This is a genomic window from Streptomyces sp. HM190 (genome assembly GCF_009857135.1).
Taxonomy (GTDB): Bacteria; Actinomycetota; Actinomycetes; order Streptomycetales; family Streptomycetaceae; genus Streptomyces; species Streptomyces heilongjiangensis.
In genome coordinates this window covers 173,015-230,685 of record NZ_CP047318.1, presented here as the reverse complement: position 1 = coordinate 230,685, position 57,671 = coordinate 173,015, and the positions used below count along the sequence as shown (strand labels likewise).

Annotated in this window: 48 protein-coding genes and 2 pseudogenes (2 of these 50 running past the window's edge); 20 read left to right on the top strand and 30 right to left on the bottom strand. The window is 71.8% G+C overall.

The genetic code is table 11. The features are described from left to right. Window positions 1–376: the 5' portion of a hypothetical protein gene (locus GSY65_RS00820; protein WP_159765312.1), read on the bottom strand. It extends 353 nt beyond the left edge of the window; only the first 376 of its 729 coding nucleotides appear in the window; the start codon lies at window positions 374–376; its stop codon lies off the left edge, out of view. An 86-nt stretch (window positions 377–462) separates the two neighbouring features. Here GSY65_RS00820 and GSY65_RS00815 point away from each other — a divergent pair, with 86 nt between their 5' ends. After that, entirely contained in the window at window positions 463–834 is a 372-nt protein-coding gene (locus GSY65_RS00815; protein WP_443043186.1) for a LysR substrate-binding domain-containing protein, read from the top strand. Here the strand turns inward: GSY65_RS00815 and GSY65_RS00810 are convergent. From GSY65_RS00810 to GSY65_RS00800, 3 genes are all read right to left on the bottom strand, one after another. Further along, window positions 816–1,379: a dihydrofolate reductase family protein gene (locus tag GSY65_RS00810; protein WP_159765308.1), complete on the bottom strand. Its 564-nt coding sequence runs from the start codon at window positions 1,377–1,379 to the stop codon at window positions 816–818. The two genes, GSY65_RS00815 and GSY65_RS00810, sit on opposite strands and share 19 nt — an antisense overlap. 108 nt (window positions 1,380–1,487) lie before the next feature. Then, window positions 1,488–2,477 (bottom strand): BtrH N-terminal domain-containing protein, encoded by a 990-nt coding sequence (locus GSY65_RS00805; protein WP_159765306.1) that lies wholly within the window; start codon window positions 2,475–2,477, stop codon window positions 1,488–1,490. Window positions 2,478–2,777: 300 nt separating this feature from the next. After that, entirely contained in the window at window positions 2,778–3,029 is a 252-nt protein-coding gene (locus GSY65_RS00800) for a hypothetical protein (RefSeq protein WP_159765304.1), read from the bottom strand. Window positions 3,030–3,488: 459 nt separating this feature from the next. Between GSY65_RS00800 and GSY65_RS00795 the strand changes: the two genes are divergently transcribed. Continuing rightward, on the top strand, window positions 3,489–4,448 hold the full coding sequence (locus GSY65_RS00795) for a hypothetical protein (protein ID WP_159765302.1): 960 nt from the start codon (window positions 3,489–3,491) through the stop codon (window positions 4,446–4,448). A 104-nt stretch (window positions 4,449–4,552) separates the two neighbouring features. On the opposite strand, the gene GSY65_RS00790 is transcribed toward GSY65_RS00795, so the two are convergent. The 5 genes from GSY65_RS00790 to GSY65_RS00770 all read right to left on the bottom strand — a co-directional run bounded on the left by GSY65_RS00790 (window position 4,553) and on the right by GSY65_RS00770 (window position 8,642). Beyond that, entirely contained in the window at window positions 4,553–4,909 is a 357-nt protein-coding gene (locus GSY65_RS00790) for a zinc-binding dehydrogenase (RefSeq protein WP_159765300.1), read from the bottom strand. After that, on the bottom strand, window positions 4,906–6,015 hold the full coding sequence (locus GSY65_RS00785; RefSeq protein ID WP_159765298.1) for an NAD(P)/FAD-dependent oxidoreductase: 1,110 nt from the start codon (window positions 6,013–6,015) through the stop codon (window positions 4,906–4,908). The genes GSY65_RS00790 and GSY65_RS00785 overlap by 4 nt, the downstream gene beginning before the upstream one ends. A gap of 11 nt (window positions 6,016–6,026) precedes the next feature. Then, window positions 6,027–6,545 (bottom strand): isoprenylcysteine carboxyl methyltransferase family protein, encoded by a 519-nt coding sequence (locus tag GSY65_RS00780; protein ID WP_159765296.1) that lies wholly within the window; start codon window positions 6,543–6,545, stop codon window positions 6,027–6,029. Then, entirely contained in the window at window positions 6,542–7,633 is a 1,092-nt protein-coding gene (locus GSY65_RS00775; RefSeq protein ID WP_159765294.1) for a type III polyketide synthase, read from the bottom strand. The genes GSY65_RS00780 and GSY65_RS00775 overlap by 4 nt, the downstream gene beginning before the upstream one ends. A 166-nt stretch (window positions 7,634–7,799) precedes the next feature. Further along, window positions 7,800–8,642 carry a UbiA family prenyltransferase gene (locus GSY65_RS00770; protein WP_159765292.1) on the bottom strand — a complete coding sequence of 281 codons (843 nt, stop codon included), beginning with the start codon at window positions 8,640–8,642 and terminating at the stop codon, window positions 7,800–7,802. Window positions 8,643–8,801: 159 nt separating this feature from the next. Between GSY65_RS00770 and GSY65_RS00765 the strand changes: the two genes are divergently transcribed. Further along, complete coding sequence (locus GSY65_RS00765) at window positions 8,802–9,665, top strand: oxygenase MpaB family protein (RefSeq protein WP_159765290.1); 864 nt, start codon at window positions 8,802–8,804, stop codon at window positions 9,663–9,665. Between the two features lie 45 nt (window positions 9,666–9,710). Continuing rightward, window positions 9,711–10,585 (top strand): IS5 family transposase gene (locus tag GSY65_RS00760; protein ID WP_443043178.1). Its coding sequence is split into 2 segments (ribosomal slippage): window positions 9,711–10,100 and window positions 10,103–10,585, totalling 873 coding nucleotides; the frame shifts between segments, so codons are not numbered across the junction. 77 nt (window positions 10,586–10,662) lie between these two features. Here the strand turns inward: GSY65_RS00760 and GSY65_RS00755 are convergent. Then, the gene (locus tag GSY65_RS00755) at window positions 10,663–11,574 is read right to left on the bottom strand and encodes an NAD-dependent protein deacetylase (RefSeq protein WP_159765288.1); all 912 of its coding nucleotides are present in this window, start codon (window positions 11,572–11,574) and stop codon (window positions 10,663–10,665) included. A gap of 208 nt (window positions 11,575–11,782) precedes the next feature. Here GSY65_RS00755 and GSY65_RS00750 point away from each other — a divergent pair, with 208 nt between their 5' ends. After that, the gene (locus GSY65_RS00750; RefSeq protein ID WP_236579644.1) at window positions 11,783–12,862 is read left to right on the top strand and encodes a S8 family peptidase; all 1,080 of its coding nucleotides are present in this window, start codon (window positions 11,783–11,785) and stop codon (window positions 12,860–12,862) included. A gap of 608 nt (window positions 12,863–13,470) precedes the next feature. Here GSY65_RS00750 and GSY65_RS00745 read toward each other — a convergent pair. From GSY65_RS00745 to GSY65_RS00740, 3 genes are all read right to left on the bottom strand, one after another. Continuing rightward, window positions 13,471–15,372, bottom strand: coding sequence for an alpha-L-fucosidase (locus GSY65_RS00745; RefSeq protein WP_159775483.1), 1,902 nt, complete (start codon window positions 15,370–15,372; stop codon window positions 13,471–13,473). 770 nt (window positions 15,373–16,142) lie between these two features. After that, window positions 16,143–16,316: a hypothetical protein gene (locus tag GSY65_RS33175; RefSeq protein WP_201452423.1), complete on the bottom strand. Its 174-nt coding sequence runs from the start codon at window positions 16,314–16,316 to the stop codon at window positions 16,143–16,145. A 263-nt stretch (window positions 16,317–16,579) separates the two neighbouring features. Beyond that, window positions 16,580–17,563, bottom strand: a complete 984-nt coding sequence (locus GSY65_RS00740) for a phosphotransferase family protein (protein WP_159765284.1) — start codon at window positions 17,561–17,563, stop codon at window positions 16,580–16,582. Window positions 17,564–17,914: 351 nt separating this feature from the next. On the opposite strand from GSY65_RS00740, the gene GSY65_RS00735 reads away from it, so the two are divergent. Both GSY65_RS00735 and GSY65_RS00730 read left to right on the top strand, forming a co-directional pair. Then, on the top strand, window positions 17,915–18,118 hold the full coding sequence (locus tag GSY65_RS00735; protein WP_159765282.1) for a DUF6086 family protein: 204 nt from the start codon (window positions 17,915–17,917) through the stop codon (window positions 18,116–18,118). A 929-nt stretch (window positions 18,119–19,047) separates the two neighbouring features. Then, window positions 19,048–20,601, top strand: a complete 1,554-nt coding sequence (locus GSY65_RS00730; protein ID WP_159765280.1) for an RICIN domain-containing protein — start codon at window positions 19,048–19,050, stop codon at window positions 20,599–20,601. Between the two features lie 138 nt (window positions 20,602–20,739). On the opposite strand, the gene GSY65_RS00725 is transcribed toward GSY65_RS00730, so the two are convergent. Genes GSY65_RS00725 through GSY65_RS00710 form a run of 4 tightly spaced genes read right to left on the bottom strand, consistent with a single transcriptional unit; the run spans window position 20,740 to window position 24,513 of the window. Further along, entirely contained in the window at window positions 20,740–21,408 is a 669-nt protein-coding gene (locus tag GSY65_RS00725; protein ID WP_159765278.1) for a response regulator, read from the bottom strand. Then, window positions 21,405–22,724: a sensor histidine kinase gene (locus tag GSY65_RS00720; RefSeq protein ID WP_159765276.1), complete on the bottom strand. Its 1,320-nt coding sequence runs from the start codon at window positions 22,722–22,724 to the stop codon at window positions 21,405–21,407. The genes GSY65_RS00725 and GSY65_RS00720 overlap by 4 nt, the downstream gene beginning before the upstream one ends. 26 nt (window positions 22,725–22,750) lie before the next feature. Further along, complete coding sequence (locus tag GSY65_RS00715) at window positions 22,751–23,584, bottom strand: ABC transporter permease (RefSeq protein WP_159765274.1); 834 nt, start codon at window positions 23,582–23,584, stop codon at window positions 22,751–22,753. Beyond that, window positions 23,584–24,513, bottom strand: coding sequence for an ABC transporter ATP-binding protein (locus tag GSY65_RS00710; RefSeq protein WP_159765272.1), 930 nt, complete (start codon window positions 24,511–24,513; stop codon window positions 23,584–23,586). Before GSY65_RS00710 ends, GSY65_RS00715 begins: the two co-directional genes overlap by 1 nt. A 1,019-nt stretch (window positions 24,514–25,532) precedes the next feature. On the opposite strand from GSY65_RS00710, the gene GSY65_RS00705 reads away from it, so the two are divergent. The 3 genes from GSY65_RS00705 to GSY65_RS34430 all read left to right on the top strand — a co-directional run bounded on the left by GSY65_RS00705 (window position 25,533) and on the right by GSY65_RS34430 (window position 27,771). Further along, window positions 25,533–26,402 (top strand): ferritin family protein, encoded by an 870-nt coding sequence (locus GSY65_RS00705; protein ID WP_236579643.1) that lies wholly within the window; start codon window positions 25,533–25,535, stop codon window positions 26,400–26,402. Window positions 26,403–26,497: 95 nt separating this feature from the next. Then, window positions 26,498–26,806: a hypothetical protein gene (locus tag GSY65_RS00700; protein ID WP_159765270.1), complete on the top strand. Its 309-nt coding sequence runs from the start codon at window positions 26,498–26,500 to the stop codon at window positions 26,804–26,806. A gap of 167 nt (window positions 26,807–26,973) precedes the next feature. Beyond that, window positions 26,974–27,771: a DUF427 domain-containing protein gene (locus tag GSY65_RS34430; protein WP_328707474.1), complete on the top strand. Its 798-nt coding sequence runs from the start codon at window positions 26,974–26,976 to the stop codon at window positions 27,769–27,771. Between the two features lie 941 nt (window positions 27,772–28,712). Here the strand turns inward: GSY65_RS34430 and GSY65_RS00690 are convergent. After that, a complete protein-coding gene (locus GSY65_RS00690) occupies window positions 28,713–30,989 on the bottom strand; it encodes a catalase (protein ID WP_159765266.1) in 2,277 nt (758 codons plus the stop codon). 374 nt (window positions 30,990–31,363) lie between these two features. Here GSY65_RS00690 and GSY65_RS00685 point away from each other — a divergent pair, with 374 nt between their 5' ends. The 3 genes and pseudogenes from GSY65_RS00685 (at window position 31,364) to GSY65_RS00675 (ending at window position 34,133) form a co-directional block, all read left to right on the top strand. Beyond that, a complete protein-coding gene (locus tag GSY65_RS00685) occupies window positions 31,364–33,124 on the top strand; it encodes a S8 family peptidase (RefSeq protein ID WP_159765264.1) in 1,761 nt (586 codons plus the stop codon). Between the two features lie 188 nt (window positions 33,125–33,312). Beyond that, window positions 33,313–33,552, top strand: a pseudogene (locus tag GSY65_RS00680) (MFS transporter); the annotation flags it as partial. Between the two features lie 2 nt (window positions 33,553–33,554). After that, on the top strand, window positions 33,555–34,133 hold the full coding sequence (locus GSY65_RS00675; protein WP_159775479.1) for a flavodoxin domain-containing protein: 579 nt from the start codon (window positions 33,555–33,557) through the stop codon (window positions 34,131–34,133). Window positions 34,134–34,468: 335 nt separating this feature from the next. On the opposite strand, the gene GSY65_RS00670 is transcribed toward GSY65_RS00675, so the two are convergent. The 7 genes and pseudogenes from GSY65_RS00670 to GSY65_RS34615 form a co-directional block, all read right to left on the bottom strand. Further along, complete coding sequence (locus tag GSY65_RS00670) at window positions 34,469–35,338, bottom strand: VOC family protein (protein ID WP_159765262.1); 870 nt, start codon at window positions 35,336–35,338, stop codon at window positions 34,469–34,471. Window positions 35,339–35,517: 179 nt separating this feature from the next. Then, entirely contained in the window at window positions 35,518–36,099 is a 582-nt protein-coding gene (locus GSY65_RS00665; RefSeq protein WP_159765260.1) for an NADPH-dependent FMN reductase, read from the bottom strand. Window positions 36,100–36,243: 144 nt separating this feature from the next. After that, the gene (locus GSY65_RS00660; RefSeq protein ID WP_159765258.1) at window positions 36,244–36,996 is read right to left on the bottom strand and encodes an alpha/beta fold hydrolase; all 753 of its coding nucleotides are present in this window, start codon (window positions 36,994–36,996) and stop codon (window positions 36,244–36,246) included. 65 nt (window positions 36,997–37,061) lie between these two features. Beyond that, on the bottom strand, window positions 37,062–38,204 hold the full coding sequence (locus GSY65_RS00655; RefSeq protein ID WP_201452422.1) for an FAD-dependent oxidoreductase: 1,143 nt from the start codon (window positions 38,202–38,204) through the stop codon (window positions 37,062–37,064). Between the two features lie 244 nt (window positions 38,205–38,448). After that, complete coding sequence (locus GSY65_RS00650) at window positions 38,449–39,144, bottom strand: TetR/AcrR family transcriptional regulator (RefSeq protein WP_159765254.1); 696 nt, start codon at window positions 39,142–39,144, stop codon at window positions 38,449–38,451. Between the two features lie 368 nt (window positions 39,145–39,512). Continuing rightward, the gene (locus tag GSY65_RS33165) at window positions 39,513–39,830 is read right to left on the bottom strand and encodes a low temperature requirement protein A (protein ID WP_268978248.1); all 318 of its coding nucleotides are present in this window, start codon (window positions 39,828–39,830) and stop codon (window positions 39,513–39,515) included. A gap of 40 nt (window positions 39,831–39,870) precedes the next feature. Further along, window positions 39,871–40,227, bottom strand: a pseudogene (locus GSY65_RS34615) (low temperature requirement protein A); the annotation flags it as partial. Window positions 40,228–40,536: 309 nt separating this feature from the next. Between GSY65_RS34615 and GSY65_RS00640 the strand changes: the two are divergent. Beyond that, complete coding sequence (locus GSY65_RS00640) at window positions 40,537–40,947, top strand: ACT domain-containing protein (protein WP_159765252.1); 411 nt, start codon at window positions 40,537–40,539, stop codon at window positions 40,945–40,947. A 120-nt stretch (window positions 40,948–41,067) separates the two neighbouring features. Beyond that, window positions 41,068–43,560 (top strand): excinuclease ABC subunit UvrA, encoded by a 2,493-nt coding sequence (locus GSY65_RS00635; RefSeq protein WP_159765250.1) that lies wholly within the window; start codon window positions 41,068–41,070, stop codon window positions 43,558–43,560. Window positions 43,561–43,600: 40 nt separating this feature from the next. On the opposite strand, the gene GSY65_RS00630 is transcribed toward GSY65_RS00635, so the two are convergent. Next, window positions 43,601–44,866 (bottom strand): metallophosphoesterase, encoded by a 1,266-nt coding sequence (locus GSY65_RS00630; RefSeq protein ID WP_159765248.1) that lies wholly within the window; start codon window positions 44,864–44,866, stop codon window positions 43,601–43,603. A gap of 12 nt (window positions 44,867–44,878) precedes the next feature. After that, window positions 44,879–46,357, bottom strand: coding sequence for an FAD-dependent monooxygenase (locus tag GSY65_RS00625; protein ID WP_159765246.1), 1,479 nt, complete (start codon window positions 46,355–46,357; stop codon window positions 44,879–44,881). Window positions 46,358–46,650: 293 nt separating this feature from the next. On the opposite strand from GSY65_RS00625, the gene GSY65_RS00620 reads away from it, so the two are divergent. The 5 genes from GSY65_RS00620 (at window position 46,651) to GSY65_RS00600 (ending at window position 51,748) form a co-directional block, all read left to right on the top strand. Further along, complete coding sequence (locus GSY65_RS00620; protein WP_159765244.1) at window positions 46,651–47,667, top strand: thiamine pyrophosphate-dependent dehydrogenase E1 component subunit alpha; 1,017 nt, start codon at window positions 46,651–46,653, stop codon at window positions 47,665–47,667. Beyond that, window positions 47,655–47,912 (top strand): acyl carrier protein, encoded by a 258-nt coding sequence (locus GSY65_RS00615; RefSeq protein WP_159765242.1) that lies wholly within the window; start codon window positions 47,655–47,657, stop codon window positions 47,910–47,912. Before GSY65_RS00620 ends, GSY65_RS00615 begins: the two co-directional genes overlap by 13 nt. Further along, on the top strand, window positions 47,909–50,071 hold the full coding sequence (locus tag GSY65_RS00610) for a 2-oxo acid dehydrogenase subunit E2 (protein ID WP_159765240.1): 2,163 nt from the start codon (window positions 47,909–47,911) through the stop codon (window positions 50,069–50,071). Before GSY65_RS00615 ends, GSY65_RS00610 begins: the two co-directional genes overlap by 4 nt. Window positions 50,072–50,166: 95 nt before the next feature. Beyond that, window positions 50,167–51,171 (top strand): 3-oxoacyl-ACP synthase III family protein, encoded by a 1,005-nt coding sequence (locus tag GSY65_RS00605; protein ID WP_159765238.1) that lies wholly within the window; start codon window positions 50,167–50,169, stop codon window positions 51,169–51,171. A gap of 64 nt (window positions 51,172–51,235) precedes the next feature. Then, window positions 51,236–51,748 carry a hypothetical protein gene (locus GSY65_RS00600; protein WP_159765236.1) on the top strand — a complete coding sequence of 171 codons (513 nt, stop codon included), beginning with the start codon at window positions 51,236–51,238 and terminating at the stop codon, window positions 51,746–51,748. A gap of 92 nt (window positions 51,749–51,840) precedes the next feature. On the opposite strand, the gene GSY65_RS00595 is transcribed toward GSY65_RS00600, so the two are convergent. The 3 genes from GSY65_RS00595 to GSY65_RS00585 all read right to left on the bottom strand — a co-directional run. Then, window positions 51,841–54,219, bottom strand: a complete 2,379-nt coding sequence (locus GSY65_RS00595) for a M28 family peptidase (protein WP_159765234.1) — start codon at window positions 54,217–54,219, stop codon at window positions 51,841–51,843. A 55-nt stretch (window positions 54,220–54,274) separates the two neighbouring features. Beyond that, window positions 54,275–56,269, bottom strand: a complete 1,995-nt coding sequence (locus GSY65_RS00590; protein WP_443043184.1) for a BTAD domain-containing putative transcriptional regulator — start codon at window positions 56,267–56,269, stop codon at window positions 54,275–54,277. Window positions 56,270–56,442: 173 nt separating this feature from the next. Continuing rightward, window positions 56,443–57,671 carry the 3' end of an amino acid adenylation domain-containing protein gene (locus GSY65_RS00585; protein WP_159765230.1) on the bottom strand. It continues 1,429 nt past the right edge of the window, so 1,229 of the gene's 2,658 nt are visible here — the last part of the coding sequence; the start codon falls outside the window, past its right edge; it ends in the stop codon at window positions 56,443–56,445.

Below are 57,671 nucleotides of genomic sequence, written 5' to 3'. Positions count from 1 at the left end.
CCCCCTCGGCGGAGCCGCCCCCGCCGCCCCCGGACCCCGTCGCGGTGGCCTTGGAGGGCTTCGAGGTGACCGGGGTGCCGCCGCCCGACGTGCCGCCGCTGTCCGCACCCGAGCCCGCGTCCGCACCCGAGCCCGCGGACGCCTTCGTGCCGGAGGTGCCGCCCGCCGCCGTAGCGTCGGTCGCCCCCTTCCCGTCGCCCTTGTCGCCGGCGCCGCTCGTCGCCGTCACGCTCGGCTGCGCGTCGCCGCCGACGTCGTCCGTACTCCCGCCCCCGGAGCAACCCGTCACGCCCAGCGCCGCAGCGGCGCACACGCTCAACAGGGCCGTCCGCACGGCGCCGGGTCTGCGCCGGCTCTTCCTCGGCGTCAGGTTCATGTTCCGCCCCCCACTTCGTGGTTCGAGTGCTCGGCGAGCCTCGTCGGCTCGGGTACGAGGGACGAGTTCCAGCCATCGGCAGGTGCGTGTCCTGGCTAGATTCTGCACACCACCCGTGGACCTGCCGCAGCCGGTGGGGCTGCTCGTACAGCGACGCGCTGGAGCGGCGGCTGCTCGCCGTGCCGGACACCCGGCCCCGGCTGACCCGGTTCGGCGGCGTCGACGCGGCCCGCTCGTGCGTCGCCGCCGGTCTGGGGCTGCCCCTGCTGCCGCTGACGAGCGTGGAGGAGCACGTGCGGCAGGGCGTACCGGCCCCGGACCTCCGTGATGTGCCCGCGCGGCCGGCCCGCCATCGCAGGCGGTGGACCTCGCCGGCCGCGGAGGCTCTGGCGGAGGAGATGACCCGGCAGTGGGTCGGCGGCGGGATGCCCGGGGCGGCTCACCGCGCCACGCGGTAGCGGACGTAGACGACCTGCGCGGTGAAGGTGCGGGTGTCGACGAGTTCGAGATCCACACGCCGCTCATGCCGGGGGAAGAACGGAATGCCACCCCCGACCAGCACCGGGTAGACCCGGGCCCGGTACTCGTCGATCAGCCCCTGCTCGGCGGCCTGGGCGGCGAGCGTCGCGCCGCCGATCGCGATGTCACCGCTGCCCGGTTCGGCCCGCAGCCGCTCGATCTCCTCGGCCAGGCCGCCCGAGGCCAGACGTGCCTGGCCCTGCACCGTCGACAGCGTGGTGGAGAACACCACCTTGGGCAGCGGCTTCCAGAGCGCGGTCCACTCGCGCTGCGACGCGTCGAGCGAGGGGTCCTCGTCGGCGGTCTCCCAGTACAGCATCGTCTCGTACAGCCGCCGCCCGAGCAGGTGGACGCCGACCCCTCGGATCTCGTCGATCCAGGAACGGAAGACCTCCTCGTCGGGTGGCGTCCAGTCGAGGCCGCCGTCCGGCCCGACGATGTACCCGTCGAGCGAGACGTTCATCGAATAGGTCACTGTGCGCATCGGAAGTCCTCCTCGGTGACGCGTCCGACGGTACGACCGCTCGCCGCCGTACGCCGTACGACGCACCGCTGGATGTCGGCGCAGGGCGCCGGCGGGCCGTGCGCGCGTTCATGGCGCCAGGCGGCTCAGCGCCTGCATGGCTTCGCGTTCCGTCCGGGCGAGGTCGCGCAGTTGGGTTCCGGCCTGTTCGAGGTACTGGGTGTCGCCCGTGCGCCCGGCTCGGGCGATGAGGTCCGCGGTGTGCGTCCACAGCCCGGCTGCTTCCGAGTACAGCGCGTGCCCCGTGCGCAGGTGCGGGCTGTCGATCTGCTCGGCGCATTCGGCGAGGAAGTCGCGGTACAGGTTGCGGAAGAGGGCGCCGCCGGTACCGGCCTTCTCCATCAGCAGGGCGACCTGCGGCAGATCGCGCTCGGGGTGGTCGCTCCGCCGGAGCCATGTGGGGACCTGCTGGGCGGTTTTCTCGATGCCGCGGTGGCCCAGGTTGGCGATGGGAGGGTCGAGGAAGGCGTCGGCGCAGGCGGTGATGGCCGGGACGATCCGTTCCCGGGGCGGGGCGGCGTCCGCCGGGACGGTGAGGGTGAAGGAGCGGTGCCTGGCGGTCATCGGGCCGCGTTCGGCGCGGGCGCGGGCGAGAGCGTCCAGGCCGGTGGTCACCGCCCCGCCCTGCTGGGCCGTGTCCACGAGGTGGGCGTACTGGTCGTCGTAGCCGTACAGGGCGACGATGTGCCCGCCGAAGTGCACGCGTGAGGTGAAGTAGTCGAGGTGGTGGCTGTCGAGCTGCAGCCCCACGGGCCGGCCGGCGTCGATGGCGGCCGTCACGTCCTCCCAGGCCTTGCGGGGCGAGGTGGTCTCCTTCACCTGGAGTTCCAGCCCCAGCCTGTCCGCGAGGTTGGTGGTGAGCGCGAAGGGCTTGACACGCCCCCCGAGGAAGGGGAAGTCCATCCTCTTGCTGTCCCAGTAGATGAACGACAGCCCGGCACCGAGCCCGAAGAGCATGGCTTCCGACAGATCGAGTCCCTCGTGGCGCAGCAGCACCGCGAGTGTGGTGGTCTCGCAGTGCTGCAGGCCCCGGTCGTCGATGCCGTCGACCATGGTCATGGGGTGTGCTCCGGGGAGGCTCGGGGCGGACCGGTTCACCGGCTGTCTCGTCCGGCAGGCCACACGCTACCCGTGTCCCTCCCGGCTCCGGGCGTTCCCGGCCTCTTCCACCCTGCCCCGGATCAGGGGTGGTTGGGGATGGGGCGGCCGGGGCGAGGGCGGCGGCGATACGTCGGACGACGGCGTGAGCGGTGTGGCCGTCGGGCGTCGTGGGCCCCTCGGCGGTGGCGACGGCGGTGGCGAGATCCTGGTCGGGGAGGGCCGACGAGTCGCAGCAGGGCTGTGCCCAGGGATTCGGACCTACAGACCCCCGAGGCCGACGCCGTCGTTCCCGCTGGTCTCGCCCCCGGTTTCCTCGAATCGTTCACCCATGATCAGCATGGCGACACCGAAGATCAGCACACCGAGCAGCAGTTCGAAGAGACCGTACGCCCAGAGCACGTGATCGGCGAAGGCCAGAGCGCCCAGTGGAATCGCTGCCACGATCGTGGACACCGTCATCAGCAGCCCGATGACACGGTTCGTGTTCGCCATCCGCCTCTGGCCGGTCATGGCACCCCCCTCCCGGCGGCAGGCGCGCCCGCCGTCGCGCGGAAGTGATACCCGGCATCTCCGCGGGAAACACGCGACTCCCGGCGAACACGGTCAGGCCGAAAACCGGTTCCCGTCGCTCCCGCCCCCGCTCCTCCTCGGACATCTCCACCCCGCAGATGCTGCGCAGCCGACAGCCGGACGCAGTCCTGGTCGATCGTCCTAGCCAGGAGCCAGGAGCCAGGAGCCAGGAGCCAGGAGCCAGGACCCCGGAACGTGACCGTCGCCGTCTGTGCGTAAGCTGATCACGCGTTGCGAACGAAATGGTGAAGAGGCACGGGGGTGCATGTGCGAGCGCGCAGAAGGCTGATGGCTGCTGCTGGAACTGGGCTGCTCTCGCTGAGCGTTGCGGCCTGCGGGGCGGAAGGCTCGAAGTCCGGTGATTCCGCTGAGGGAAACAGCAAACCCGCTGCGGCGACGGTGCTGCCGATCGACTCGACGGTCCGGTCGGCGACGTGGACCGACCGGAGCGCGACGCACAGCCTGAAGGTCGCGCCCGAGCGGCTCGCACGCGGCACGGCCGCGGACCTCGACCATGTCAGGCTGGACGATGACCTCAAGGGGATGGTCCCGTACTACTTGACCATCACCTACACGAACACCGGGTCCGCGCCCCTGGCCCAGCCGGACCCGGAGTCGCACTTCACGGTCACTCTCGCGGACGGCACGCCGGGGCGGGCCGTGACGCTGTGGAACACCGACACCCTGGCCACCGCCTCCAGTCGCCCGCTCCCCGACGACTGCGGCGCGGCAGGTCCCGCCTCGGTCGCCCCCAAGGCGACGGCCACCGTGTGCCAGTTGGTGATGCTGCCCAAGGGACGGACGCCCGTCACCGTCGCGTACGCCGACGAAGCGGGCGCCACCCTGCTGTGGAAGGTGGGCGACGGCAAGGGCGACGACAACGACGGACGCCTGCTGGACGCGAGGACGAGCGCCGAATCCTCGTACAAGGATGTGACCACCAAGGGCGACGCGGTGCCCCTCCGCGTCACGCCGAAGAGCGTGGAGGCCGGCAGTCTCGAGGACCTGGGCGACTACGACCTCGGCAGCACGTCGAAGAAGCCGGTGCCGTGGTACGTCACCCTCCAGTACCGCAACCTCGGCAAGGAGAAGCTCCTGCCGGTCATGGACGACGGTGTCGGCCTGCGGACCGCCGGAGGCCGCGAGGTCCAGCCGGTGCCGCTGATCGACTTCTCCGGCGCAGGCGGGGGAGAGGGCATCGACCAGTGCAGGGGCAGCGTCCCGCACACCCGCCTCGCGCCGGGGTCCACGCTCACCCTGTGCACCATCCACCTGCTCCCCGAGGGGGACCGCCCGGCGATGGTGTCGTTCCAGGGCGAGGGCGACGGCGTCAGGACGCTGACGTGGCGGGCCGACTGAGAACTCCGTACTGCGCCGGGCGACACCGCGCGAGCGCCCCCGGGCGCGGCACTGGGCCACCGGTGGGGAGGGCGGCGTCGAAGCCGGCGTCAGTGGGTGCCCCCTCACGGCATGATGATCACGCCCTTGCCGCGGGCGTGTCCCTCCTCCACATGGCGCACGCCCGCGGGGGCGTCCTCCAACCGGTACGTCCGCTCGACGACCGGGGTGAGCCTGCCCGCCTCGATGAGCGCCGGGACGCTGAGCAGGTCCTCGTGGGTGGGTCCGGCCGGGGCGGACGGGAGGATCGGCCGGAGCCGCTGCCGGACGAACGCGTTGACCAAGCTCAACCGCAGCATGGAGCCCATCGCCCCGAACACGTGGCCGGGCGAGCCACCGCCGTTCGCGACCAGGACGCCCGTCGGCGTGAGTGCCCCGCGCAGCCGGCTCGGCGGGCGGTTGCCCACGTTGTCCAGGATCACGTCATAGTGCCCGCGCCCGGCCGTGCCAGCGCGTCCACGGCGGCGGTGAACACCCACGGCAGCCGCTGAGCGATCGGCACCAGCGACGCGCGAAACGGCGGCACCCGTGTCGCTCGCAGCAGCGCGTGGGTGAGCCACCGGTACCGCCGTGTGAGCCGGCGCCACTCCCGTTCGTAGCCCGCCACATCACCCGCGGCGACGGCCCGGACGGCCGCCTGCGCCTGCGCGAGCGCCAGCGCGATGCCCTCACCGGTCAGGGCGTCTACATAGCCCGCGGCATCCCCGACGAGCAGCACACGGCCGGCGGTGCGCGCGCTCGCGTCCTGGCGCAGCGGGCCCGCCCCCCGCACCGGCCCGGCCGGCCCCGCACCGGCCAGCCGCTCCCGCAGTCCGGGGAAGGCCGCGAGGTGGTCGTCGAAGGACCCGCGGGCGGCGGTGAGCACCGCGACGCCCACGAGGTCGTCGGCCACCGGGGTCACATACGCCTCGGCGCTCGCTGCCCAGTGCACCTCGACGCGATCGCTCCACGGGGCGAGCCGGTAATGGCGTCGCAACCCGTACCGCACCCCATGCGACGCCCCGTACGGTGATCCGCGCCCCGAGCCCTGTACCGACGCGTACTCCGTCCCGTGCGGCGAGCGGACGTGGCGAGGCCGGTCGAGTCCCAGGGACCGGCGGATCGGCGAGTGGAGGCCGTCCGCGGCGACGAGATGGGCGGCACGGGTGCCGTCGACCCGCACGCCGTCGCCGTCCTGCTCGACGCGCCGCGCGGTGCGCTGCTCGATCCGTACGCCCGCGGCGAGCACCGCCTCACGCAGCGCCGCGTGCAGTGTCGTACGACGTACGCCCCGGCCGGGGCCCGCCGCGAAGTCCGCGTCGACCCGGCGGTGTCCGGCCACGTAGCGGATACCGCGCAGGGCACGGCCGGGCGGGTCCAGGCCGAGCGCCGCCAGGGCGGTGACGGCGCCGGGCATCAGTCCCTCGCCGCACGCCTTGTCGACCGTGCCCGCGCGTTGCTCCCACACGGATACGTCGAGCCCGGCGCGGGCCGCGTGCAGTGCCGTGGCCAGGCCCGCCGGTCCTCCGCCGACGACGAGCAGGTCCATGGGCGTCTCCTTCAGGCCAGTTGCGCCAGCGCGGCGTCCTCGGTGCGGATGCGGGCGGCGAGCAGGAACCCGTTGAGCGCGGTGAAGACGACCGCCGTCACCCAGGCCGAGTGCACCAGAGGGAGCGCGACCCCCTCCGCGACGACGGCGACGTAGTTGGGATGCGGAATCCAGCGGTAAGGGCCGTCCGCCACCCGTGCGGCGCCCGGCACGACGATCACCCGGGTGTTCCACTGCCGTCCCAGGGTGGCGATGCACCACCAGCGCAGCGCCTGCGCGGCCGCCACGACGGCGAGCATGCTCCAGGCGAGGACCGCCACGGCGTCCGGCCGGCGCAGCCACACCTCCACGAGCGCGCCGACCAGCAGACCCGTGTGCAGGGCGACCATGAACGGGTAGTGCCCCCGCCCGGCCTCCACACCGCCCCGCGCGAGACTCCGCGCGGTGTTGCGCCGGGACACGACCAGCTCGGCGACCCGCTCCAGGCCGACCGCCAGGACCAGGGCCGTGAACAGGACCTCGCTGCTCACCGCGCACCTCCCGGAGCCCGCAGCAGCACGAGCTCCGAGCAGAAGCCCGGCCCCATGGCGAGCATCAGCCCGTGGGAACCCGGCAGGGGCGGACGCTCGGCCAGTGTGTCCGCCAGGACGTGCAGCACCGACGACGAGGACAGGTTGCCGATCCGGCGCAACGACTCCCAGGTCATGCCCAACGCGTCCCGCTCGACTCCGAGGGCGTCCTGCAGCGCCGTCAGCACCTTGGGCCCACCGGGGTGCGCCACGTACCAGCCGACGTCGTCACGGGTCAGCCCGTGGTCGGCGAGGAAACCGCGGACGTCCTCACCCACGTGGTGCCGCACCAGGTCGGGAACGGACGGGTCCAGCACGATCTTCAGCCCCCCGGAACCCACCTCCCAGCCCATCATGCGCTCCGAGTCGGGGTACAGGCGGCTGCGGGACGCGAGGACCTGCGGACGAGCCGGGTCGTCGGACTGCGCGAGCGCGTGTCCCGCCCCCACGGCGACCACCGCCGCGGCACCGTCCCCGAACAGCCCACCGGCCACGATGTTGGCGGCCGAGGTGTCGTTGCGCTGGAGCGTGAGCGAGCACAGCTCGACCGACATCAGCACCGCGACCCCGTCCGGGCGACCGCGCAGCAGGTCGTGCAGCCGGGCGACACCGGCCGCGCCCGCCACACAGCCCAGACCGACGAGGGGCAGGCGCACCACGTCGGGACGCAGCCCGATCTCCGCCGCGACACGGGCCTCCAGCGAGGGGACGGCCAGGCCGGTCACCGTGCACGACACCACGTAGTCGACGTCGGCCGGGGTGAGGCCCACTCCCTTGAGCGCGTCCACGACCGCGCGAGCGCCGAGTTCGACGCCGGCCCGGATGAACATGTCGTTGGACTGGCCGAAGTCCTTCAGCCGGGCGTACTCCTCCAGGGGGAGCACGGTGTGCCGGGTCTCGACACACATATTGCGGTGCATCCGTTCGACGACGCCCTGCCTGGCGAGCTCCTCGCCCAGCAGGGTGGTGGTGACCAGCTCGGTGATGTCCTCCTGCCGGTGGAGATGCTCGGGCAGGGCGCCGCGAACGCTGACGATGCGCGTGCTCATGAAGTCTCCCGTTGCTCCCGTTGCTCCCGTTGCTCCCGTTGCTGTCGTGGCGCCTGTGGCTCCTCTGGCTCCTCTGGCTCCTCTGGTTTGTGCGGCCCGTGCTGCAGCGGCCCGGCTCCTGTCGTCCCTCGGGTTCCGGGGACGTCATGGAGGGCTGCCGGGGTCATCAGCCGGCCGCCACGAGCAGGAGGACGTCGAGGAGGGCGATGGCCACCGCGGCACGGAACGGAGTCCGGGCCGGGGCGACCAGCGTGAGCAGCGCCAGGACCGTCACCAGGGTGAGGGCCGCCCACGCCCAGACCGGCGGTGTCCCCGCCGGGCCGAGTACGGCGAGCAGCGATGCGGTGGACAGCAGCACGGCGGCAAGGACGCGTGAACGGCCTTCACCCAGCCGGTGGGGGAGGCCGCGGACACCGGTCCGTTCGTCGTCGGTGAGATCGGGCAGCGTGTTGAGCAGGTGCGCCGCGACCCCGAGGGCGGCGCTCGCGCCGGCCATCCACAGCGGCGCCCAGCCCAGGGCGGGGTCGGCGAGGGTGACGACCGACGGCAACGTCCCGAACGCGCAGGCGTACGGCGCCCAGGACCACACGGTCGCCTTGAGCCCCAGGTTGTAGGCGTGACCCGCGCCGGTGGCGAGGGTGGCGTTGAGCAGCGCGCTGCGCCAGCCGGCGAGCGCGGACAGCACGATGCAGGCACCTGCTGCCACGACCAGGGCCCCCACCACCCGGCCGGCCGGGAGGACCCCGGTGGCCAGCGGCTTGTCGGCGCGACCGACGGCGCGGTCGCGACGGAGGTCCAGCAGGTCGTTGCCCCAGCCGATCGTGAGCTGACCGGTGAACACCGCCGCGGTGACGGCGAAGGCGTCGAACGGGCGCAGCCCGGCACGCAGGGCGAGCAGCGCCGTGACAGCGGTGACCGCGAGAGCGGGCCCGCCGTGGGCAGCGACGAGCAGCGCGGGCACGGACGACGATCCGGGGCGTGCCGGAACCGCACGGGCGGTCACGGGCATCGCAGCACCCCGACCGGGCCGGCACACGTGATCACCAGGGACATACAGGATCGCTGCCACGCCACCCGCCCGCTCACACGAGGCGGTCCGGCATTCGGCGGACGGCCCCGCCGTACGCCGCCACCTGTTTTCTCGGCGACGACGACGCAGAATAGGACCATGCAGAGGGACGTCCTCACTGTCTCGGGTGTGCGGGACAGACTCGGCAAAGCACTCTTCCGGCGCGTCGCGGGGCCGGACGGTCCGGCGAACCGGGCACGCATCCACAACACGCCGGGTCCGCGCTGGTTCGGCCCGGAGCGGCCCATCCGCGTCGTGCACGGCGACGCCTCGATGTTCATCGGCGGACTGCGGGCCCTGCTGCTGCAGTCCCTGCACCCGCTGCCCATGGCCGCCGTGGCCGCCCACTCCGGATATCGCGGCGACCCCTGGGGACGGCTGCAACGCACCAGTACGTTCCTGGCCGTGACGACCTTCGGAACCGCCGACGACGCCCGCAGCGCCGTCGAACGGGTCCGCGCGATCCACGACCGGGTCACGGGGACGACGCCGCAGGGCGAGCACTACCGTGCCTCGGACCCTCACCTGCTGGAATGGGTCCACATCACCGAGACGGACAGCTTCCTGCGCGCCCACGAACGGTTCGGGGCACAGCCCCTGTCGTCCGCCGGCTACGACGCCTATGTGGCGGACACGGCGAAGGTGGCGACGGCCCTCGGAGTACCGGACCCGCCCCGCACACGGGCCGAACTCGACTCACGTCTGGCCGCGTACCGTCCGGAGCTGCGGGCGACCCCGGAGAGCCGGGCGGCGGCGCGCTTCCTGCTCGTCCACCCACCGCTGCCGCTCCCCGCCCGGCCCGCCTACGCCCTGCTCGCCGCCAACGCCGTGACATCCCTGCCCGACTGGGCCCGCACGCTGCTGGGCCTCCCTCGTCTCCCGGTGGTCGAGAGCGTCGCGATTCCCCTCACGGGCCATGCCCTGACGAGGGCCATCAGGTGGAGCATGCGGCCCCCGACCTAGGGTGTGTGTCGAAAGTGGATCTTGAACGTGAGATGATCTTGCTTCGTGGCACGTGGAGATCTGACGGACGCGCAATGGGCGGTGCTGGAACCGCTGTTGCCGAAGGGCAAGAAGCCCGGACGGCCGCCGACGTGGGCCAGGCGGCAGCTGATCGACGGCATACGGTTCCGGGTCCGTACTGGCGTTCCGTGGCGGGACCTGCCCGCCGAGTACGGGCCGTGGGGCCGGGCGTACGACTTGTTCCGGCGGTGGCAGCGGGACGGCACCTGGCATCGGATCTTCACCGCGCTCCAGGCCCGGGCCGACGCGAAAGAGCTGATCACCTGGGACATCAACGTCGACTCCACGGTGTGTCGGGCCCACCAGCACGCCGCCGGGGCAAGGAAAAAGGGGAGCTGCAGAAGGAGCCGCCCGGCGGCGTCGGCGTCGAGCCCGACGACCACGGCCTCGGCCGCTCGCGCGGTGGCCTGACCACCAAGCTGCACCTGGCCGTCGAACAAGGCCAGAAGCCCATGTCCATCGTGATCACGGCCGGCCAGCGGGGCGACTCCCCGCAGTTCGAGCCTGTCCTGAACAAGATCCGCGTCCCGCGTCTTGGCCCAGGCAGGCCGCGCACCCGGCCCGATCGTGTGCGCGCCGACAAGGCGTACGCCTCCCGGAAGAACCGCGCTTACCTGCGGCAGCGCAGGATCCGCTGCACCATCCCGGACAAGGCCGACCAGGCCCGCAACCGCAAGAAACGCGGCTCGCGCGGCGGCCGACCGCCGAAGTTCGACCCGCAGGACTACAAGGCTCGGCACGCGGTCGAGTGCGGCATCAACCGCCTCAAAAGGCACCGGGCCGTGGCCACGAGGTACGACAAGCTCGCGGTCCGCTACGAGGCGACCGTCCTCGTAGCGGCCATCAATGAATGGCTGTGACCAGCACATTCGATACACGCCCTAGTGCCGCGTCAGGCAACGTTTGCCCGTCGCGGCACTAGCATGTGGCTTCGCCGCTACCCCGCCCCGGACGCCACCCCCTCGTCAGAAACGGGTACGCCCAGACGCTCGGCGACCGTGGTGAGGGCCGCTCCCAGCGGGAGGGCGACCCGGGTGACGGCGTGCCGGTCACCCCGAGTGGCGTCCCGGTTGACGATCAGTACGGGCGTTCCCGCCTCGGCTGCCTGGCGCACGAACCGGAGCCCGGACATCACCGTCAGCGAGGAGCCCAGAACCAGCAGGCAGGCCGCCCGGCGGACCAGAGAGCGGCAGTGCTCGACCCGCCGAGGCGGAACGGCCTCCCCGAAGAACACCACGTCCGGCTTGAGGATGCCGCCGCAGTCGGCGCACGGCACGACACGGAAGTCCCCGACCTGTTCGTCGCCGAGGTCGGCGTCGCCGTCCGGGTTGATCCCGGCGGCCACCGGCGCGAAGCCCGCGTTGGCCTCCTCCAGCCGCCGGGCGAGTGCGCGGCGCGCAGTGAACGTGCCGCAGGACAGGCAGACGACCCGGTCCAGGCTTCCGTGCAGTTCCACGACGTCCTCGCTGCCGGCGGACTGGTGCAGACCGTCGACGTTCTGGGTGATCACCCCCGCGAGCAGGCCGTGCCGCTCGAACGCGGCCACGGCACGGTGCCCCGCGTTGGGTCGGGCGCGGCCGAAGGTGCGCCAGCCGAGGTGGCTGCGCGCCCAGTACCGGCGCCGCGCCTGCGCGCTCGCCGTGAAGTCCTGGTAGGTCATCGGGGTGTGCCGGCTCAGGCTGCCGCCCTCGCCGCGGTAGTCGGGGATGCCCGACTCGGTGGAGAGGCCCGCCCCGCTGAGCACCAGCACACCGCCGGAACCCAGGGCGTCGGCGACGGGTCCGAGATCCGTGGTGCCCGGCGGAAGGTCGTCGGTGGGAGACCAGCTCAGGGTGGGGCGCATGCGCATGCCGCCCAGGGTACGGAACACGCCGCCGCCCACGTCTCGGGCGTTGCCCTTCGGATCGGCTGCGGGCCCGTGCCGATCGCCTGGTCGTGAACCGCACACGGGCAGGAACCGCCCACCCCTGCCTCGTCGTCTAGTGCGCTGACTGTGCGCGAAGAGGACCGTGGGGGACGTTGTGGCGCGGAACGTGACAAGGACCGGTCTTGTGGTGATGGCCCTGCTGACGGTGCTCGGGGCCTCGGCCTGCGGCGGCGGGGCCGGTGCGGCGGGCGAGGGGAACCGCGGGACGCCCCGCACGGGGGGCTCCCCGGCACACACCGGGGACGGGGTGCCGTCCGGCGCGGCCTCGACCTCGCCCGACATCGAGGGAAAGTCGTCCGGGCTCGCGCGGACCGCGGCGTCACCCCTGACCCGTCAGGTGCCGTGGAACCTGGACATCCTGGACCAGCGCGCGCGGCCCCTGAACGGCAGGCTCACCACCAAGGCCACGGGCAAGGGCGTGCACGTCTATGTGATCGACACGGGGATGGACATCTCCCACACGGAGTTCGGCCGACGCGCCCACCGCGGCGCCGACTTCGTCGGTCCGAAGGACTCGGGTGACTGCTTCAGCGAGGAGGGCGTCGGACACGGCACGTTCGTCGCGGGCGTCATCGGCGGGGCGAAGTACGGCGTGGCTCCCCAGGCGGAACTCGTCAGGGTCCAGGGCATCCCGTGCGAGAGCGACGGCGGCGTCTCCCCGGCGGCGGCCGAGGCGGCCCTGGTGAAGTCGGTCAAGTGGGTCACCGCCCACGCCCAGAAGCCCGCGGTGGTGAACATGTCCCTGAACCTGGACCGCCGGTCGGCGGCCCTGGACGCCGCGGTGAGGAAGATGGTCGACGCGGGCATCCCGACGGTGGTGTCGGCCGGCAACTTCCGCGACGACGCCTGCAAGCACTCCCCGTCCGGTGTCCCCGGCACGATCGTCGTCGCGGCCTCCACGTCGAAGGACCGGGTCTGGAACGACACCGCCTCCCACGGATCGGGCTACGGACGGTGCGTGGACCTGTACGCCCCCGGCCAGAAGATCACCGCCGCACTCGCCGGCGGCGGCACGGTCACCGAGGAGTACGGCGCGACGTCCTGGGCCGCGCCGCACGCGACCGGCGTGCTCGCGCTTTACCTGTCGGCGCACCCCCGCGCCTCGGCCGCCGAGGCACACGTCTGGCTCGACCGTACGGCCACCCGTCGCGTCCTGCGCGGCGTCCGCGCCGACACCCCCAACCGGCTGCTCAACACCGGCGGCATCTGACCCGCCACGGCCGTCGCCGGTCCGTGGAACTGCCCACGACACGGACGGATCGCTCCAACGGCAGGTCAGGGGCGCGGCACTGTGGTCGGGGAAACACGAGTGGGTGAAGCTGCTGTTCGCCGCGCCGCCCATGCCGCCGGAGCCCAGACGGCCCGTCACATCGTACGGTCCCACCCGCTCGGCATCGACTCCGTACCGGAGCGGTTCCACCACGCCGCACCCTCCCCCGACCGACCGTCGACGTCCCTCAGACCGGCGGTGCTGCCGAACCGGCTCACCAGCAGAGCCGGAGACGCATTCTGACAATCCACCCCCGCCCATCACGGGGCATGCGGTGGCGCGAAGCGGCGCATGGAGACCGATGAGCGCTCCCGTGGCGGCACCGACGGCGACCTCCCACAGAACAACCCACCGCGGCGGTGCCCGTACTGGTCGTGCTCGACGGCTGGTTCGGCCACGGTGGAGAAGGCCACCGTGCCGTACGGTCCGGCCCGGCGCGGCGTCGGACCCGGGGCGGGCGGATGGCGATCGCGCGTCGTCGTGTCCGCCGCGGGCCGTTCGACGCTTCCCTACTGCCGTGGCGCGTGCGTGTGTGTGCTGCTCGTCCGTCAGGACGGGACGATCCGCCACCGCTTCTGCGGGCTTGCGTCGTACACCGACTGGTCGATGTTGGCGCCGTCGCTCGTGGATGCCGCGCTGACGTCGAGTGCCAGTCCGCTGAAGCGGTTGACGATCAGATAGGAGTCGTCGCCGACGGGGGTGACGGCCCAGTGCTGCTGGGGGACGTTGTCGTCCGACCAGATGGCGACGTTGCCGCCGTCGGCCCTGGACAGTCCGCCGACTTCGAGGAGCTTGCCGCTGGCGACGCTGCGGATCTTGAAGTAGCCGTCACCGGTGCTGACGAAGGTCCACTTCTGGGTGGCGCTGTTCTTCCAGGTCCACTGCAGGACGTTGGTGCCGTCGGCGGTGCCCGCGTCCTGCACGTCGGCGACCTTGCCGCTGTGCCGGGCGACGAGCCGGCAGGGGGCGCCGGCTGCGGGCAGTGGGCGGGAGACCAGTTCGGGTCCGGCGGTCCGGCCGCCGATCCGCAGGCCCCCGATGTTGGCGTACCCGCCGGTCGCGGCGGTGACCTGGATCCGCACGAAGCCCACGTTCCTGGCCGGCCACTCCGCCAGTTTGAGGGTGCGGTCGCCGGCCCAGGTGCCGCCGGCGGCCTGCGTGAAGGTGACGCCGTCGGTACTGGTCGAGATCGTGTACGAGGTGATGTCGCCGTCGGTGGAGTTGGTGCGGTTCCACTGCTTGGGGAGGTACTCGAGGCTGGACACGTTGCTCCAGACGCCGCCGAGGTCGATGGTGATCGACTGGGGCAGCGGCAGGTTCCAGGTGGACCAGCAGGTCTCGAAGCCGCGGTCGCTGAGGCCGTCGATGGCGTGGAGCGGGCCCTCGCCGGTGTGGAAGGCGGTGGCGTAGGCGTTCACCGGTGTGACCGGGTGCTCGACCCGCAAGGGCTGGGCGGGCAGCGGGCGTCTGGAGGTGTCCGGGCTCCACGCGGCGCCGACCTCCGCGAGCCGGTTCACGATGTTGGTGTCGAGTACGCCGTTGCGGTTGGGCGGGCAGTTCAGGATGAACGAGGTGTACTTCGGTTCGAGATCGGCGAGGTGGGAGAGGATCGCCGACTTGCTCATGAGGCTCTCGGCCGGGGTGGCGGGATGCCAGAACCAGCCGTTGCTGATGGTCTGTCCCTGCAGGGCGGCGTAGGTGTTGCCGGCGGGCGCGGTGACGCCGAGCGGCTCCTCGTAGTAGATGGCGTCGCCGAGGAACGGCACGGACAGGGCGCCGTGGTCGATCATGACGATGTCCGGCTGAAACGACTTCACGTGCTCGCGGACGAGCTGGTACGAGACGGCCTGCTGGCCCATCTGCCAGGCCCATCCGTCCGTGATGAACATGTCGATGGTGCCGTAGTCGGTCAGCAGCTCGGTGATCTGGCCCAGGATGTAGGGGAGATCGGACGGCTGGACGGCCTCGTCGCTGCCGACCCCGTGGCGGGGGTCGTACGCCTCGACGCTGTGCGTGCGGTCCCAGATGGAGAAGTAGAGGCCGATTCTCAGGCCCTTGGCGCGGAACGCGTCGACGTACTGGCCGACGATGTCGTGCCGGTAGCCGCTGGAGGACACGTTCTGGGTGCCGTACGCGGTCGGCCACAGGCAGAAGCCGTCGTGGTGCTTGGTCGTCAGCACGCCGTAGCTCATGTTCGCCGCGGCTGCCGCGGCTGCCCACTGGGCGCAGTCCACGGCGGTGGGGGCGAACAGTGCCGGGTTCTGGTGCGGTGCCGCCCACTCCTCGTTGGTGAAGGTGCCGAGGTTGAAGTGGTTGAACATCCCGAAACGCAGGTCGGCCAGTCTGCCCAGGTTGTCCTGGGGCGTCGCGGCGGCGGCCCGGTTCGGGGACACCGGTCCGGGGACCACGGGCAGTGCGGTGGCCACGGCGGCACCGCCGGCCACACCCATGAAGCGTCTGCGGGACAGTCGATCCGACACTCGTCACTCCCAGGTGATTGAGTCGCGGCCGGCGGGGGGCACCGCAAGCGGGCCCGGACGAGGGGCAGGGAGCGCCGACGCACGGGAACAGAGAGAGGGGAGGGGTTGCTGTTCCTTATGAATCTCACCTGCGAGCCGGAACGGTCAATCCCCGTGCAGGGATGAATCAGATCAACTGCCATGACCATTGGCCGCATTGAGGCTTTTCATCGAGCAAGAGGCGGATGAGACATCACATGTATCGCGCTGGTGTCCGTGTCCGTGTCCCCGCGCGCGCCGTCGCCGGTCAGTGGCCGTCCGTGCGCGTGACCGGGCCGCCCCCGGAACGGTGGCAGCCGCCGGGCCGTGGCCGGCTGTAGCCCGGCATCGGGGAGCCAGGGAACGGCACCGCTTCGGCACACGCGACATCGGCCTGTTCGTGGGGAGGCTGGGTGTGCATCTCACGCAGACCCGCCCCGTGCCGTACTGATCGCGGGGTCGGCAACTGGTGTCAGCCGCCGGACGGCTGGGCGGTTCGCCGACTGCGGTTCCCTCCTGGGCCGCTCCTCGGTCGGCGCGCCTCCTACCCCGCCGGTGGGCGGCTCGCTGTCTGACGACAGTGAGCCGCCGCGTTCCACCCGGTGTCGTCTGCCTCTCATCGGGCCGACGCCGTTCCGCGCACCTACTGACACCGGGGTTCCTCGGTTCCCGGCCGCAGCATCCCGTTCCCGGACAGGCGGAAACGAAGGGCGCCCGCGGGATCACGGCCGGCGGCCACGGTCCGGCATGGTGCGGGCGGGCAGGTCGGATACGGGTGCCCAGGGCATCACCCGTGCGAGGTCGCGGCGTATGCGTTCGGCTTCACCGCGCACCTGGGCGGGGATGTCACCACGCTCGTCGACGAGGCGGCTGAAGATGGGAGTCTCTTGGAACACGCGGGATCTTGCTCTCTTTCACTTTCCGGCCGACGATGCGGGGCCGGTGAGGTGGCTCACGGCTGCGGGCTGCGGCCGAGGACAGGCCACCTGCAGTGCACTCTACGGCCGGGTACTGACATTGATCTTGCCTCCGACCTTCGTCGCGCACCTGGGCGGCAGCCGAACCGCTGGTGCGCTCTGCGGGGGGAGCGGCATCGCACCGCAGAACCCTCGTCCGCCGGCGGCGACCCAACGAAAAGCCGTCGGCTGCCGATCCGGAGTCAGGCGTAGCGGTCGAGAAGGGCCTGGACGTATCCCTCCAGCCGCCTGGTCAGCACCGTGGGGGTCAGATCGGTACGGCCCACCTCGCGCCAGGGAACGGCGACCTTCTCGGCGTCCGGAGCGAAGGCCAACGCGTCGAGCAGCCGCCAGTAGAGGTGAACGGCGCGGTCTTCGGCCAGTGTGCCTCCCGCGGCGACGTAGCGGTCGGCGAAGTGCATGCCCGCGGGAATGCCGTGCAGGAGGGCCAGGGCCGTCGAGCAGTGGGCCACGTCCAGGTCAGCCGGACCCCAGGAAGTCTCCACCCAGTCGACGACGCCGCTGATCCGCAGACCGTCGCCGTCGCCCGTGAAGAGGACATTGCCGGGATGGAAGTCCCGGTGCAGGAAGCAGCCCCGGTAGCCCGGGGGCTCGCGACGGATCACGTCCACGGCCCGTTGCCACAGCTCAGGCCGCTCGGTGTCGTCGGGCGGGCTCACTCGCTCGGGAGACGTCCACGCCTGATAGGTGCGAGGACGTGCCTCTGCGCTCACCGGCAGCCGATGGAGACTCAGCAACTGACGAGCCAGCAGTTCGGCACGCAGATCGGCCCCTTCATCGTCCAGGCGCACGCTCCCGGGCAGGAGGGACATCAGCAAGGAGGGATGATCGCAGTGCTGCGCCGTCGCGTCCACGGCCACAAGCGTGGCGGCGGGCACGTCCGTGTCGCCGAGCAGGCGCAGAACAGCTGCCTCGCGGGTCAGCAGGCCCTCCGCGTGCCGAGCGAAGAAGGGTTTGACGAAGGACCGCAGGACCAGTGACCGGCGACCGCCCGGCCCACGGACGTCCAGACGGCGCATCTCCGACGTCCACCCGCCTCGCAACCGTACGACCTCTTCGACGCGCTCTGCCTCGGACAGCCCCTTCTCCACCCAGGCACGCGTCGCACCCCGGCCCTGACCCCCGAGGCCGGCACCGATGAGCCCGGCCCCTTCCTCCGTAACCATGGAGGCAGGCTATCCACTTCACCGACCAACGCATCCCCTGGCCACCCCGCCCACCATTCCTGAGGCGGTCCCGTGGGACTCGTCGCGGCGACAGCCAAGGCTTTCCCGTGCAAGTTCCCCGGGAGGCCCTGGAGCGACAACGCGCGCGCATCGCCGACTCGTCTTCGCGCGCCCATGTCAGCGGTGTCTCTGCGCCGACGAACGGGTCCGGTCAAAGGGGCGCCAACAACTCAACTGTGCCCCCGCCAGAGGAAACGACCTGTGCGCCTCCAAGGCACCGCTTTACCCAGGTGCCTCCCACCAGCACGATCTTCTACCTGTGCCAGGGCTGCTGAGCACGGGGGATCCGCGATGAGTATGTACTTCGACATCGGCGACGAGACGCTGTGGAACCCTTCCAACAGTGCCGGCCGCCTCTTCCTGCGGCAGGTCGAGGCCTTCGAGGCCGAACTCGAACTGGCCTCGGGAATCGGCCACGGCGAGCATGGGGGCGACCCGGACACCGTCGAGGTGGATCCGGCCGCGAACGCGCAGTTCGCATGGATGGCCCGCTGAGCCGGTGCACCCACCACCGCCCCTTCACGACCCAACACCCTGATTGTGGTGCCGACACGGCCGTGCCTGGCCCTACCACAAGAGCTCCGCCTGGCAGCAGGCATGGGCCGACCCTCGGCGCGACCGGCGAACATCGGCGGTACCAGGCAGAAGGGCAGCACCACCTACAACCCGCTCCACGACCGCACCGGCTCCCTGCACACCGGGTTCACCCACAAGGTCACCACCACACTTTCTCTCAGCCACCCCAAGAAGGCGACCTCTGTCTCCCTCAAGGACGCACTCACCGACAAGCAGGGCGACACCTGCCGGGTCACCATCGTGAAGGCGTACCTCCTCGGGTGGCCGCCCTACCTGCCAGCACGGACAGCGTGTCCCGCCCGGGCGAACCCACCGGGCGGGACACGCTCACCGCGACTGCCGCGGGAATGGGGGGCACCTGACCCGGGCCTGCTGAGAAGCGGCCTGGAACGACGTCGCGGCGTCCACGCCGTGTCCGCAGCGGTTCCGCGAGGACGGCGTGCGGATCGCGTGTGACCGCGAGCCCGGCGTCGCGCCGTGACGACGGCGGGCCGATGGCCTGGTCCCACCGTCGGCCACGGCCTCCGACTGGCCCGGCGGGCTCACCGGCGCACCGTGTTCCGCCCGCGGGAGCCGTTCCCGTTCTCCTTCGTCCCAGCGCCTCTTGTTGGACATCTGACCTGTGTGACAGGGTGGTTCATGCTCAGCACACCTCGTAACCGGCCCATCGGTTCGCACGGGTTTTGGGGTTGCCCGCGTATCCCGCGAGGCGGTCGCGCGGCACGCCCAGGCGGTCACCACCGCGAGGCCCCTCCCTCCGCACGGTCACAGCCAGGTCCGCGCTGCCGCTGTTCCCGTAACAGCCCCGGATGAGGCCCCCAGCACGCCTGGGAGAAGGAAAGCCCTCTGTGTCCTCCACTCACCCGTATCCCGCAAGCACGGCCCCCGACCCCGAGACCGCTCCGGGGATGTCGGACGACGCCGTCGTCGCCGCGCTGAGGATGTCCCGGACCATCGAGGGCACCACTCCGGTCGCTGCGCTGATCGCGCGACATGGGCCGGCGGTCTCCGACTTCGCTGAGATCTGCGCTTCCGGGTCTCCCGCCGTCGCGCGAGCGCTCGCCTCCACGGCGTTCCGTCATGTGGTGCAGCAACTCCGGGCAACCGGGTCCACCGACGCCCTGCGCCCTCGCCTTCTCGTGACCGTGCGGGACTCCGCGCGAGCGCGGTCACTGACCGGCAACGTCCCGGGTCCGTCGTACGACCAGGCCGGGACCGCCGACAGCGCCGCACCCCCCGTACATCCGGTCGCCGCCAACCGGCACCTGACCCACGTCTCCTTCCTGCGACTCCCGAGGACCACGCAGTACGTTCTGTGGCACATGGACGTGGAGGCCGAACCGTCTGCCGTCCTCGCGGCCCTGCTCGGCATCGAAGGGGACGTACCGCCCTACGAGTTGAACCGGGCGCGGGAGCAGTTGCGTTCGGCGATCCTGCGGACGCATGTCGAGAACTCGGCGGGGAGAGAGTGCCGGGACTACAGCCGCCTTCTTGACGCACCCGCACGCGGTGCCGGTTCCGCGCTGCCCGAGGTGCAACTGCATCTGGATCAGTGCCCCTACTGCCGACACGCCGCCGAACAGCTCAGGCTCTGCGCCGAGAACCCCGGCGTGCTGCTGGCGGAAGCACTCCTCGGCGAGAGCGCTCACCCCTATCTGGCGGCGTGCCGGGCGCGCCCTTCGCGCACGGCATCCGCTGCCGCGGCCGCCACCGAAGCCGACGCCGGTCCCACGCCCACCCGGCAGACGCCACCAGGGCCGGCAGGAAAGCGACGGCCTCGTGCCACCCGCAGAGGCACGATGATCTTCGTCGTCTGCGTCTCCGCCGGTGCGGCCGCTGTCGCGGCCGCACTCCTCGTGAGCGGTACGTCCTCGCAGAACACCGCACCGCCGCCACAGTCGCGGCAGCCCACGCCCACCACGCCCACGCCGTCGCCCTCGTCCCCGGTGGCCTCGACCGCCCTGCCTGTCTCCCCCGAGAGCGGCAGACTGCGCAACGCCGGCGCCGACCTGTGCATGGACGTCCGTGGGACGCCGCCCGCACGTGGCGCCGAGGTCACGCTGTCGACCTGCTCAAGCGCCAGTACCCAGCGGTGGACGTACCTCGAGGACGGTCTCCTGAGCAACCTCGCGGAACCGGATCTGTGCCTGGACGCCGGAGGGGACGACGAGGTGCTGGATCTGGAGTCCTGCGACGCCTCGGGCGAGGTCTCCTTCGGTCTGCGCTTCGAGTTGAGCCCCGAAGGGGAACTACGCACCCAGGACGAGGGGAGCCTCGTGATCGCCCCCGCCTCGCCCGAGCCCGACACCATTCTGGTGCTGAGCCCCCGCAACGGACAGGCGGAACAGAGGTGGCTGGTCGAGCCGGTCTCCGGGAGGTCCACGGCCGGGTCCGGGACATGAGGCTCCGTGGAACCGGTTTCGCTCCGAACTCATGCCCGAAGGCGGTCGGAGCGTGTCTTCCGGCTGGGTGACTCGGCTGGTCGGGTGTGCTGAAGCGTCACCCCGACCGTGGCTGTTCGACGACGAGTCGTGGGCGCGCTACGGCTTGGCTCTGACCAGCCCGGTGTCGTACGCCGTGATGACGGCCTGGATGCGGTCGCGGGCGCCGATCTTGGCGAGGACGCGGCCGACGTGCTTCTTGACGGTGGATTCGGTCAGGACGAGGCGTTCGGCGATCTCGGTGTTGGTCCAGCCCTGACCGATGGCGAGGAGGACTTCGCGTTCGCGGTCGGTGAGGGTGCGGAGCCGGGGGTCCTCGGCGGGTGAGGTGTCGGCGGGTGCCAGGACCTGGTGGGTGTACGCGTCCAGGAGGCGGCGGGTGAGGCGGGGGGCGACGACGGCGTCGCCGGTGGCGACCGCGTGGATGCCGGCGACGAGTTCCTCGGGGCGGGCGTCCTTGAGGAGGAAGCCGCTGGCTCCGGCGCGCAGGCCTTCGTAGGCGTACTCGTCGAGGTCGAAGGTGGTGACGATGAGGACGCGCGTGCGGCCACCGGCGGCGTTGATGCGGCGGGTGGCCTCGATGCCGTCCATGCCGGGCATGCGGATGTCCATGAGGACGACGTCGGGGCGGAGTTCGGCGGCCATGCGCACGGCCTCGGCGCCGTGTCCGGCCTCGCCGACCGGCGTCAGTCCGGGGGTGCCCTCCAGGAGCATGCGCACGCCCATGCGTTGCAAGGGCTGGTCGTCGGCGATGAGGACGGTGGTCATGGCTGATGATCTCCCGGGGGTACGTTGAGCACGACGTCGACGAGCCAGCCCTGACCGGTGGAGGGCGGGCCGAGGGTGACGGTGCCGCCGTACATGGCGGCCCGCTGGCGGATGCCGACGAGACCGTGCCCGGCGCCGCCGGACGGCGCCCCGGCGGCGGGTACGCCGGTGTCGGCGACCCTGACGCGCACGGTGCCGGCGTCCTTGGCGAGGGTGACGTCGGCGGTGGAGCCCGGGCCCGCGTGTTTGAGGGTGTTGGTGAGGGCTTCCTGGACGATGCGGTACACGGTGAGCTGGATACCGCTGCCGAGAGCGTCGAGGTCACCTGTGGTCCGGTAGGTCACGGGCAGCCCCGCCGCGCGTACACGGGCCAGCAAGGGGTCCAGGTCGTGGATGCCGGGCTGCGGGCCGAGCGGCCGTTCGTCCTCCTCGTGTCCCCGCTCCTCGCGCAGCACGCCCAGGACGCGCCGGAGTTCGCTCATCGCCTGACGGCCGGTGTCGGCGAGGATGCGCAAGGGCTCGGCGGACCCCTCGCCGCGGTTGGTGGCGAGGGCGGCGGCGCCGTCGGCGACGCTGACCATGACGGAGAGGTTGTGGCCGACGATGTCGTGCATCTCGCGGGCGATGCGGGCGCGTTCGGCGGCGGTGGTGAGGCGGATGCGCTGGTCGTGCTCGACCTCCAGACGCGCGGCCCGGTCCTCCAGCGCCGCCAGGTAGAGGCGGCGGATCCGCAGCGTCAGGCCGACGGCGACGGCCGCCGTCGCCGTGCCCAGCATGAAGAAGAGCCCGAGGAACGGCTGCTCGATGGGGGCCAGCAGCCAGACCGCCAGGGTCATCTCGGCCGTGGTCACGGCGGCGGCCCAGCCGAGCGCGCGCAGTGAGCCGTGCAGGGCCAGGCTGTAGAGGGCGATGAGCGCGGCCAAGCCGGTCTGCTGCCACACCCCCAGCGACCACTGGGCCAGCAACACCGCGGCGATCACCCAGTACGTGACGGCCGGGGTCCGACGGCGCCACCACAGCGGTACGGCGAGTGCGACGGCGAAGGCGATCAGCACAGGGGTCGGCAACCCGGTCCCGTTCGTGACGGCTCCGAAGGGGCCGTGGCGGCTGTCGGAGAGCAGGTCGGGGAGGCTGGACAGGGCGACGACGAGGGCGACCGCGGTGTCGAGCAGCCACGGATGCCGCTGGTCCAGTCGGCGCCGCGCGCCCTGACCGCGCAGGATACGGCCCAGGAGGGGGTGCGCCCAGGCGTCGGCGAGTCCGGGGGACGGCGCGGTGGCCGTCCCCCGGGCGGCGGTCGCGGGGGTCTGTGTCATGATCCCCCATGCTCTCGCACCGCGGCTCAGGCGTCGCTCTTGCGGAGCCGCCAGGCGGCTGCGGCGAGGGTGAGGGCCACCCACCCGGCGAAGACGGCGAGTCCCGCCCCGGGGGAGAGGGCGTCGGAGGACTGGTGCAGGGTGTACATCGCCGAGCCCGCGTTGCTGGGGAAGTAGGGGCTGACGGTGTCGTAGAGGGACTCGGGCAGCAGGGAGGCCAGGCCCGGCAGGATGAGCAGGACACCGACCAGGACCGCGATCGCCCCGGCGCTGGACCGCAGCAGCACGCCCAGGGCCACCCCCGCCACGGCGACGAGGGCGAGGTAGAGGCCGGCACCGGCCAGGCTGCGCAGCACTCCGTCGTCGCCCAGGGACAGGGCGATCCTCTCGCCGTCCAGGCCCAGGGTCCCCAGCTGGAACGCGGCCAGGGCGCCCAGCGTGGCCAGAACGAGGGTGATGGGGCCGATCACCGCGGCCTTGGACCACAGCACGGGCAGGCGGCGGGGGACCGCGGTGAGGGTGGAGCGGATCATGCCGGTGGTGTACTCGCCGGCCGACAACAGGACCCCGAGCACACCGAGGGCCAGCGACGCGAAGGTCACCCCGAGCAGGGCGAGGCTGACCGCGTCCTGCTCGCCGGAGCCGGGTCCGGGCGGCCCGCCCTGCGCGGTGGCATCGGGGCTGTAGGTGGCGGAGGCGATCGCACCGAGGGCGACCAGCAGCACCACGGCGACGCCGAGAGTGATCCAACTGGAGCGCAGCGACCAGAACTTGGCCCACTCCGCGCGCAGCACCCGCGGGCCGGTGACCTTGTAGGCCCGGGTGCCGGCCCGGGTGGGGGAGAGTTCGGTGACGGTCATCAGGCGGCCTTTCGCTCGGCCTCGACAGGGTGGCTCTGGTACTCGACGACGTCCCTGGTCAGGTCCATGAACGCCGCCTCCAACGAGACGGTTTGCGGGGTGAGTTCGTACAACGCGACCCCGTGCTCGGCCGCGATCCGGCCGATCTGCCGGGCGTCGCGTCCGGTGACCAGGAGCTCCTCGGCGGACGAGGAGGAGATCGTCACGTCCGGGCCCGCCAGCAACGAACGCAGCCTGCCGGCCTCGGCGCTGGCGACCTTGACGCCCCCGCCGCTCGCCTCCCGGGTGAAGTCGTCGACGGTGGTGTCCGCGAGAAGCCTGCCGCGGCCGATGATCACCAGGTGGTCGGCGATCATGGCCGTCTCGCTCATCAGATGCGAGGAGAGCATCACCGCCCGGCCCTCGTCGGCCAGCGAGCGCAGCAGCTTGCGCACCCACAACACGCCCTCGGGATCGAGGCCGTTGACGGGCTCGTCGAGCATGACGATCGCGGGGTCGCCGAGCAGGGCCGCCGCGATGCCGAGCCGCTGGCCCATGCCGAGGGAGAAGGCCCCGACGCGCTTGCCGGCCACGCTGGTCAGGCCGGCCAGTTCGATGACCTCGTCGACCCGGCGGCGCGGGATGCCGTGGGTGTACGCGAGCGCCATCAGGTGGTGGAAGGCGCTGCGGCCCGGGTGGACGGACTTGGCCTCCAGCAGACTGCCGATCTCGTGCAGCGGGGCTGTGTGCTGCGCGTACGACCTGCCGTTCACCGTGACCGAGCCCCCGGTGGGGGCGTCCAGCCCGACGATCATGCGCATGGTCGTGGACTTGCCGGCACCGTTGGGACCGAGGAAGCCGGTGACCTCACCCGGCTTGACGGTGAAGCTCAACGCGTCGACGACGGTCTTGTCGCCGTACCGCTTGGTCAGTTCACGTGCTTCGATCACGGGGGTGGGCCTTTCACGTCGGACGAGGCCGGGCGAACGCCCCGACCTCTGCACTCGACGTTAGAAGCGCGGCCGACCCGATCCCTGGGACCGAGGGAGGCACTTCGGCGCCCGAGTGGGACCGCGGTACCACTCGGCGCCGACCACCGATACACCTCAGGTATGACGGCGCCGCACACTGCAGCCGGTGTCCCGCCACGGCTGCCGCCGTACGACCCGGGCCGGGCGACCCAGCCACCTCGCGGTGCCGTGCGGGTGCCGGGGCGGCACCTTCCTGGATGGCCTGGACCTGGCGGGCCACGCCTGCGGCCGCGCAGGAGCCGGAGCGCTCATGCGACGACGGCGAGCCGGCGCTCCTCGTCCTCGTCCAACGGATGAGCGCTCCCGCAGAGGTGTTGCGTCATCGCCAGGTGCGCCCGTACGGCGGGCCGGCAGCGACCGGGGCGGTGGCGCCATGAGCCGCAGCATCGTGCCACCGTGGGCTGTCCGACCCCGGGCGCGCCGGTGGTCGGCCCACGTCCATTACGTCCAGGAGGAGTTGGGTTTCTCCTGCGACATCGACGCCTACCAGCCGACGACGCGGCGGGAGAAAGCGTCCACGACGAAGGCGACGCGAACGACGCCGGCTCAGGCGGTGACGTGGAGTAGTCGGCTCCAGGCGCGGCTGCGGTGCGCGTTCGGCTTCCGTGAATGCACCGAGGAGGACCCGCACCGACTCGGTCCAGCCCTGGCCGGGCGGGCCGCTGACCACCTCCCGCGGCGCGTTCGCGGGCGGCACCGCGTCGTCGACGCCCTCGGGCACGCGATTACTGTGCGCACTCACCGGGATGGATGCGTGAAAGGGCGGTGGTGCGCATATGCGGCTGACATAAGGAGGAGGCGTTCGCACCCGGACGCGTGCGCCCTGAAAGGAGAAGATCGTGTTCCACCATTCGACTCGAACGCTCGTAGTGGGTCTGTGCGCGTTGGTCGCGGCTGTACCTGCCGCGCCGGCTCTGGCCGTCCCGGCCGAGGGTGCGGTGTCCCCGGCGTCGCACACCGCCGCGCGGCCTCTCCACGCACAGACGCTCGCCGACCTGAACACCACGATGACGGGCGAGGCGTACGCCTACGCCACCTACGGTCTCTTCGCCGCCGAGGCCGACCGCCAAGGTCTGACAGTCGTCGCCAGGCTCTTCCGAAGCACCGCGCGGACCGAGTTGAACGAGCACCTGCGCGAGGCGGCGGCCCTGGCCGGAACCGTTGGATCAAATGCGGATAACCTGCGCCAGGCCATCAGTGGCGAGACATACGAGCACCAGGTCATGTACCGCCGCTTCGCCGAGCAGGCCCGCGCGGACGGGGACCTCGAAGCCGCGGAGCTCTTCAGCGAGATCGCCGAGGACGAGGGCCGCCACCGCGACGCCTTCCGCGCGGCCCTCAGGGCCGTGACCACCGGCCATGGCACCATCCCGGAGCCGCCGGAGGCCGACGTGGTGCAGGTACCCGCCGGGCCGCCGAAGGTCAAGGCCGCCCGTACCAAGGCCAACCTGGACACGGCCCTGCACGGTGAGGCGCTCGCCCATGCCAAGTACATGCTCTTCGCCGCCCATGCCCGGCAGACCGGCAACATCGCGCTGGCCCGCCTGTGGGAGGGCACGGCCAAGGTCGAACTGCACGAGCACTTCGCCGGCGAGGCGGTGCTGGCCGGACTGGTCCGCACGACGAGGGTGAACCTGCGCACGGCCATCGCCGGGGAGCGCAACGAGGCGACCACCGTGTATCCGCGGTTCGCCAGGCGCGCCGCCGCCGTCGGCGACACCTCGGCCGCCCGCTACTGGCGCGACACCGCCGCCGACGAGGCCGGGCACGCAGCCGCCTTCCAGAAGGCACTCGACCAACTGGGCTGACCGGCCTGACCACCCCCGGAGACCGGCCGCCCGCATCACCACAGGCAGTCCGGCCGACGCCTCACCCAGGTCGGCCGGACTGCCTGTGGTTTCAAGTGACCCGTACCGACATGGAGAACCCCGTCGGCACGGCCCTGCCACTCGTGGTGGTGATGCCGGACGGCACCTACTCGTTCACCGACACCCCGCCGACCGGAGGCACGGTCACCTGCACGGTCACCTACGCGGGCGACACCGACCACTCCCCGGCCGCCGTCACAGACCAGCTCATGGTCTCCCGCGCGGCCACCACACTGGCCCTGAACAAGAGGAACGGCAACCGCTACGACCACGGCACCGACGTCTCCTCGCCGCGCACCTCGGCATCACGTACAAGAACCGCACCGTCGAGGCGTGGAGGGTAGCCACGCGGGGCGCAGTGCCCGGTGGCCTGCATCTCCTGAGCGGTGTCGGGGCGAAACAGAGGGGAGACCAGGGACCGCAGAGGAGAGAACGTGACCGACACGAGTGCGGGCCGGCGTGCGGTGCCGCCGAAGAACGTCATCGCGACGGCACAGACCGGTGATCACCAATGACGAGATGGACGCCCCGGCCCGACGGCGGACGGCCCTCGGGCAGATCCTGCTTGCACACCTGGACAGCGGACCCACCCCCGCTGAGTGAAACCTGCGCCTCCTGCGCGGCGCGCGGACGCGCACCGGCCGACCTGCTGCTGTGCCTGACCTGCGGCCACGTGGGCTGCAGCGACAGCTCTCCCGGCGCTCACGCCACGGCCCACTTCGCCTCCAGCGCACACCCGGTGGCACGCGCCCTGGCACGCGACCGGGCATGGGCCTGGTGCTACGAGGACGAGGTGTATCTGGACCCGCTGGAGGAGCCCGTGCCGCGTTCCGCCCCGCGGACGCCCGAGTCGGTGTGGGCCTACCCGCGGCCGCCCGTTATGCGGGAGGACGACCGTGAGGTGCTGGTGGAGTGCGCAGGCCAGGTGGTGGCCGAGACCCGCAGGGCCGTCCGGGTACTGGAGACCAGCCATCCCCCCGTGTTCTACATCCCTCCGCAGGACGTCCGTAGGGAGTTTCTGTGCCCGGCGGTCGCGGGCCGGACCTGGTGCGAATGGAAGGGGGCGGCTCGGTACTGGGATGTCATCGTGGGAGATGACGTACGCGCTCACGCCGCGTGGAGCTATCCCCGTCCCGAGCCCGCCTATGCGCGCATCGCAGACTTCTTCGCCTTCTACCCGAGCCGCATGGACCGTTGCACGGTCGACGCGGAGGAGGTCACGGCGCAGGAGGGCGACTTCTACGGCGGCTGGATCACCGCGGAGGTGCGGGGGCCGTTCAAGGGCGCTCCGGGCACCCAACTGTGGTGAGTCGGCGACGGTGGGAGCCGTCGCCGCGATGCGACGGCTTGTCGTCACGGGGTGCGAGGACACGTCCCGGGGATGTCAGCGCACTTCGATTCCGGGGCCGGGCCTGCTCGCGGTGGGTGCGTGGCGGCGTACTCCGAGGCAGGTTCGTCCGCCACGTGCGTCACGGAGAACGGCTGGGCGACCAGCTTCCTGCCCGCGGGTGCGTAGCGGTGTCGGTCGTCGGCGGACGCGGTGATGATGCTCCGCAGACCGTTCACCAGTCCGGTGTGGTTGCAGGTGTGCACCAGGGTGCCGTTGACCTGGTCGCGAAGATGGTGCGGACCCCGCCCGGCTTCGACAGCCTGAGCTGGCCCCGCCTGTCAGCTCGGGTTCTGGAGGCGGGCGTGACACCAGACCCTGAGGGGTGTTGCGTCGACCAAGCCACGGCGAACCCCTAGGAGGGCGTCAAGTCCCGTTCCTGATGATGTGCTGTCGCCCCTTGGCGGGTGATGGGACGGTCCTGTCTCCGTGTGATGTCGTGCGGCCGGGACACTGCCGGCCGTGCCGGACACGGCTGCGCACAACGACGTCCTCGGCAAGCCGGCAGCACAGCGCAGTCCGGTGGGTACCCGCAGGCCCATGTGGTCGCGGTGAACCCGGTGTTCCTCCCGCGCCGCTCTCGACGCCGTTGTCCGCTGCGAGACGAGGGCACTCACCCGCTGTGAGCGCACTGCCGGGAAGACCGCCACGCTGCTTGCGGACCTGGCCCGCCACCCGACGCCCGCAGGCCCGCGCGGCGCGTGGGCCCGGCGTCGGGTGGCGGAGGCTGCTGTGCCTGGGCAGGTGCCGCCGTCCACGGCCGGCGGCACCGCTCGTGCGGGAGGACGAACGTGTCCCTAACCCTCCCATGGGCGCGGACACGTTCCGGCTCCGTGCCGCCGTGGCGGCGACGCGGAGGGATGTCAGACGGTCGTGACGAACCGCTCCCAGACACGATGCGTGGCCATCAGCTCCCGCAGCTGCTCCAGCACGGAGGTGCCGTCCGGGCCCGCCACGACGCCGGGGGCTTCGGTGGGGATCCCGGCCGTCTCCAGGAGGGCCTCGCCACCCGCCCAGGCGCCGATCGCCTTGCCGTGACGGAACGACTCCGCCAGCAGCAGCGTCACCCTCGGGTCGACAGCCCCCGCCGCACCGGCGGGGCTCGCCCCGGCGACGCGGGAACCACGGGCGTCGTCGCCGGGCGCGGGCGCGCCGGCCACCAGCAGCGCGTCGAACTCGACGGACCGCGCGGTCACGAACGTCCGCTGCACGGTCACCGCGTCGTCGCCCGCGCCCAGCTTGCCGCCCCTGGGGGCGATGATCAGCGGCACCATGTCCGCGGCGAGGACGGCCTCGCGTACCGCGCGCACGCCGTCCAGGTCCCCGTCCGGGCCCGTGACGATGCCGATGAGACGCCCGTCGGTGGGCCAGGACCGCCCGACCTGCGACAGCGCGGGGCTCGGCTCGACGTCGACCGGCGGTACGGTCGCCTCGGGCGCGGGCAGACCGAGGCCCTCGGCGACCCGGGCGCACAGCTGGGTGTCGATGTTGGCCAGCACCTGCAGCGCGCGTTCCTTGACGGCCTGCTCGTAGCACTTGCCGAGCTCGAAGGTGTAGGCGCCGATGATGTGCTCGCGCTCCACCTCGCTCATGCTCAGCCAGAACCGGCGCGGCTGGCTGAAGTGGTCGGAGAACGACTCGGGGGCCTCCCGGACCTTCGTCGTTTCCGGCACCCGCACCGGCGTCTCGACGTAGGCCCCGTTCTCCGGTGACGCGAGGAACGGGCAGCCACCGTCGAGGGAGTTGGGCCGGTACGGCGCGACGCCCCGGTGCACCGCGTCCTGGTGGAAGCCGTCCCGCAGCATGTCGTTGACCGGCGCGTGCGGCCGGTTGATGGGGATCTGGGAGAAGTTCGGGCCGGCGAGCCGGGTGATCTGCGTGTCCAGGTAGGAGAACAGCCGTCCGGCGAGCAGCGGATCGTCGGTGATGTCGACGCCGGGCACCAGGTGGCCGACGTGGAAGGCGACCTGCTCGGTCTCGGTGAAGTAGTTCGACGGGTTGCGGTCGAGGGTCAGCAGCCCGATCGGCTGCACGCGGGCGAGCTCCTCGGGGACGAGGTTGGTCGCGTCGAGCAGGTCGATCCCCTCGAAGGTCTGCTCCGGGGTGTCGGGGAAGGTCTGGATGCCCAGCTCCCACTGCGGGTACGCGCCCGCCTCGATGGCGTCGGCGAGGTCACGGCGGTGGAAGTCGGGGTCGACGCCGCCCGCGAGCTGCGCCTCCTCCCACACCAGGGAGTGCACCCCGAGCTTCGGCTTCCAGTGGAACTTCACCAGCGTCGTGGAGCCGTCGGCGGCCACCAGGCGGAAGGTGTGGACGCCGAAGCCCTCCATCATCCGGTACGAGCGCGGGATGCCCCGGTCGGACATGTTCCACAGGGTGTGGTGGGTGGCCTCGGTGTGCAGCGTGACGAAATCCCAGAAGGTGTCGTGCGCGCTCTGAGCCTGCGGGATCTCCCGGTCCGGGTGCGGCTTGCCGGCATGGATGATGTCCGGGAACTTGATGGCGTCCTGGATGAAGAAGACCGGCATGTTGTTCCCGACGAGGTCGAAGACGCCCTCCTCGGTGTAGAACTTCGTCGCGAAGCCGCGTGTGTCGCGCACCGTGTCGGCGGAGCCCCGGGAACCCAGGACCGTGGAGAACCGCACGAATACCGGCGTCTCCGCGCCCGGCGCCAGGAACGCCGCCTTCGTGACGGCGGAGGCGGTGCCGTAGCTCTTGAAGACGCCGTGCGCCGCCGCGCCGCGGGCGTGCACGACCCGCTCGGGGATGCGCTCGTGGTCGAAGTGCATGACCTTCTCGCGCAGGTGGTGGTCCTGCAGCAGCACCGGTCCACGTGGGCCCGCCTTGAGCGAGTGGTCGGTGTCGTACAAGCGTGTGCCCTGAGCATCCGTCAGGTAGGCGCCCGACTGGGCCATGCGGGCCTGGGCCGCGCCGGTCGCCTGCCCTGTGGGCGACATCGTGTCGGGCCCGCTCTGGTCCGGCTTCGGCGGCAGTGGCTCGCGTGGCTCGGTCGGCCGCGCGACGCTCGGGGACCGAGGGGCCGGTTTGCCGGGGAGCCCCTCCTCCGGTCCCGCACCGGAGCCCTGGATGACCTCCGTGACCTTGTCCGCCGCCCGCTTGACGGGGTTGGGCTGGCTCATCGCTATCGTCTCTCTGTTTCAGACCAGCCGCGGCCGTGGAGGCCCACGGAGGTGGGGGGGTCTGTGATCAAGCGCCGAGTACCCGACTGCGCCGAACGAATCCCCGGTCCTGCGTGCTGGGCACGGCCTGCCGCCAAGCTCTCATGCCGCCTGACCCCTCGCACCCGGCCGGGGCCGACGGGGTGAGCGCCCCTTTTCGGCCACGCCTCTGTGGGGTCCCTGCACGGAAAGGTACTTCCGTGCAAGGGCATGCACCTGACATCTTGCATCCACCACTCGTTTCGTACGGCCCGGCCGGTGCCCTCAGCGTGGCCGTGCCGTTTCCGGAGGACGCATTGATACCCCACATATCCAGCCGCCCCAGACGCACGTCGGTGGTGGCGGCCACGATCGGTGCCGCCCTCGCGTTCGGCGCCCCGGGAGCCCTCGCGGGCACGCTTCCCGTCGCCACCTCCACCGCGTCGACTGCCAAGGCCCCCACTTCGACCGCCGCGCCCGCTTCCCCGAGTGCGACCTGGGTGGCCGGCACACGGGCCTACCTTGTGATCACCGCCCCCGGTGACAGCTCGGCGGTCCGTTCCGCCATCGCGGCCAACGGCGGCACCGTCTTCTCGGACTTCGACGCCATCGGTGTGATCGTCGCCCACTCGGCGGCCAGCGGGTTCGCCGCCACCATGCGCGCCGTCGCCGGCGTGCAGCAGGTCGGCGCCACGCGCACCTCGGACGTCCCGGCCGACGCCTACAACCCGGCACTCCCGGCAAATCCGGCCCAGGCCACGACCCCGGCCGGGGAACCGGTCCGGGCCGACATGAGCCAGATCAAGGCCGACCAGGCCTGGGCCGTGAACCCAGGCTCCGCCTCCGTCACGGTCGGCATCCTGGACACCGGTGTGGACGACCAGCACCAGGACCTGGCGCCCAACTTCGACGCGGCCGACTCGGTCTCCTGCGCCTACGGCAAGCCCGACACGCGTGCCGGCGCCTGGCGGGACATCGGCACGCACGGGACCCACGTAGCGGGCACCGTCGCTGCAGCCAAGAACGGCAAGGGCGTGGTGGGCGTGGCCCCCGGCGTGAAGATCGCCGCGGTCCGGGTCGCCGAGCCGGGCAGTTCCTTCTTCTTCGCCGAGAACACCATCTGCGGCTTCGTCTGGGCCGGTGACCACGGCTTCAAGGTCACCAACAACAGCTATTACACCGACCCGTGGCAGTTCAACTGCCCGGACAACATCGACCAGGCCGCCATCATCGAGGGCGTCGAACGCGCCCAGGAGTACGCCGAGGGCAAGGGCTCCCTCCAGATCGCCGCCGCGGGCAACGAGAACTACGACCTCGCCCACAAGACGACCGACTCCGCGAGCCCGAACGACTCGACACCGGTCACCCGCACCATCACCAACGCCTGCCTCGACCTTCCGACCGAACTGCCGGGCGTGGTCACGGTCGCGGCCAACGGCACCGGCGTCACCAAGGCCTCGTTCTCCAACTACGGTCAGGGTGTCATCGACGTCGCGGCGCCGGGCAGCAACGTGTACTCCACCGTCCCCGGCGGCGGCTACGGCAGCAAGAGCGGCACCTCGATGGCCACCCCGCATGTGGCCGGCGTGGCGGCACTCATCGCCAGCGCCGAACCGGGCATCACCCCAGCACAGCTCCGCGCCAGGCTGGCCACCCAGGCCAACGACATCGCCTGCCCCTCGGACAGCCGCTGCACGGGCACCACGGCCAACAACTCGTTCTTCGGCGAGGGACAGGTCGACGCCCTGAAGGCCGTCGGGACCACCCCGCCGACCGGCAAGTACTTCGAGAACGTCGCGGACTTCGCCATCAGCGACAACGCGACCGTGGAGAGCCCGATCGCCGTGACCGGTGTGACTGGCAACGCCCCGGCCACCCTCAAGGTGGCTGTGGACATCAAGCACACCTACATCGGTGACCTGAAGGTCGACCTGGTGGCGCCGGGCGGCACCGTCTACAACCTGCACAACCGCGCTGGCGGAAGCGCCGACAACATCACCCAGACCTACACCGTGAACGCCTCCTCGGAGGTCGCGAACGGCACCTGGAGGCTGCGCGTCAACGACAACGCCGCCTCCGACACAGGCAAGATCGATGCCTGGAACCTGACCTTCTAGTGCCGCATCAGGCAGCCTCTGCCGTGCTGTCGAGGGTCAGTGGCGGAGATCTCGCAGTCGCGGATGCGCGCTCTTTCGCTCAAGAGCGCGATCAGGCGGGTGTTTCCTCCGCACGCGCGCTCTCGACATCACGGGCGGAGGCAAGCCTTTCGGCGAAGGACCGGAAGTCCGGGGCGAGGGCCAACTCCGCCCTGGCCTGGGGCGTGGTCGTGTGGGTGTTCCCGGGCGAGATGTTCCCCGACCGCATCCGCGCCGCGGCTCTGGGCGTGGCCGCTTCCGCGCAGCGGATCGCCAACGGGGCCATCGCCGCCGGCTTCCCGTCCCTGGCCGGCTGGAACCTCTCCGCGACCTACGTCACATACACCGTCTTCGCCGCCCTCTCCATCCCCGCGGGTCGCTGCACGACACGAGGTGGACGAGACTGGTGAACATGAGCGTGACTCCTCACCCTCTCCCGGGAGCGGGCAGACCGCATGCGGTGGTGGTGTACGCAGGTGTCCACGGGTCGACCAGGAGTATCGCGACTCACCTTGCGGCCCGGCTGGCAGATCGGGGCATCAGAACCGAGGCCCTTCCCGCCGAGGCCGTGGGCGATCCGAGCGCCTACGACGTGTTCGTCGTAGGCAGCGCGGTCCACGACATGGCATGGCTGCCCCAGGCCCTGGCCTTCGTCCACACGAACGCCGCTCTGCTCGCCGGTCGGGACGTGTGGCTCTTCAGCGTGGGGATGCCGGCTGCCCTGCGCGGTCCGTGGAAAGCGCTGGTCGCCAGGGAGGAAAGCCATGTGATCGGCGGTTTGGCCGGCCAACTGCGTCCACGTGGCCACCGTATGTTCTCAGGGGTGATCGAACCGGAGCACCTGACACGGGCCGGGCGCGTGAAGTTCCAGGCCATGGGGCTGCGCTACGGCGACTACCGTGACTGGCCCGCCATCCGTGCCTGGGCCGAGGAAATCGGTCACGACATAGACCGCCGCCGGCACGGGAAGGCCGACGGAAGTCCATCCTGATCAGGAGCGGCTCGATGACGTGAGATCCTCATGCGGAACGACCCTTGCCGACGTGGCCGATGTGAGCCAGGGGAGCCGTGACGGCACGCAGTGATCTGAAGCTCCGCTTCCTGCTGACAGCTCAAGGAAGAGATCGGCACCCTCATCCGGCCCGACCGGCCCGACCGGCCCGACTGGCCCGACCGGGCCGCCGCCCGCGCCGAGGTCTTCACCTTCGTCGTGACCTTCTGCAACCGCCGCCTGCACAAGCACAAGATCTTCGGCTACCTCACCCCAGCCGAGACCAGACAGCGGCATCAACACGCCCTCGCGGCATAACCGACGCGTGTCCAAGATCATGGGGAAGCTTCAGAGAAGCGCAGCGGGTTCCCGGAGGGGTCGTGTGTGGTCAGACTGGTTCCTGTGCGCTGGTGGGAGTGGCCGGCGGCGGTGAGGCGTTCGGCCAGCTGCTCGATCGCCTCCGGATCGGTGAGGAGCAGGTCGACGCAGGTGAGCCGGGCGGTGTCGGGTCCCGCGGGCGTGCCTCCCTGCGGGCTGAACCGGGTGGTGAGGACGAGGAGGCTGCGGTAGTCGCTCACGCCGACGCCGATGAACCCGTCTCCCGAGCGGGCGTAGACCTCCAGGCCCAGCAGGTCGCGGTAGAACGGCTTGGTGCGGCTGAGGGCGGCGTCGGTCGCCTTGAGTTGGACATGCCCCATCTGCGTTCCCGCCGGCAGGGGTGCGGGCGTGCTCGCGCCGGGCTCGTCGAGGAGGTCCTGCACAGCGATCGGGGTGGAGACCACGACGGGCAGGCCCTCGTCGGTCCACTGCCATTGCTCCTGCGGGCAGGCCCAGGTCACCTCTATCGTGTGGCCGTCGGGATCGGTCACGTAGCAGGACTGGCTTACGACGTGGTCGCGCGGGTCGACGTCGAGTCCTGCGTCCAGGTGCCGCTGGGTGAAGCGGGCCACGTCCGCCCGGGTGGGCACGAGCGGGGCGAAGTGGCTGAGCCCGGGGCTGGAGGGCGGCGGCGCGATGGCCCCGGCGACCTCGTGCAGGTCGACCAGCACCCGTCCCTCCACGCCCAGTTGTGCTCGCTGTGATTGGCGGTCGAGGAGGCGGAAGCCTGCGAGCTGCGTGTAGTAGCGCGTGCTGCGTTCGAGGTCGGCCACCGTCAGCGTGACGGGTCCGAGGGTGAGTGTCTGGTCCATCCGGTACTCGGTCATGGTCGACCTTTCATCCGTGCTGCGGTTCCCCGCGGCTCCCCGGGAGCGGAGCGCGTGTGTGAGCCGCAGCGTGGCCGGTGTCGCGGCCCTGTTCGCAGGCAAAGCGCAGCGCTTCACCGGCGTGCGAAGTGGGCTGCGGGCCGGGGCCGTCGTGTGAGAGGAGGTCGTGCGAAGGGGCTTCAGGAAGCTGCCGGGGCTGCGCTGTTGCGGGTCCGGGCGAGGGCGTTGCTCCAGGACAGGAGCTGGTCGAGCATCGCCGTCAGGGCGGGGCCCTGGTGCTCGCCGGGGGTGAACGTGGCGCCGAAGTCGGCGAAGTCGGTGCGCAGGTTCAAGGTGACCGTCGCGGAGACGTCCGCGAGCTGCAGGGCGCCCAGGACCGGGCGCAGGGCTTCGACGGCGCGCACGCCGCCGTCGACGCCGTAGGAGACGAGGCCGACGGCCTTGTTGTTCCACTCGGCGTGGACGCGGTCGAGGGCGTTCTTCAGGACGCCGGGGAAGGAGTGGTTGTACTCGGGGGTCACGAGCACGTAGCCGTCGTAGGCGGCGACGGTCGTGGCCCACTGCTGGGTGTGCGGGTGGGTGTAGCGGCCCATGGCGGGCGGGAACGGTTCGTCGATCTGCGGCAGGTCGACCTCGGCGAGGTCGATGAGGTCGTAGTCGGCGTCGCCGCGCTTTCGAGCCTGCTCCAGGACCCACTGTGCGACGGATTCGCCGGCACGTGCGGTGCGGGTGCTGCCGAGAATGATCGCGATCTTCGTCATCGTGCCTCCGGTGATGGAAAGGGACGGTCGGTTCCCCGCCCCCGCGCGGCCGGCCTGCGACCGCGCGTGATGAGTCCCATGGGCGCCCGCTTGCCGAAGCGCGGTGTCGGTGCTGGCCCGCAGGCGGGGACCCAAGGGCAGGGTTCAGTGCCCGGCGGCCGAGGCCCGGGGGGTGAGGAAGGAGTCCAGAGCGGTGAAGACCGCCTCGGGCTCCTCGCGGATGGGCAGGTGTCCTGCGCCGGGGATGAGTTCGAACCATGCGTGGGGGAACGCCGCGGCGTAGGCGCGGCCGAAGTCCGGGGTGACGACTTGGTCGTCCGCGCCCCAGATCACCAGCACCGGGCAGGCGACGGTGGAAAGGCGGGGCAGCATGCCGGCGTCTGCCATGCCCGGGCCCGCATAGGCGCGCATGGCGGCCATCGGCTGCCCGGACGGTCCGCCCTGCGGCGCCGGTGCTGCGGCCGCCGGAGCCGGTGGCCCGGCGGGCACGGTGATCTGCTGGCCGGGTATGACGGGGCCGATGGCGTCCATGAGGACGAGCCGGGAGATCCGGCCCTCGCGGTCGTCCAGGACGGTCTGGGTGGCGACCCAGCCGCCGAAGGACGTGCCGATCACCGTCACGTCGTTCAGCCCGAGGTGGGCGAGCAGGTCCCGGTAGGCAGCGGCGAGTGCGGGTACGGAGTCCAGGTCGTCGGGCCGTACGGTGCCCTCCCAGCCCGGATGGGTGGGCGCGACCACCCTGTGATCCGGTGCGAGGTGGTCGATCAAAGCCCTGATGCTGGAGGGGCCGGGGCCGCCGTGCAGGACGAGGACCGGGCCGCCGCTGGTGCCGGCCTCACGCACCGCGAGGTCGAGGCCGGGCCGTACCGGAATGGCACGCTGAAGGGGGGCGGTCATGAGGTCCCTCCTCCTGGATCCGGGATGCTCGCCGGCCGAGGACGCGGCGTCCGCAGACGCTGGCGTCACTGGGCTGCCGGGCCGGAGGTGAAGAAGGCGACCATCTGCTCCAAGCCCTTCTCGCCGAACATCGTGTCCAGGCTGGTGGCGGACTCGGCGGCGGACTCCTCGCTGCGCGGGAAGAGGGCCTCCTCGTACGCGGCCAGGGCGGCCTCGGTGTCGCCGGGGTGGGCGGCGATCGCCAGGGCGAGTTCGGCGCCGTCGAGCATGGCCAGGTTGGCGCCCTCCCCAGCGAAGGGGGACATCACGTGGGCGGCGTCACCGAGCAGCGTCACGCCCGGGACACGGTCCCAGCGGTGCCCGACGGGCAGGGCGTGGATACGGCGCGGGGTGATCGTGTCCGCGTCGGCGACCAGGCCCCGCAGATCCTCGTCCCAGCCCTCGAAGCGGGCGAGGACCGCGGCCTTGGCGGCGGCCGGGTCGGTGAAGTCGACCGTGTCCAGCCAGCCTTCGTCGACCTTGAGCGCGGTGTAGACGTGGAGACTGCCGTCACTCTCCCGGTGCGCGAGGACACCGCGCTCGTGCCCCAGGGCGATGAAGAATCCGCCGCCGACGACCGCGGCGCTGCGCGGGTGGCGGGTGTCGGCGTCGAACAGGTCGGTCTCGACGAAGGAGATGCCGGTGTAGGCAGGCCGGGCGCTCGAGACCAGCGGCCTGATCCGCGACCAGGCGCCGTCCGCGCCGATCAGGAGATCGGTGGTGATGGCCGAGCCGTCGGCGAACGTCACCTCATGACATCCGTCGCCCAGCGCCCGGGCCCCGGTGACCTTCCGACCCCAGTGGATCGTGCCGTCGGGCAGGGAGTCCAGCAGCAGGTCACGCAGGTCGCCGCGGTCCACCTCCGGCCTGCCGCCGGTGCCGTCGTCCTCCTCGGCCACGTGCACCGTCCCGTCGGGGCCGAGCAGGCGCATGGCCTGACCGCCCTCGTGAACGATCTTGACGAAGTCGTCGTGGAGGCTGGCGGCATGCAGGGCCTTCTGCCCGTTGTTCTCGTGGATGTCGAGCATCCCGCCCTGGGTGCGGGCCGCCGCGGACGCCTCCAGCTCGAAGATCGCCGACTCGATGCCGTTGACGTGCAGGACGCGGGCGGCGGTCAGACCGCCAAGACCCGCGCCGATGATCGCGATCGGGACATGACTGGTGCTCATGGGGGCCTCCGGAAGCAGTAGGGGAAACGCCTCGGTGCGCCGAGTCATCGCCGCCGGCGCCGCAAAGCTCCTCGCAGGAGTGGCGTGCGCGACGGGGCGGCACGGGATGCCTCGGCCACCACCTCACCGTAACGAACATGTTCGTTGCGAACAAGTTCGCCGCAATGAGCGGCAGGCGGCGCGGAGACCTTCCGTTCCCCCTGGGCGGCGTCCGCCGCCCAGGCGCGTTACCCTCGCCCCGCGCTCAGTCCACTGCGCCCGGGACGGGTGTGTGGATGATGCCGTTGACGAGGACGTCGAAGCTCCAGCGCATCCTGTCCGGCACCGAACCGCCGATCAGGGCGGGCATGTGCGCGGTGATCGCCGGATGCGTGGCGGGGTCCACGGCATGCAGGGCATGCACGGTGGCGTCCCAGTCGTCTTCGGAGGCGGGGTCGTGCTCACGGGTCGAATGCTCGGCAGCGGTGGCTGTCGAGTCCTGGAGCAGTTTGTCGACCCCCCAGGCGACCTGCTCGCGGCCGGCGCCGCTCTGAGCAAGGAGGTCGAGGATGCGCTCCACCAGGCGGAGGTAGTTCTCGCCGCTCGGGCGGGCGACGAGCGCGGCCCGCGCGAGCTGCGGGTACTCGAACAGCACCTGGGTGTACGACGTCATGACGGCGCGGAGTTGCTCGCGCCAGTCCTCACCGCCGTCCCGTCCGGTCAGGTCGACCTCGCCGAGCAGGGAATCCAGGACGGCCGCATGCAGTTCCGCGGTGTTGGCGATGTACACGTACAGTGATGCCGGGCCGGTGTCCAGCTCCTGCGCCAGGCGGCGCATCGTGACCTTCCCCAGTCCCTCCGCCCGCATGATCCGCACGGCGGTGTCCACTATCCAACGCCGGGACAGGGCGGGCTTCGCCGGACGCTCCCGGCGGCTGATCGGCTCTCTTCTCGCAGTCACAACGACGATCGTAACGAACGTGTTCGCCGATCGGCTGGTCCGAGCATCCTTCCGCGCGACACCCGGCTGAGGGCGTTGCTCCCCGACGTATACGACGCGGGCTCACGCGCCGACCAGCCCGGACGATGACTCGCTGTGCGATCCTGGGCGCCGGTGTACCCGGCCGAGCACGGCCTCTGCGCGGCAAACCCGTGTCGCGGGCTATGCGGCCCCACGTGGTCCAGGTAGGCAGCACCTGGGGACAGCGGCCCGGGGGGACGCTTCGGTGATGCTCCGCAGGAAGGCCACCGGGTCCTCGCCGAAGCGGTCGAGTGCGCGGTGCCGGATCGCCGCCGCCACCGCGGCGCTGAGGACCGCCCAGCCTGCGATCAGCAGGACCACCGCTGGAGCCGGCAGGACCTGGGCAAGCAAGGCGAGGTCACGGTGACGGCGATGACCGCGCTCCAGCCCAGGCTCACCTGCCGGCGCCGGGAAGCGGCCGAGAAGACCCTGGTGCCCGCCAGGTACATGGCCAGCCCGGTCGTGGTGAACCACGCGGCCGCGTGCGGTGCCGGCTCGTGCAGGGACAGGTTCACCCCGCCCGCGACGAGTACCAGCGCGAAGGCCGGCATGAGGTGCCCCACGGCGTACAACGAGTACGCCAGGGCTGGGTTGCCGCCGGAGAGGTCGAGCATGCACTCGTACATTTCCACGGCCGACGTGAAGGTACATCCACCACCGCGCCCCGGCCAGCAACAGCCCGCCGACCAGCGCCAGCCAGTAGCCGAGGTCGTCGGCCGAGCGTGCGAGCGCCGCCGTCCCCACCATGATCACCAGCTCACCCAGCAACAGGATCATGAACAGCCCGAAGCGTTCGGCGAGGTGGGCCGAGTCCACGGCCAGGTTCGGGTCACGGGGCGCCGCGAACAGCTCCCGCCACCGGCCTTCCCGCGTCGGCCGAGTCCGCGGCCGGTCGCGGGGTCGGTCGCGGCGGTCGCCGAGCGGGAGGAGCCCTGCCTCCTGCAGCAGGCTGCACGCCCGGACCACGAACACCCACAGGAGCGGGAGCAGCGCCGAAACGCCGAACAGGAGCGCCGAAGCCATGTAGCCCCAGCTTATCCGGCGCTGGTCGAGCCCCGGCCTTGGCGGGCCACCGGTGCGCGGCGGCCAGGACCAGGCGAACCCCGGCCATGGCCGGCGCCAAGACCGCCGGGTGCCCGTCGAAGAAGCGCCCCGGCGAGCACGGCGGCGGAGGGCGACGACCTCCGCACGGTCATCCCCGCTCTGAAGGGGCGCACCGCCAGAGCGAAGTAGCCGGGCGTCCCCGCCCGTCATCACTCGATGGTGTCTGCGCCGAAGGAGCGACACGTCACCGTGCGCGCCCTGGCCGCCCGGCTGTATAGGCTGTCCGTCGTGCCCGGTGAAACTGACCTGCGACAACTCCTGATCGGCATGCGCCCGGAACTGAATCCAGGACGCTATGTGTTCACCACCGTGGCCGGTGGCATCCCGCCCGGGGTGACCCCGGTCGTCACGGTGACCGAACCGGAGGGTCTCACCCTGGTGCTGCGGCAGGAGGACGCCGAGGCGGCAGGGCTCAAGTACGACTACGTGGCTGGGTGGTTGGTCCTGCGGGTGCACTCCGCCCTGGACGCGGTGGGCCTGACCGCCGCCGTCGCACAGGAACTCGCCGGGGCCGGAATGAGCTGCAACGTGGTGGCCGGATTCCACCACGACCACCTCTTCGTGCCGTACGAGGCGACGCACCGTGCCCTGGAGCTGCTCGAAGGACTCTCCCGTAGGTGTGCGGCCGGCGTCGCCTAGTAACCTCGGTGATCCATCCGGGAAGGGCCTTCGAGATGCTCAGGACGCGGAGATCCGGCCCTGCCGGGCGCTCCGGGTTCGTACGTTCCCCTTCCCGTCACAGGGGAGAGGACTGAAGAAATGACAGCAAGCGTGCGCACCTCGGAGACCATCGAGGTGGTGGGAGCACGGACCAACAACCTCCGCGACGTCACCGTGCGCATCCCCAAGGGGCAGGTGGTGGCCTTCACCGGCGTCAGCGGCAGCGGCAAGACCTCCTTAGCGATCGACACCCTGCACAACGAGGCCCAACTCCGTTACCTGGAAGGGCTCTCGCCGTTCGTCCGGCAGTACATCACCCAGCGAAACCGCCCCAAGGTGGACCGGGTCCTCGGCCTGGGCGCCACCCTCGCCGTCGACCAGCGCCGGCTCAACCGCAATCCACGCTCCACCGTCGCCACCATCACCGGCATCGACGGCCACCTCGGACTGCTCTACTCCCGGCTGCCCGGCATCGGCCCGGACGCGCTCCCCGGTGACGGACATCTCAGCTCCGCGCACTTCGACCGGCATACCCCAGAAGGAAGCTGCTCCGAGTGCCACGGCGTCGGCGGACTCTGGCAGGCGCAGGAGGAACTCGTCATCACGCGACCGGAGTTGCCCCTCTTCGAGGGAGCCTCCCCTTGGTACGCGAAGTGGCGTTCCGCCGAACACGCCTTCATTCCCGCACTGGCCGAGAAACGCGGCGTGGACCTCGCCCTGCCCTGGCAGGCGCTGCCCGAGCGCTTCCGGCACGAGGTGCTGTACGGCACTGGTGACGAGAAGATCGAAGCCACCGTCGACATGCCGAACAAGAACGAGACGTCCTCGTGGACGTACACCTCCAGCGAGCCGCTGCGCGGAGCGCTCGCCGAGGTCGAGCGGGTCTTCGCGAACGCGGCGACACCCAGCGCGAAAGAACGGTACCTGCCGTACATGCGCAAAATGCCCTGCACCACCTGCGGAGGCACCGGCTACGACGAGATCGCCCGGTCGGTACGGCTCGGCGGGCTCGCCTACCCCGAACTGCTGGAGGCCGACGTCCGCGAGGTACGCGCCTGGGGCGACCGGGTCACCTCCGGCCTCGACACCGCACAGCGCGCGGTCGGTGAACCCCTCCTCCAGGATCTCGCCCGCAGACTCCGGGTGCTGGACCGCCTCGGCCTCGCCCACCTCCAACTGTCCCGCAGCGCGGCCACCCTGTCCGGCGGCGAGCTCCAGCGCACCCGGCTCGCCGCACAGCTCAGCACCGAACTCAGCGACATCATCTTCGTACTCGACGAACCAGGCACCGGCCTCCACCCCGCCGACAAGGCCCATCTGCTGGACATAGCACTGGAGTTGCGTGCCGCCGGGAACACCGTGCTGCTGGTCGAGCACGACCCGGAACTCATCGCCCGCGCTGACTGGGTCATCGACATGGGACCGGGTGCCGGACGGCTGGGCGGCGAGGTGCTCGTCTCCGGCACCCCCGCCGACGTCGCCGGGCATCCCCGTTCGCTCACCGGGCACTACCTCGCCGGGAAGGGACCGCGGCTGCGCCGTGCCCGCCGGCCGGTCGGGGAGGGCACTGGCTGGGTGGAACTGCACGGGCTGTCCGCGCACAACGTGACGGCGGACCTGGTCCGCTTTCCTGTGGGCCGGTTGACCTGCCTGACCGGGGTCAGCGGCAGTGGCAAGAGCAGCCTCCTCGGCGCCCTCGGTGCCGGGACCGAGGCGGCTCTGAGCGGAACGGCGACCGACACCGTCCGCCGGGTCACCGGTGCCGGGACCTTCGGCTGGGTCGCCGTGGTCGACCAGGAGCCGATCGGCCGGACACCCCGGTCCAACCCCGCCACCTACAGCAAAGCGTTCGACATCGTTCGCAAGCTGTTCGCGGAGACCGACGAGGCGCGCAAGCGCGGCATCAAGGCCTCCTGGTTCTCCTTCAACACAGCCAACGGCGGACGCTGCGAGGTCTGCACCGGGTACGGCCGCAAGCTGGTCGACATGCACTTCCTGCCGGACGTGTGGGTGGTCTGCGACGCCTGCGAGGGACGCCGCTACACACCGGAGGCCCTGGAGATCACCTACCAGGGACTGACCGTCGACGGGGTGCTGGAGCTGACCGTCGCCGAGGCCGTCGAACGCCTCACGGAGAACCGGCAGTTGGCGGAGACACTCAAGGCCATGGACCGGGTCGGCCTCGGCTATCTGCAACTCGGCCAGAACGCCACGGAACTCTCCGGCGGCGAGGCGCAGCGCCTCAAGCTCGCGTCGGCGATCCAGCGTGGTTCCGCGGGCCGCAAGGCCGGACTGGTCGTACTCGACGAACCCGTCTCGGGTCTGCACCCTTCCGACATCCAGCGCATGGTGGACGCCTTCGACCTGCTCCTGGACTCGGGCAACACGGTGGTCGTCGCCGAGCACGACATCCCCGTCGCGGCCTCCGCGGACTGGGTGATCGATCTCGGCCCGGGCGCCGGACCGGACGGAGGCGCGGTCGTGGCGGCCGGGACCCCCGACCAGGTCGCCGAGGCCCACACCCCGACCGCGGGATATTTCCGCCGGTACATGGCGGGCCTGCCGCTCCTGAACGGGCACGGCGACCACTGACACACCGGTGACGCCCCGCGCCCTGCCGTCGCCCACACGGTCAGGCGTGGGGCAACGCCAGCTCCACGACGGTGATGTCCGGGTCGGCGTCCAGGCGGACGGGCGGCCCCCAGAAGCCGGTGCCCCGGCTCACATACAGCAGGGTGTCCCGGTGCCGGCTCAGCCCGGCGACGTCCGGCTCGACCAACGACGCGAGACGGGTGAAGGGCCACAGCTGACCGCCATGGGTGTGCCCGGACAACTGGAGGTCCACCCCGTACCTGGCAGCCTCAGTGACCTGAGCCGGCTGGTGGGCGAGGAGAACCACGGCCCGGTCCCGGTCACGTCCGCCCAACGCGGCCTCGTAGTCGGGGCCGCCGCCGTGGTCGACGCCGCTGGCGTCCTCAACCCCGGCCAGATCGAAGCCCGGCAGGGCGACCCGCTCGTTGCGCAAGGGGCGCAGCCCGAGCCCGCTCACGAAGCGGACCCACTGCTCGGCGCCCGAGTAGAACTCGTGGTTCCCGGTCACGTAGTACGCGCCGTGCGGCGCCCGCAGGTCCGCGAGCGGTTCGGCGGCCCGACCCTGGACAGCCACGTCGGCGTCCTCCACGAGGTCACCCACGAGGGCCACCAGGTCCGGCTCTGTGCCGTTGAGGAGGTCCACCAACTGCCGCGTGCGGGAACGCCCCACCAGCACGTTCAGGTGGATGTCGCTGATCAGCGCGATCCGGAAACCGTGGGCCTCCGGGCCGAGCCGGGCCAGGGGCACGACGAGGTGCCTGACACGGGGCGGCCCCAGCGCGGTGTACGCGCCATACCCCACGGCGGCGCCGGCGGCGGTCCCGGCGGCGACGGCGACGACCCGGCTCACGAACATCCGCCGGGAGGCCAGGAGCCCGTCGGCCGACGCGGGCGCCGGGCTGTCCGGGCCGGATGCGGAGCCCGTACCGTACGGGCGCTCCCCTCCGCACTCGGACGCCGTGCTCAGGGCTGCGGACGCCGCGTCACCGACGGAGCGCCGCCGCCGGACCCGCAGCAGCACGGGGCGGACCGCCTCACCCGCCAGCAGCGCCAGCGTCAGGTAGAGGATCCCCGCCATCCAGGTGAAGCCGGGCCAGCCGACCGCAGTGGCCAGCGGAGCGGGCAGCGCGCGCTCCCCGGGCGGCGCGGCCACCAGCAGCAGCGCCAGCAGCACGATCAGGACCGTACCGGCCCGGCGCCACCACGAACCCGGGGACGTCGTGGCACGGACCATCCGCCACCACACGAAGAAGTGGGCACCGGCCAGGACCGGCAGCACGAGCGCCACGAACAACGCGGAGGACACCGGATCCCCGGATCAGCCGGCGACCGTGCGCGGCTCACCGCACCAGCGACGCAGTGCCCTCGTCAACCCCCGACCCGGTTCGACGCCCGCCCACGCCACGTAGCCGTCCGGCCTGATCAGCACATGCGCGGGCCACCCGGCGCCGAGAGGTTCGGCGAGCACACCCGTACGCAGCCGGGCCTCCCAGCCTGCGGCGGCGGACGGACAGCCTCTCGTGCCGGTCAGCACGAAATGACCGCTCCGGAACAACTCGTACAGCCGCTCCGGGCCGCCTGGGGCCGCCACGAGCGGCCGGTCCGGTACCCGCCGGCCCGTCCACCGGTCACGCTTGTCCGCCGGGTAACGCAGGGTCAGCCCCGAAAGATGCAGCACGTTCAGCCGGTGCACCGGCTGGATCCGCATCGACCACATCGCGGCCTTGCGCAGCATCCGCGCGGGAAGACTGTCGGAGGTCTCGAAGCGGAAGGACAGGTCGGTCTTGCGCAGCGTCTCCGCCGCGATCGGGTACCGCTCCGCCTCGTAACTGTCGAGCAGCCCCTGCGGTGCCCATCCGTCGAGGACCGCCCGCAGCTTCCAGCCCAGGTTGAACGCGTCCTGGATGCCAGTCTGGAGCCCCTGTCCGCCGGACGGGATGTGCGTGTGCGCGGCGTCCCCCGCGAGCAGCACCCGGCCGGCCCGGTACGTCTTCGCGTGCCGCTGCGAGCTGCGGAACCGGGACAGCCACAGAGGGTTGTGCATGCCGATGTCCGAGCCCAGGATGGCGGCGCAGCTCTCGCTCAGGTCCTCCAGCGTCAGCGGCTCTTCGGCGGGGACGGCGAACTTCTCCCGGTCCAGCACGATGACCCGGTACGTGCCATCACGGAACGGGAACAGGGCCGCCATGCCGCGCCGGGTGATCCGCGCGTACTCGGCCGGCCCCGGCGGACTGCTCAGCCGGGCGTCGGCCATCATCAGCGACTGGTCGTAGTTCCAGCCGTCGAACTCCACGCCGATGGCGTCACGGACGGTGGAGTTCACCCCGTCACAGCCGACGACGTACCGGGCCCGGACGGTGGCCGGGCCCTCCGGACCGGTCAGCTCGACATCGACCCCGTCGTCGTCCTGCGACAGCCCGGTCATCTCGGTCCCGAAGAGCAGCACCGCGCCCGCCTTCTCGGCGGCGGCCTGCAGCGCGTCCTCGGTCCGCGCCTGCGGGATGGACAGGCTGAACGGGAAAGGCGTGTCGAGTAGCCCGTAGTCCAGGTAGCCGTCCTCGTTGCCGAGCGGCGGATGCGGGCATTCCCGCCCCCAGGCCAGCACGTCACCCACCCGGCCGCGCATGTCGAGGAGTTCCAGGGTGCGGGGCTCGACCGTGCAGGCACGAGACAGCCGGCTGCGCCCGGTGCGCTTGTCGACCACCTGGCAGGAGACGCCGAAGCCGGCCAGTTCCGCCGCGAGCGCGAGCCCGGCAGGTCCGGCGCCGACGATGAGCACCTGAGGGGACGGCGGCATCTTCTGACTCCTTCGCAACGGCCGGACCCGCCGCACGGGCAGTGCGCGGGGCGCGAAACCACGGCAGGCGCGGGCCGGTCCGGGACCACGGGGCTGCTTCCCGTCGGGATGACGGCCAGTTAACGGGCGGGTGCGAAGCGGGCGCAACCACGCTGAGAACGAGGTAAGAGACGTCGGAGAGCGAGGGCCCGCGGATGAGACCGGATCGAGCACCGGATTGAGAACGGCGCGTCCTAGCGTGACGACCGATCACCTGGTGCACCCGCAGTCCTGTCCGCAGGGAGGAGTCCGCCATGACCGCGCGTCCGCCGGAACCGGGCCGTACACCGGCCGCCCCGGCCGCCGCACACCCACCGGTTGCCCTGTCCCTCGCGGAACCCCCCGCCGCACCCGGGCGTGAGGACCTGGAATCCCTGCTGACCATCCGCCACTTCGAGAACCTGCTGCTGCGGATGTTCGCCGAGGGCAGGCTCAACGGCACCACGCACACCTGCCTCGGACAGGAGTACGTGCCGGTCGCCCTGGCCCCGCTGCTCGTCGGCGACCACGTACTCAGCAACCACCGGGGCCACGGCCACTACCTCGCCCTGTTCCGGGACCCCGCCGGACTGCTCGCGGAGATCATGGGACGCGTCGGCGCGGTGTGTTCAGGCGTCGGCGGCAGCCAGCACATCCGCCGCGACGGCTACCTCTCCACCGGTGTGCAAGGGCAGAGCCTGCCGCTCGCCGTAGGCATCGGACTGCGCTGCAAGCGCACGGGATCCGGCCGGCTCGCCGCCGCGTTCGTCGGCGACGGCACCTGGGGCGAGGGAGCGGTCTACGAAGCACTCAACATGGCCGCCCTGTGGCAGGTGCCGGTCCTGGTCGTCGTCGAACACAACGGGATCGCCCAATCCACCCCGACGCACGCCCAGATGGCCGGCTCGATCGCCGACCGGGCCGCCGCCTTCGGCATCGACTTCGTGGAGATCACCGGCCACCACGTACCGGAGATCCGAGAACGGCTCACCCCCGTGGTGCGCCGGGTCCGCGAGGAACACCGCCCGGCGGTCGTGCAGTTCACCACCCACCGGCTGGGCCCCCACAGCAAGGGCGACGACACCCGCGACCCGGCGGAGGTGGAGCGGCTCCGGGCCGGCGACTGGCACCGGGAGCTGACCGGCCGACTGGGCGCGCCGTTCCGGGAACTCGACGCGCGCATCCGCGCCGACCTGGAAGAAGTGGCCCGCGAGGTGGAGGCACGGCCGCCCGCCACCTGGACGGGGTCCGGTCCCGCGGACCCGAGGAAGGAGGACCGATGGCCGAACTGACCGAGCCCACCGACCTGAGCGGACTGACCGGCCTCGTCGCCGAGGTGCTCCAGATACCCGCCGCCGAGGTGACGGAGGAGACCGGGACCGCCACCACGGCGGCCTGGACCAGCCTGCGACACGTCCAGATCGTCTCCCGTATCGAACACACCTACGGCATCCGGCTCACCGCCCGCGAGGTGCGCCGCTGCCGGAGCGTCGGCGCCCTGCGCGCGGCACTCACCGCGAAGCCGGGGACGCCGTGACCCGCCCCGCGCCCCGCGTGGTGGAGGCACTCAACGCGGCCCTGCACCGCCTGTTCGAGGAACGGTCCTCACTACACCTGCTCGGCGAGGACGTGCGAGACCCGTACGGCGGCGCCTTCAAGGTGACCCGCGGTCTGTCGGCCCGCCACCCGGACCGGGTGCTCTCCACCCCGATCAGCGAGGCGGGCATCACCGGCGTGGCGGGCGGCCTGGCGCTCGCGGGCGACCAGGCGATCGTGGAGATGATGTTCGGCGACTTCGCCGCGCTCGCCTTCGACCAGATACTCAACCTGATCTCCAAGTCGGTGACAATGTACGGCGACCGGGTGCCGATGCCGGTGGTGGTGCGCTGTCCCGTGGGCGGCAACCGTGGCTACGGTCCCACCCACAGCCAGAGCCTCCAGAAGCACTTCCTCGGCGTGCCCAACCTGGCCCTGTACGAGACGAGTCCCTTCCACGACCCGTACGCCCAGCTTGCCGAGGGCCTCGACCGGGGACCCGCGATGCTCTTCGAGGACAAGGTCCTCTACACCCGGCGGATGTTCCGCGACGGGGTGGTGGACGAACACCACCGGTACGCGCTGCGGGGCGGGTCCACCGGCTGGGCGCACGTTTCCCCCATGGACGGCACCGCCGCCGACGTGGTGCTGATCTGTCCGGGCGGCACCGTGCACCGGGCCCTCGACGCCGCGCGGCTCCTGCGCGCCCGCCGGATCGCCGCGCACGTCCTGGTCCCCGCCCGGCTCTACCCGCCCGACCTGGAGCCGGTGCTGCCGCTGCTGGCGGACGCCCGGCTGGTCGCCGTGGCGGAGGAGAGCACCGAGGGCGGTACCTGGGGCGCCGAGATCGCCGCCCGGGTGCACACGAGGATCTGGGCGCAACTGCGCTCGCCTGTCCTGCTGTTGTCCTCGGCCGACTCGGTGGTGCCAACCGCACCGCACTTGGAGGCGGTGGTGCTGCTCGGCGCTGAGCGGATCGCCGACGAGATCGAGGCCGGCGTGGCCCGGTCCCTGCCGCCCCGCACGCCTGCCGCCCCGCCGCCTGCCGCCCCGCTCGCGGCCGCCGGCCCGGAGGCCGCCGGGCCGGGAGCCGCCGCTGCGGAGAGTGCCGAGCCGACGGCCGGGCTGCCGGTCGCCGTGCCCAAGCTCAACAACAACGACACCGCCTACCTGGTGCTCCGGTGGTTCGCCGACGACGGCGCGTACATCGACGAGGGGGACCCACTGGTCGAGCTGGAGACCTCCAAGGCGGTCGAGGAGATCGCCGCACCGGCTGCCGGGCATCTGCGGGTGCACGCCCCGGAAGGCAGTGAGGTCGGCGTCGGGGAACTCCTCGCCGAGCTCCTCGCCGAACCGCCCGCCGCCCCGGCACCCGCTGCCCCGGCGCCCGGCACCCCTGCACCCACCGCCTCCGCCGCGCCCGCGGCCGCCCCCGCGCCCCCTCCCGCCCAGGAGCCCGGCCCCGCCGCCCGCACCCACGTGCTCGACCGGGCCCAGCAGGGGACCGCCGCGGTGGTCACCCGCGCCCACCGGGAAGTGCCCGTCGCCTTCGCCGCGGTCGAGGTCTCCGTGGACGCGGTGCTGGCCAGGCTGCGCACCTTGTCCGACGAGACCGGCGCCGAGGTCGGACTGCCGGAGGCCGTGGTCAAGGCCGTGGCCGCCGCGCACCCCGCCTTCCCGCACCTGTTCGGCACCCTGGTGGACGAACGGACCGTGCGGCTCGCCGACACCGTCGACATCGGCGTCACCCTGGACGCCGGGAACGGCCTCTACATCCCCGTGCTGCGGGACTGCGCCAGCCGTTCCCTCGCCGACCTCTCCGACGACCTCATGGACTTCCGGCTGAAGGCGTTCCGCGCCGAGTTCACCGCGGGTGAGCTGTCCGGCGGCTGTTTGAGCGTGTCGCTGAACACCGAACCCGGTGTCCTGTTCGTCCAGCCGATCGTCATGGCGCCGCAACTCTGCATGGTCTCGGTGGGAGGCGCGCTCACCCGGCTCGTCCTCAAGGACGAGGTGCCCGCCTCCACCACCGTGGTCACCCTCGGACTCGCCTACGACCACAGGGTGGTCAACGGCCGGGACGCGGTCGCCTTCCTGCGCACTGTCGCGGACGCCCTCCACGACGCGGAGAAGCTCGTCGAACTGGTCGACCCGCAGTGAGGACGTGACGTGGTGGCGCTGTGGCAGAGCCCTGCCCGGACCGGTCAGACTCCAGCGGCCCTGCGGCCGCCGGAGCAGTCAAGTGAGGAGTTCTCGTGGCGTACGGGTTGACCGCCTTCGGCACGGCACTCGGCGAGGAGACCGCCGTCAAGGACGTGGTGGCCGATTACACCGAGGACGTCGAGCGCGTCCTCGGATACGGATACGACTGCATCCACCGGGCCGAGCCCGGCACCAGCGTCACCGACCTCGCCGTCGAGGCCGGGCGGCGGGCCCTGGCGGGGGTGAACCCACGCGAGGTGGACCTGCTCGTCCTCGCCCTCACCGACCTCGCCGACCATCTGTACTGGGACGCGGCGGCCCGGGTCCAGTGGGAACTCGGCCTGAGCCGGGCCGAGGCGGTCCTCGTCGACCAGGGCTGCGCGGGCGGGGTCACCGCCTTCGACACCGTCGCGGGACGCTTCGCCACCCATCCCGGCTACGGCACGGCCCTGGTCGTCGGCGCCAACCGTACCGTCGAGGCGTACTGGAACCGGCTGGACACCCACTCGCTGCTGTTCTCCGACGGGGCCGCCGCCGCGCTCGCCGTACGCGACGCGCCCACCCTGCGCTGGCGGGCCTCGTACGCGGAGACCGACGGCCGGTACGCCGACTTCTTCCGGATGGACGTCGGCGGCGCCAGGCAGCCCTTCGTGCCCGGCGCCGAGACACCCTGCGTACGGGACTCCTGGGACGTGGTCGAACACTTCCAGCACGACGCGGAGCGACTGGCCGCCTACGCCGAGGAGATCGACGACCGCACCGCGCGCGCCGTGCACCGGGCCTGCCGTCAGGCCGGATGCGCCGAGGAGGACCTGGCCTGGCTCCTGCTGCTCAACGACAACGCCCGGGTCCTGGCGGCGCAGGCGGAACTGATCGGGGTACCGCTGGAGCGCACCAACACCCGACTGGCACGCCAGCACGGGCACTTCGGCGCCGCCGACCACCTGTTCTCCCTCGCCCGCACGTACGAGGCCGGGAAGCTGTCGCCCGGGGACCTCGTGGCCCTCGCGACCAACGGCCGGGGCATGCACTGGGCGTGCGCGATCCTCCAGTGCTGACCAGCCGGCCCGGCCCTGTCCGGGGAGCCCTCTTCCGCCACCGAACAGATCGGAGTGACACGCTATGAGCCGTCAACCCGCCCGGCGCGCCTGGACGGCAGCCGCGCTGGTCTGCGCCTGCCTCGGGCTGGTGTCCTGCGGGGCCGAACCCGACTCGGCCGTGCGCGCCTCCGACGCGGCCGACACCCCCGCCTGCAAGGTGCTGCGGCCGCTGGCCGTCGAGTTCGGCCTAGGGGAGCCCTCGGTGAGCCAGCTGTCCGGGGAAGGCTGTACCGCACACAGCCACGAGTTCGGCACCCTCACCGTGCTGCTGCGGGACCGGCCGCTGCAGGACACGGCCACCGGGCAGGGCAAACGGAGCACGATGCGCTTCGGCGAGCACGACGCCGTCATGCTGATGGGTTCGCTGGACGGCGTCTGCAAGATCTTCCTGGACGCGGGGGAGAAGAGCACCGTGGAACTGCGGCTCGGCCGGACCACGGCGATGACCCCGCAGGTGTGCACCTCACTGAAGAAGGCGACGGCGAAGGTGGCCGACGGGCTCGCCCCGCAGCCGTCGGCCTCCGCGTCCGCCTGACCCGACCGAAGGGGACCGGGGGTGGCGCTGAACGCGCCACCCCCGGTCGCATGTCCCGCACGACTCTCCGCCGTACGGCGTCACGCACCACCTCACTCCAGCGTCCGGGTGGTGGCGGCCAGGGAGGCTTCTCCGAGTGAGGCGACCCCGAGCGCGGGCGGCCGTGTGCCGTCCAATCGGTCGGCCGCCGGCCCCGGCAGGCCTTGGGTGCGGTCGATGACCCGGACCGTCGCCGGCCCCGCACCCAGCTCCAGTTCCAGTTCCGCGCCCCGCGCCGGTACATGACGGATCCACAGCTCCCACGGGGCGTCACCGGCCGGGTCGTCGGCGTACTGCCCGGGCACCCCGGACAGGGACCAGCCGCGGACGGCGGTCCCGCTGACGAGAACCACCAGGTGGTCGGCGCCCCGCCTGGACGCCGCCGTCACCCGGACCCGCCGTCCGCCGTCCGCCGTGTCCGCGAGGACCCTTGTGGTGACCCGGGGGCCGGGCAGCGGGTACGCCTCGGCCGGGCCCCGCCGGACCGGCACCCGCCAGCCCGGCCAGAGATCCGCCACCGAGCCGCGCTCGGCGTCCGCAGGCAGGAAGTCGTCGCTCCAGTCGTCCGCCGGGACCCCGCTGATCCAGTGGCCCGTACGCCGGTCCGCGTCCCACAGGTACAGAAGGTCGGCCCGTACCGGGTTCTCGGGTTCCCGGGGCAGCAGCGCGGCCCCCGCCAGCACGGCCGTCGCGACCACGGCGGCGGTCACCGGCAGCAGCCGGGGCAGGACCGGCAGCACCCCCGGCAGCAGCGCCGTGAGCAGCGCTGCCACGGCCACCGGCGCGGCCACAAGGCCCAGGCCCAGAGCGTTCGTGAGCAGCGGCACGAGCGGGAACACCAGCAGGGCGGCCGGCACCGTGCCCAGGGCGGCGGCCAGCACCCGGCCCCCCGCCGTTTCCCCGGCCCGCGAGGTGAGCACAGCGGCCGCGGAGAGCAGCCCCAGTGTCGGCCAGACGAACACATGGCTGCCGCCGGGCAGCAGCACCGCCGACACGACGGACAGGACGATCCACAGCAGCAAGGCCCCCGCCACCTGCGCCCGGGCGCCCGCCCACCGCTTGGCGATCAGCGCGAGCGCGCAGCCGACGGCCAGGGCCAGCGACAGGAACCCGACCAGGGCCGGGCCGTGACCACCGATGTCGTGGTAGTGGGCGAACTCGGGGTGTCCCGACGCGACCAGGGGCGCCAGGCCGAACGCGGCCCCGGCGGCGAGCACCAGCTGCCCGAGGGCGACGGCGAACCCCCGCAGGACGGCACCCACGGTAAGCGCGCCGCGCGCCCGGAGCCCCAGCAGCAGCGCCAGGCCGAGCCCGACCGTAGCCAGCGCGGCGGGCAGCGCCGCGCCCAGCGGGTAGGAGACGAACCATCCGCCCGCCCGGAAGTACGCAGAGTCCCCGGCCGGGGTGTGCGTCAGGTCGGCCCAGGCGAGTGCGCGGGCCAGACCGAGGGCCTGCTCTCCTTGGTGCTGGACGGTGGCCGGGTCCACCCGGTCCGGGGTGTCACCGGTGCCGTGGTAGTGGGTGTAGCCGTCGAGATAGGCCAGGTTCAGGCCTTGGTGCCCGGCTTCCTGGAACACGGTGAAGTCGGTGAGGTTGGGCATGTAACGGTACGCGGCGTCCAGCAGCGAGTCGGCCCGTGCGTCCGGCGCCGACTCGGCCAGGGTGCGCACCAGCCAGCCGGCGTCCGGTCCTGTCTCGAACATCAGACTCGGACCCTTGCTGCCTCTGGCCTCGAAGTTGAGGACCACCGTGTCGGGCGGCAGCGTCCCCGGTCCGGCCACCAGGGCCTGCGCGCCGAGCAGTCCGCTCTCCTCGGCGTCGGTGAACACGAAGAGGACGTCGTTGCGCGGGGGCGGCCCCTCCCGCATCGCGCGCGCCGTCTCCAGCAGCACCGACACCGGGACACCGGCGTCATTGGTGCCGGGCCCCGCTTCTGTGGAGTCGTAGTGGGTGACCAGCGCGACCGGCCGGGTGCTCGCGGTTCCGGGGACGCGGGCGACCACGTTCTGCAGCCGCAGGTCGGCGTAGCGGGAGTCGGCGCCGATGGGGGACAGACCGGGACGGTGGGACGCCGCCGCCCCGGTGTGCACCCGGGTGTCGAGGCCCAGCGCGGTGAGGGTGCGGACGATGTACTCACGGGCCCGGGTGTGCGCGGCGGAGCCGCTGGGCCGGGGGGCGGTGGCGATCTCCCGTACGTGCGCGGCGGCGCGGCCCGCCGAGAAGGTGTCGGCTGGCGCGTCCGGCCCCCGGGCGGCGGGCATCCTGCTGTTCCAGGCGACCAGGGAGAGACACAGCGCGGCGAACACGGCGACGGCCGCCGGGAAGACCCAGCGCCCACCGGTGGTGCGCCTCGTCCCTTCCGGACCGGCCTGGCCGGGGCGGGGGTGGCCGGGGCTGCCGTGGGCTCCCTCACCAGGGCGGGGATCGCTCACGCGGGCCGGCGTGGACCCGTTCCGGTTCTCGGGGCGGGAGCCGCCAGCCTCGCCGTCATACCGCCTGAGTGCCATAGACCGAGCACTCCTCGTCCGGCTGGAATGCGCCGGACACCCCGGCCGCGCCCTCCCGCCCGGAAGGGGCGAGCGTGATGCGGTCCACCACGTCCTGTCCGGCGAGGGCTCCGAGCTCCGTCGCGGCGCGTTGCCGGGCGTGATCGCGCACCAGCGGGTTGAACGAGTAGAAGGGGCCGTCCGGTGCCCGGTCCTGGGTGACCGTGAGCAAGTGGGCGTTGACCAGGGTGTCCAGCAGTCGCTGGGTGTCCTCGCCGGGGCGGTCGGAGACGGCGGAGGCCATCCACTCGGGGACGGCGTCCAGGTCGCACATGCTGAGCCGCAGCCACAACCGGTAGGCGAGCGGCGACAGCTGTTCCACGGTCGAGTCGAGCCGCGCCCCCATGTCCAGCGAGCCGATGGAGAGTTCGGCGATCCGGTCCTGCCGCGTCGCCAGGCGGTCGGTGAAGCTGCGCAGGGTGCAGTGGGGGCGGGCCCGCAGCCGCGCTCCGGCGGCCCGGATGGCGAGCGGCAGGTGTCCGCAGAGCTGCACGATCCGCCGGGCGCTGTCGACCTCGGCGAAGACGCGCTCCATGCCCGCCAGGGAGGCGAGCAGGTCCAGTGCCTCGTCGGTGGGCAGCCCGTCGACGCGGTACTCGGTCAGGCCGGGGATCTTCAGCAGACTGGCCCGGCCGGTGCACAGGACCGCGCTCTCGCCGCTGGGCAGCAGGGCCTCGTAACGCGTGGACTCCGCCACGTCGTCCAGGACGATCAGCAGCCGTTTGCTGGCGGTGATGCTGCGGAACAGCGCGGCACGGGCGGCGAGACCCGCGGGGATACGCTGTTCCGGCACCCCGAACGCGTCGAGGAAGCCGTTCAGAACCTCCTGCGGGTGCACGGGGTCGGTGTGCCCGCGCAGGTCGGCGTAGAGCTGGCCGTCGGGGAAGTGCTGCTGGAGGGCGAGACCCGCGTGGATCGCGAGGGCGGTCTTGCCGGTGCCGCCGCATCCCGCCAGTGCCACCACGCGTGGTTCGCCGCCCGCGCGCAGGTCCGAGGTGATGCGCTGGAGCAGGTCGCGCCGTCCGGTGAAGTCCTTGATACGGGGCGGCAGTTGAGCCGGCACCTTGGCGCCCGGCCAGGGCCGGTGCGCCACGACGGCGGGCGGCGGGGCGATCGGCTCGCTGGCCAGGATCTTCTGGTGCAGTTCCTGAAGTCCCGTGCTCGGCTCCAGCCCGAGATTCTTGATCTGTGCCAGGCGGCTGTTGCGGTAGACGGCCAGCGCCTCCGCACGACGCTGGGACTGATACAGCGCGGTCATCAACTGGGCGCACAGCCGCTCGCGCATCGGATATTCGGCGACCAATGGCTTGAGCTCGCTGATGAGTTCCGCGTGCCGGCCGAGGGTCAGCCCGATGTCAAGCCATTCCTCGAGGACGGAGAAGCGGCGTTCCTCCCAGTGCGCGGCCACCGCGTAGGTCAGCGGCCCGGAGATGTCGGCGAGCGGCTGGCCCCGGTAGAAGGCGAGCGCCCGCTGGTATTCGGCGGAAGCGGACTCCAGGTCGCCGGCAGCGGTCAGCTCCCGGGCCCGGCGCACAGCTTTTTCGAACGCGTGTGCGTCGAGATCCTCCTCGTCGAGCCGTATGCGGTAGCCGCCCTGTTCGGTCTCTATCAGGTCGACCGGCGCACCCGCTGCGGCGAATGCGTTCCGCAGCCGCCAGACGCAGGTCTGGATCTGCTTGTCCGCCGTGGCGGGCGGCGTGGAACGCCATACGGCGTCGATGAGTGAATTCACCGGGACGACGCGGTTCGCATTGAGCAGTAACGCTGCCAGAACAGTCAACTGGCGATTTCGGCCCACGCGAATCGGCTTACCGTGGACAGCTGCTTCTAATGGCCCGAGAATGCGAAAGAAAACATCGCGGACATTGCCGTTGTTCCCCTCGCTCGGACGACCTGTTTCGAGAGATGAAAAACCATTGTGGAACGGCAAGATCATCCTCCAGGTGACGGACTTATCGCAGCCAACGGGGAACTCTACAGAACTCCACTTGGCATGTCCATACCCAAATCGAACGCCATTGTGGGGTTACCTTGACCGAGTCTTTCCGGCAGCGGTGCAAGAGATCGGTGTGCGCCATGAGAGAGGGGGAATGGCTGGAACAGAACGGTTTAAGGGAAACGGCTGTCGGTCATGCCCGTTCGGGCGTCGGTCGTGCCTGTTCGGGTGTCGGTCGTGCCTGTTCGGCTGGGAACAGACATGGTGCGAAGAGCCGAGGCGTCCACCTTTCCGCCCGGTGTTCGCGGAAGGCGCTCCACTATGGCGATGTGGTGGGGGCGCATCTGCTCCGGTACCGACTCTGCGATTTTCCGCTGCAGATCCGGGACGGTCGCACGGGCTCCCAACACCACGAAAGCGACGAGTTGTTCAGCAGGCCCCTCCTGCCGCAGCAGCACCGCGCACTCGCTGACGGCCGGATGTCTGCGGACCGCCGCCTCGACCTCACCCAGCTCGATCCGGAAGCCGCGCACCTTCACCTGGTGGTCCACCCGGCCCAGGATGCGCAGCCGGCCGTCCTGCCCCCACAGCCCGCGGTCCCCCGTCCGGTACAGCCGCCCGCCGGGCCGGAACGGATCGGGCAGGAACCGCTCGGCCGTCAGCGCCGCACGGCCTTGGTAGCCGCGGGCGACCCCCGGCCCACCGAGCCAGATCTCGCCCGGCACCCCGGGTGGGACCTGCCGCAGCCCGCCGTCGAGCACGTGCGCCTGGTATCCGGGCACCGGACGCCCGATCGGGATGCCCGCGCCGGCCGCCTCCGCCGGACCGCAGCGCTGCGTGGTGGCCCACACCGCGCACTCGGTCGGCCCGTAGTCGTTGAACAGCGGAGCCTGTGGGCACAGCCGCAGATGCTCGGCGACGATTTCCGGGCCGAGCCGCTCCCCGCCCACGGCCACCATCGCGAGCCGGCCGAGCGCCTCCCGGCCCGCGACCTGGAGCACGATCCGGTAGTGCGAGGGCACGGCGTGGACATGGGTGACGGCCGCGGACTCCAGCAGCTTCCGCAGAGCCATCGGGTCGTGCGCCTCGCGCTCGGTGGGCAGTACCACCGCGCCCCCGGAGGTCAGCGCCCAGAACATGCCGCCCGCCGCCCCGTCGAAGCACAGCGGCGGCAGCACCAGATCCCGGCCGGGCGGCGGACCGGCCACCGCCCGGGCCGCCGTGGACGCCACGATCGCGCGGTGGTGCACGCCGATGCCCTTGGGCGTCCCGGTGGAACCGGAGGTGTAGATGACGTACGCCAGGTCGTCGGGGGTGACCGGGACGCCGAGCGCGGTGCCGGGCAGCCCGGCCGCCTCCCCGCCCACGAGCACCGGCACCGGCACCGCGTACTCCGGCTCCC

What these genes read in the sequence shown, in the direction of transcription:
- GSY65_RS00810 (WP_159765308.1), bottom strand. Translation starts at nt 1,379, where the DNA reads ATGCGCACAGTGACCTATTCGATGAACGTCTCGCTCGACGGGTACATC.
- GSY65_RS00805 (WP_159765306.1), bottom strand. Translation starts at nt 2,477, where the DNA reads ATGACCATGGTCGACGGCATCGACGACCGGGGCCTGCAGCACTGCGAG.
- GSY65_RS00800 (WP_159765304.1), bottom strand. Translation starts at nt 3,029, where the DNA reads ATGACCGGCCAGAGGCGGATGGCGAACACGAACCGTGTCATCGGGCTG.
- GSY65_RS00785 (WP_159765298.1), bottom strand. Translation starts at nt 6,015, where the DNA reads ATGGACCTGCTCGTCGTCGGCGGAGGACCGGCGGGCCTGGCCACGGCA.
- GSY65_RS00775 (WP_159765294.1), bottom strand. Translation starts at nt 7,633, where the DNA reads ATGAGCACGCGCATCGTCAGCGTTCGCGGCGCCCTGCCCGAGCATCTC.
- GSY65_RS00770 (WP_159765292.1), bottom strand. Translation starts at nt 8,642, where the DNA reads ATGCCCGTGACCGCCCGTGCGGTTCCGGCACGCCCCGGATCGTCGTCC.
- GSY65_RS00765 (WP_159765290.1), top strand. Translation starts at nt 8,802, where the DNA reads ATGCAGAGGGACGTCCTCACTGTCTCGGGTGTGCGGGACAGACTCGGC.
- GSY65_RS00755 (WP_159765288.1), bottom strand. Translation starts at nt 11,574, where the DNA reads ATGCGCATGCGCCCCACCCTGAGCTGGTCTCCCACCGACGACCTTCCG.
- GSY65_RS00750 (WP_236579644.1), top strand. Translation starts at nt 11,783, where the DNA reads ATGGCCCTGCTGACGGTGCTCGGGGCCTCGGCCTGCGGCGGCGGGGCC.
- GSY65_RS00745 (WP_159775483.1), bottom strand. Translation starts at nt 15,372, where the DNA reads ATGGGTGTGGCCGGCGGTGCCGCCGTGGCCACCGCACTGCCCGTGGTC.
- GSY65_RS00740 (WP_159765284.1), bottom strand. Translation starts at nt 17,563, where the DNA reads ATGGTTACGGAGGAAGGGGCCGGGCTCATCGGTGCCGGCCTCGGGGGT.
- GSY65_RS00735 (WP_159765282.1), top strand. Translation starts at nt 17,915, where the DNA reads ATGAGTATGTACTTCGACATCGGCGACGAGACGCTGTGGAACCCTTCC.
- GSY65_RS00725 (WP_159765278.1), bottom strand. Translation starts at nt 21,408, where the DNA reads ATGACCACCGTCCTCATCGCCGACGACCAGCCCTTGCAACGCATGGGC.
- GSY65_RS00720 (WP_159765276.1), bottom strand. Translation starts at nt 22,724, where the DNA reads ATGACACAGACCCCCGCGACCGCCGCCCGGGGGACGGCCACCGCGCCG.
- GSY65_RS00715 (WP_159765274.1), bottom strand. Translation starts at nt 23,584, where the DNA reads ATGACCGTCACCGAACTCTCCCCCACCCGGGCCGGCACCCGGGCCTAC.
- GSY65_RS34430 (WP_328707474.1), top strand. Translation starts at nt 26,974, where the DNA reads ATGACGAGATGGACGCCCCGGCCCGACGGCGGACGGCCCTCGGGCAGA.
- GSY65_RS00690 (WP_159765266.1), bottom strand. Translation starts at nt 30,989, where the DNA reads ATGAGCCAGCCCAACCCCGTCAAGCGGGCGGCGGACAAGGTCACGGAG.
- GSY65_RS00675 (WP_159775479.1), top strand. Translation starts at nt 33,555, where the DNA reads ATGAGCGTGACTCCTCACCCTCTCCCGGGAGCGGGCAGACCGCATGCG.
- GSY65_RS00670 (WP_159765262.1), bottom strand. Translation starts at nt 35,338, where the DNA reads ATGACCGAGTACCGGATGGACCAGACACTCACCCTCGGACCCGTCACG.
- GSY65_RS00665 (WP_159765260.1), bottom strand. Translation starts at nt 36,099, where the DNA reads ATGACGAAGATCGCGATCATTCTCGGCAGCACCCGCACCGCACGTGCC.
- GSY65_RS00660 (WP_159765258.1), bottom strand. Translation starts at nt 36,996, where the DNA reads ATGACCGCCCCCCTTCAGCGTGCCATTCCGGTACGGCCCGGCCTCGAC.
- GSY65_RS00655 (WP_201452422.1), bottom strand. Translation starts at nt 38,204, where the DNA reads ATGAGCACCAGTCATGTCCCGATCGCGATCATCGGCGCGGGTCTTGGC.
- GSY65_RS33165 (WP_268978248.1), bottom strand. Translation starts at nt 39,830, where the DNA reads ATGTACGAGTGCATGCTCGACCTCTCCGGCGGCAACCCAGCCCTGGCG.
- GSY65_RS00635 (WP_159765250.1), top strand. Translation starts at nt 41,068, where the DNA reads ATGACAGCAAGCGTGCGCACCTCGGAGACCATCGAGGTGGTGGGAGCA.
- GSY65_RS00625 (WP_159765246.1), bottom strand. Translation starts at nt 46,357, where the DNA reads ATGCCGCCGTCCCCTCAGGTGCTCATCGTCGGCGCCGGACCTGCCGGG.
- GSY65_RS00620 (WP_159765244.1), top strand. Translation starts at nt 46,651, where the DNA reads ATGACCGCGCGTCCGCCGGAACCGGGCCGTACACCGGCCGCCCCGGCC.
- GSY65_RS00615 (WP_159765242.1), top strand. Translation starts at nt 47,655, where the DNA reads ATGGCCGAACTGACCGAGCCCACCGACCTGAGCGGACTGACCGGCCTC.
- GSY65_RS00600 (WP_159765236.1), top strand. Translation starts at nt 51,236, where the DNA reads ATGAGCCGTCAACCCGCCCGGCGCGCCTGGACGGCAGCCGCGCTGGTC.
- GSY65_RS00590 (WP_443043184.1), bottom strand. Translation starts at nt 56,269, where the DNA reads ATGATCTTGCCGTTCCACAATGGTTTTTCATCTCTCGAAACAGGTCGT.